The 57671-nt window shown below is 60.2% G+C and carries 50 protein-coding genes (1 of these 50 running past the window's edge); 25 read left to right on the forward strand and 25 right to left on the reverse strand.

The genetic code is table 11. The annotated features are described in order from the left end of the window. Nucleotides 1–216: 216 nt before the first annotated feature. From NCR93_RS27680 to NCR93_RS27700, 5 genes are all read right to left on the reverse strand, one after another. Nucleotides 217–474, reverse strand: coding sequence for a hypothetical protein (locus NCR93_RS27680; RefSeq protein WP_008346270.1), 258 nt, complete (start codon nt 472–474; stop codon nt 217–219). A 447-nt stretch (nt 475–921) separates the two neighbouring features. After that, nucleotides 922–1179: a hypothetical protein gene (locus NCR93_RS27685; RefSeq protein WP_008346266.1), complete on the reverse strand. Its 258-nt coding sequence runs from the start codon at nt 1177–1179 to the stop codon at nt 922–924. A gap of 448 nt (nt 1180–1627) precedes the next feature. Further along, entirely contained in the window at nt 1628–1885 is a 258-nt protein-coding gene (locus NCR93_RS27690) for a hypothetical protein (RefSeq protein ID WP_008346268.1), read from the reverse strand. A gap of 43 nt (nt 1886–1928) precedes the next feature. Further along, nucleotides 1929–2186, reverse strand: a complete 258-nt coding sequence (locus NCR93_RS27695) for a hypothetical protein (protein WP_008346270.1) — start codon at nt 2184–2186, stop codon at nt 1929–1931. A 313-nt stretch (nt 2187–2499) separates the two neighbouring features. Next, nucleotides 2500–4323 carry an alpha/beta fold hydrolase gene (locus NCR93_RS27700; protein ID WP_175980262.1) on the reverse strand — a complete coding sequence of 608 codons (1824 nt, stop codon included), beginning with the start codon at nt 4321–4323 and terminating at the stop codon, nt 2500–2502. Between the two features lie 469 nt (nt 4324–4792). Between NCR93_RS27700 and NCR93_RS27705 the strand changes: the two genes are divergently transcribed. The 4 genes from NCR93_RS27705 (at nt 4793) to NCR93_RS27720 (ending at nt 9024) form a co-directional block, all read left to right on the forward strand. Continuing rightward, on the forward strand, nt 4793–5866 hold the full coding sequence (locus NCR93_RS27705) for a M4 family metallopeptidase (protein WP_033536051.1): 1074 nt from the start codon (nt 4793–4795) through the stop codon (nt 5864–5866). Between the two features lie 97 nt (nt 5867–5963). Next, nucleotides 5964–6266, forward strand: a complete 303-nt coding sequence (locus NCR93_RS27710; protein WP_033536023.1) for a protealysin inhibitor emfourin — start codon at nt 5964–5966, stop codon at nt 6264–6266. Nucleotides 6267–6818: 552 nt separating this feature from the next. Next, nucleotides 6819–7259 carry a cupin domain-containing protein gene (locus tag NCR93_RS27715; protein WP_033536022.1) on the forward strand — a complete coding sequence of 147 codons (441 nt, stop codon included), beginning with the start codon at nt 6819–6821 and terminating at the stop codon, nt 7257–7259. A gap of 832 nt (nt 7260–8091) precedes the next feature. Beyond that, nucleotides 8092–9024 carry a GlxA family transcriptional regulator gene (locus NCR93_RS27720; protein WP_241814126.1) on the forward strand — a complete coding sequence of 311 codons (933 nt, stop codon included), beginning with the start codon at nt 8092–8094 and terminating at the stop codon, nt 9022–9024. Between the two features lie 11 nt (nt 9025–9035). On the opposite strand, the gene NCR93_RS27725 is transcribed toward NCR93_RS27720, so the two are convergent. Genes NCR93_RS27725 through NCR93_RS27735 form a run of 3 tightly spaced genes read right to left on the reverse strand, consistent with a single transcriptional unit; the run spans nt 9036 to nt 12453 of the window. Continuing rightward, nucleotides 9036–10292, reverse strand: coding sequence for a glycosyltransferase WbuB (locus NCR93_RS27725; protein WP_175980261.1), 1257 nt, complete (start codon nt 10290–10292; stop codon nt 9036–9038). 55 nt (nt 10293–10347) lie between these two features. After that, a complete protein-coding gene (locus NCR93_RS27730) occupies nt 10348–10974 on the reverse strand; it encodes a DapH/DapD/GlmU-related protein (RefSeq protein WP_175980260.1) in 627 nt (208 codons plus the stop codon). Nucleotides 10975–11034: 60 nt separating this feature from the next. Then, nucleotides 11035–12453: a glycosyltransferase family 4 protein gene (locus tag NCR93_RS27735; RefSeq protein WP_239295292.1), complete on the reverse strand. Its 1419-nt coding sequence runs from the start codon at nt 12451–12453 to the stop codon at nt 11035–11037. Nucleotides 12454–12768: 315 nt separating this feature from the next. Here NCR93_RS27735 and NCR93_RS27740 point away from each other — a divergent pair, with 315 nt between their 5' ends. From NCR93_RS27740 to gmd, 3 genes are all read left to right on the forward strand, one after another. Next, nucleotides 12769–13926 (forward strand): glycosyltransferase, encoded by a 1158-nt coding sequence (locus NCR93_RS27740; protein WP_175980259.1) that lies wholly within the window; start codon nt 12769–12771, stop codon nt 13924–13926. Between the two features lie 203 nt (nt 13927–14129). After that, a complete protein-coding gene (locus NCR93_RS27745) occupies nt 14130–14609 on the forward strand; it encodes a cupin domain-containing protein (RefSeq protein WP_175980258.1) in 480 nt (159 codons plus the stop codon). 79 nt (nt 14610–14688) lie between these two features. Further along, nucleotides 14689–15807, forward strand: a complete 1119-nt coding sequence (gene gmd / locus NCR93_RS27750; protein WP_175980257.1) for a GDP-mannose 4,6-dehydratase — start codon at nt 14689–14691, stop codon at nt 15805–15807. A 70-nt stretch (nt 15808–15877) separates the two neighbouring features. On the opposite strand, the gene NCR93_RS27755 is transcribed toward gmd, so the two are convergent. After that, on the reverse strand, nt 15878–16897 hold the full coding sequence (locus NCR93_RS27755; protein WP_175980256.1) for a phytanoyl-CoA dioxygenase family protein: 1020 nt from the start codon (nt 16895–16897) through the stop codon (nt 15878–15880). 379 nt (nt 16898–17276) lie between these two features. On the opposite strand from NCR93_RS27755, the gene NCR93_RS27760 reads away from it, so the two are divergent. The 4 genes from NCR93_RS27760 to NCR93_RS27775 all read left to right on the forward strand — a co-directional run bounded on the left by NCR93_RS27760 (nt 17277) and on the right by NCR93_RS27775 (nt 24237). Further along, entirely contained in the window at nt 17277–18716 is a 1440-nt protein-coding gene (locus NCR93_RS27760) for a lipopolysaccharide biosynthesis protein (protein ID WP_250497003.1), read from the forward strand. 187 nt (nt 18717–18903) lie between these two features. Continuing rightward, the gene (locus NCR93_RS27765) at nt 18904–21210 is read left to right on the forward strand and encodes a GNVR domain-containing protein (RefSeq protein WP_250532311.1); all 2307 of its coding nucleotides are present in this window, start codon (nt 18904–18906) and stop codon (nt 21208–21210) included. Continuing rightward, the gene (locus NCR93_RS27770) at nt 21207–22796 is read left to right on the forward strand and encodes an endo-1,3-alpha-glucanase family glycosylhydrolase (protein ID WP_051996383.1); all 1590 of its coding nucleotides are present in this window, start codon (nt 21207–21209) and stop codon (nt 22794–22796) included. The genes NCR93_RS27765 and NCR93_RS27770 overlap by 4 nt, the downstream gene beginning before the upstream one ends. Nucleotides 22797–22824: 28 nt before the next feature. Then, nucleotides 22825–24237 (forward strand): hypothetical protein, encoded by a 1413-nt coding sequence (locus tag NCR93_RS27775; protein WP_175980254.1) that lies wholly within the window; start codon nt 22825–22827, stop codon nt 24235–24237. 31 nt (nt 24238–24268) lie between these two features. Here NCR93_RS27775 and NCR93_RS27780 read toward each other — a convergent pair whose 3' ends face one another. Both NCR93_RS27780 and NCR93_RS27785 read right to left on the reverse strand, forming a co-directional pair. Then, nucleotides 24269–25234 (reverse strand): O-fucosyltransferase family protein, encoded by a 966-nt coding sequence (locus NCR93_RS27780; RefSeq protein WP_008346301.1) that lies wholly within the window; start codon nt 25232–25234, stop codon nt 24269–24271. A gap of 39 nt (nt 25235–25273) precedes the next feature. After that, complete coding sequence (locus tag NCR93_RS27785; RefSeq protein ID WP_033536020.1) at nt 25274–26224, reverse strand: GDP-L-fucose synthase family protein; 951 nt, start codon at nt 26222–26224, stop codon at nt 25274–25276. Between the two features lie 362 nt (nt 26225–26586). On the opposite strand from NCR93_RS27785, the gene NCR93_RS27790 reads away from it, so the two are divergent. The 3 genes from NCR93_RS27790 to NCR93_RS27800 all read left to right on the forward strand — a co-directional run bounded on the left by NCR93_RS27790 (nt 26587) and on the right by NCR93_RS27800 (nt 30725). Then, nucleotides 26587–27705 carry a DegT/DnrJ/EryC1/StrS family aminotransferase gene (locus tag NCR93_RS27790; RefSeq protein ID WP_175980253.1) on the forward strand — a complete coding sequence of 373 codons (1119 nt, stop codon included), beginning with the start codon at nt 26587–26589 and terminating at the stop codon, nt 27703–27705. A gap of 105 nt (nt 27706–27810) precedes the next feature. Then, on the forward strand, nt 27811–29313 hold the full coding sequence (locus tag NCR93_RS27795; protein WP_372492601.1) for a mannose-1-phosphate guanylyltransferase/mannose-6-phosphate isomerase: 1503 nt from the start codon (nt 27811–27813) through the stop codon (nt 29311–29313). A 35-nt stretch (nt 29314–29348) separates the two neighbouring features. Then, a complete protein-coding gene (locus NCR93_RS27800; protein WP_175980252.1) occupies nt 29349–30725 on the forward strand; it encodes an undecaprenyl-phosphate glucose phosphotransferase in 1377 nt (458 codons plus the stop codon). Nucleotides 30726–30762: 37 nt separating this feature from the next. On the opposite strand, the gene NCR93_RS27805 is transcribed toward NCR93_RS27800, so the two are convergent. Further along, nucleotides 30763–31530: a class I SAM-dependent DNA methyltransferase gene (locus NCR93_RS27805; RefSeq protein WP_175980251.1), complete on the reverse strand. Its 768-nt coding sequence runs from the start codon at nt 31528–31530 to the stop codon at nt 30763–30765. A 909-nt stretch (nt 31531–32439) separates the two neighbouring features. Between NCR93_RS27805 and NCR93_RS32065 the strand changes: the two genes are divergently transcribed. After that, on the forward strand, nt 32440–33108 hold the full coding sequence (locus tag NCR93_RS32065) for a helix-turn-helix domain-containing protein (protein ID WP_241814125.1): 669 nt from the start codon (nt 32440–32442) through the stop codon (nt 33106–33108). A 109-nt stretch (nt 33109–33217) separates the two neighbouring features. On the opposite strand, the gene NCR93_RS27815 is transcribed toward NCR93_RS32065, so the two are convergent. The 7 genes from NCR93_RS27815 to NCR93_RS27845 are packed head-to-tail and all read right to left on the reverse strand — an operon-like array spanning nt 33218 to nt 40928. Continuing rightward, nucleotides 33218–34597: an isoxanthopterin deaminase gene (locus tag NCR93_RS27815; protein ID WP_481968744.1), complete on the reverse strand. Its 1380-nt coding sequence runs from the start codon at nt 34595–34597 to the stop codon at nt 33218–33220. 30 nt (nt 34598–34627) lie between these two features. After that, nucleotides 34628–35965 carry a nucleobase:cation symporter-2 family protein gene (locus NCR93_RS27820; RefSeq protein WP_175980248.1) on the reverse strand — a complete coding sequence of 446 codons (1338 nt, stop codon included), beginning with the start codon at nt 35963–35965 and terminating at the stop codon, nt 34628–34630. Nucleotides 35966–36005: 40 nt separating this feature from the next. Further along, nucleotides 36006–37034, reverse strand: a complete 1029-nt coding sequence (locus NCR93_RS27825; protein ID WP_175980247.1) for a CobW family GTP-binding protein — start codon at nt 37032–37034, stop codon at nt 36006–36008. A 17-nt stretch (nt 37035–37051) separates the two neighbouring features. Beyond that, nucleotides 37052–37627, reverse strand: a complete 576-nt coding sequence (locus NCR93_RS27830; protein WP_175980246.1) for a UbiX family flavin prenyltransferase — start codon at nt 37625–37627, stop codon at nt 37052–37054. Next, a complete protein-coding gene (locus NCR93_RS27835) occupies nt 37624–39009 on the reverse strand; it encodes a UbiD family decarboxylase (protein WP_175980245.1) in 1386 nt (461 codons plus the stop codon). The genes NCR93_RS27830 and NCR93_RS27835 overlap by 4 nt, the downstream gene beginning before the upstream one ends. A 54-nt stretch (nt 39010–39063) precedes the next feature. Beyond that, nucleotides 39064–39996, reverse strand: coding sequence for an amidohydrolase family protein (locus tag NCR93_RS27840; RefSeq protein WP_175980244.1), 933 nt, complete (start codon nt 39994–39996; stop codon nt 39064–39066). After that, nucleotides 39996–40928 (reverse strand): amidohydrolase family protein, encoded by a 933-nt coding sequence (locus NCR93_RS27845; protein WP_175980243.1) that lies wholly within the window; start codon nt 40926–40928, stop codon nt 39996–39998. Before NCR93_RS27845 ends, NCR93_RS27840 begins: the two co-directional genes overlap by 1 nt. Nucleotides 40929–41169: 241 nt before the next feature. Between NCR93_RS27845 and NCR93_RS27850 the strand changes: the two genes are divergently transcribed. Beyond that, complete coding sequence (locus NCR93_RS27850) at nt 41170–42063, forward strand: LysR substrate-binding domain-containing protein (RefSeq protein ID WP_175980242.1); 894 nt, start codon at nt 41170–41172, stop codon at nt 42061–42063. Here the strand turns inward: NCR93_RS27850 and NCR93_RS27855 are convergent. Continuing rightward, a complete protein-coding gene (locus tag NCR93_RS27855) occupies nt 42041–42946 on the reverse strand; it encodes a LysR substrate-binding domain-containing protein (RefSeq protein WP_250532312.1) in 906 nt (301 codons plus the stop codon). The two genes, NCR93_RS27850 and NCR93_RS27855, sit on opposite strands and share 23 nt — an antisense overlap. Before the next feature lie 106 nt (nt 42947–43052). Between NCR93_RS27855 and NCR93_RS27860 the strand changes: the two genes are divergently transcribed. Both NCR93_RS27860 and NCR93_RS27865 read left to right on the forward strand, forming a co-directional pair. After that, nucleotides 43053–43508, forward strand: a complete 456-nt coding sequence (locus tag NCR93_RS27860) for a (2Fe-2S)-binding protein (RefSeq protein WP_175980241.1) — start codon at nt 43053–43055, stop codon at nt 43506–43508. Beyond that, nucleotides 43509–45716: a xanthine dehydrogenase family protein molybdopterin-binding subunit gene (locus NCR93_RS27865; RefSeq protein WP_239295570.1), complete on the forward strand. Its 2208-nt coding sequence runs from the start codon at nt 43509–43511 to the stop codon at nt 45714–45716. A 12-nt stretch (nt 45717–45728) separates the two neighbouring features. Here NCR93_RS27865 and NCR93_RS27870 read toward each other — a convergent pair whose 3' ends face one another. Further along, nucleotides 45729–47645: an AAA family ATPase gene (locus NCR93_RS27870; protein ID WP_033536019.1), complete on the reverse strand. Its 1917-nt coding sequence runs from the start codon at nt 47643–47645 to the stop codon at nt 45729–45731. Between the two features lie 514 nt (nt 47646–48159). Between NCR93_RS27870 and NCR93_RS27875 the strand changes: the two genes are divergently transcribed. Both NCR93_RS27875 and NCR93_RS27880 read left to right on the forward strand, forming a co-directional pair. Further along, nucleotides 48160–48321: a DUF1328 family protein gene (locus NCR93_RS27875; protein ID WP_008346326.1), complete on the forward strand. Its 162-nt coding sequence runs from the start codon at nt 48160–48162 to the stop codon at nt 48319–48321. A 131-nt stretch (nt 48322–48452) separates the two neighbouring features. Continuing rightward, complete coding sequence (locus tag NCR93_RS27880) at nt 48453–49418, forward strand: GlxA family transcriptional regulator (RefSeq protein WP_175980239.1); 966 nt, start codon at nt 48453–48455, stop codon at nt 49416–49418. Nucleotides 49419–49424: 6 nt separating this feature from the next. On the opposite strand, the gene NCR93_RS27885 is transcribed toward NCR93_RS27880, so the two are convergent. Further along, entirely contained in the window at nt 49425–50726 is a 1302-nt protein-coding gene (locus NCR93_RS27885; protein WP_008346328.1) for an aspartate aminotransferase family protein, read from the reverse strand. A 76-nt stretch (nt 50727–50802) separates the two neighbouring features. Here NCR93_RS27885 and NCR93_RS27890 point away from each other — a divergent pair, with 76 nt between their 5' ends. The 5 genes from NCR93_RS27890 (at nt 50803) to NCR93_RS27910 (ending at nt 54473) form a co-directional block, all read left to right on the forward strand. Next, on the forward strand, nt 50803–51687 hold the full coding sequence (locus NCR93_RS27890; protein WP_175980238.1) for a LysR family transcriptional regulator: 885 nt from the start codon (nt 50803–50805) through the stop codon (nt 51685–51687). A 210-nt stretch (nt 51688–51897) separates the two neighbouring features. Next, nucleotides 51898–52407 (forward strand): helix-turn-helix domain-containing protein, encoded by a 510-nt coding sequence (locus NCR93_RS27895; protein ID WP_175980237.1) that lies wholly within the window; start codon nt 51898–51900, stop codon nt 52405–52407. After that, nucleotides 52404–52817: a VOC family protein gene (locus tag NCR93_RS27900; protein WP_008346331.1), complete on the forward strand. Its 414-nt coding sequence runs from the start codon at nt 52404–52406 to the stop codon at nt 52815–52817. The genes NCR93_RS27895 and NCR93_RS27900 overlap by 4 nt, the downstream gene beginning before the upstream one ends. Before the next feature lie 50 nt (nt 52818–52867). Beyond that, the gene (locus NCR93_RS27905; RefSeq protein ID WP_033536018.1) at nt 52868–53326 is read left to right on the forward strand and encodes an SLATT domain-containing protein; all 459 of its coding nucleotides are present in this window, start codon (nt 52868–52870) and stop codon (nt 53324–53326) included. A gap of 553 nt (nt 53327–53879) precedes the next feature. Beyond that, nucleotides 53880–54473 (forward strand): hypothetical protein, encoded by a 594-nt coding sequence (locus NCR93_RS27910; protein WP_175980236.1) that lies wholly within the window; start codon nt 53880–53882, stop codon nt 54471–54473. Nucleotides 54474–54538: 65 nt separating this feature from the next. On the opposite strand, the gene NCR93_RS27915 is transcribed toward NCR93_RS27910, so the two are convergent. The 3 genes from NCR93_RS27915 to NCR93_RS27925 form a co-directional block, all read right to left on the reverse strand. Next, entirely contained in the window at nt 54539–54757 is a 219-nt protein-coding gene (locus NCR93_RS27915; protein ID WP_008346335.1) for a hypothetical protein, read from the reverse strand. Nucleotides 54758–55017: 260 nt separating this feature from the next. Then, a complete protein-coding gene (locus NCR93_RS27920) occupies nt 55018–56946 on the reverse strand; it encodes a bifunctional diguanylate cyclase/phosphodiesterase (protein ID WP_175980235.1) in 1929 nt (642 codons plus the stop codon). 147 nt (nt 56947–57093) lie between these two features. After that, nucleotides 57094–57671, reverse strand: the 3' portion of a protein-coding gene (locus NCR93_RS27925) for an EamA family transporter (protein WP_008346337.1). The gene runs 265 nt beyond the window's last position; 578 of the gene's 843 nt are visible here — the last part of the coding sequence; its start codon lies beyond the right edge, outside the window — the gene reads right to left on this strand; its stop codon occupies nt 57094–57096.

Below are 57671 nucleotides of genomic sequence, written 5' to 3' on the forward strand. Positions count from 1 at the left end.
GCATCGACTTGCGTGACGGGCGCGACGTTGGTCTGCGGGCTGGCGAACGAGAAGCCGCCGTTGACATTGGCGTTGACGCCGTTGTTCTGGAAGATGCTGGAGCCGCCGACGATAGCGCCCATTTCTTCACGGTCGAGTTCTTTGCTGACTGCGAGGGATTCGATCTTCAACATGATGGTTCTCCGGATGCGTGGATGATTGCGATGAGATGGGGAATCAGAGTGCGACGCCGCCAAGCAGGCTGCCGACCGAAGCGAGCGACTTGGTGATGTTCTTCACGTCGACGTCGGTGTGTTGCGAGGCATCGACTTGCGTGACGGGCGCGACGTTCGTTTGCGGGCTGGCGAAGGAGAAGCCGCCGTTGACGTTGGCGTTGATGCCGTTGTTCTGGAAGATGCTGGAACCGCCGACGATGGCGCCCATTTCAGCACGGCCGAGTTCTTTGCTGACAGCGAGGTTGTCGATCTTCAACATGATGTAGCTCCTGACTTGGTTGGTTGGATGAGCACCAATCGTTGCGCTCGCAGCTACATATGCGAGGGCTGTGCCAGCGGCTACTAGAGGATCTGTTCGGTTAATGCAAGTCGTTGATCGACATACAAAATCGAGGTACTCAAAGCAGATCGCTACGCGCAGTCCAGGTCGCTAATGGTCGCCGGCTGTCGGCCGTCCAAAGACAGATACTCGAAACATGTCTGGAGCCGGCGAACACGCAAGGTAATCAGACACGCGACACGTTTCACGCCGCAAGAAGAGAGACGAAACTATGGAATACGAAGTATCGATGAAAAAGACGAACGGCGCTCGCATCGAGCGTTGGGTCGCAACTTGGGGAAGGAAGAACCGGCAGGAAGGGAGTACAGCGAAGAGAAGCAAGGAGAAGGAAGCAGCGTTGTCCCTTCTCCCCTTGTAGACGATGCCTTACAGCTTTCCGCCCACGATCAGGCTGCCGACGGAATCAAGCGTCTTCGTCACGTTCGTCAGGTCGACGTTGGTGTGCGTCGAAGCATCGACTTGCGTGACGGGCGCGACGTTGGTCTGCGGGCTGGCGAACGAGAAGCCGCCGTTGTAGTTGGCGTTGATGCCGTTGTTCTGGAAGATGCTCGCGCCGCCGACGATGGCGCCCATTTCAGCACGACCGAGTTCTTTGCTAACGGCGAGGTTTTCGATCTTCAGCATGATGTGTCTCCTGGGACGGGTTGGGTTGGACGAGCACCAATCGTTGCGCTCGCATCTCCATATGCGAGAGCTGTGCCAGAAGCGTCCGGATGTTGTCCGGTTAGGCCGATCCATTGAATAGCAAGGCTCACCGGGCATCTACAGCATCATTCACGAACGAGCGGCGCATCGATTCGTCGGCTGCGCGATGACAGATCGCCGAACATGTCGGCGCACGACCGACGGTCCGCGTACACGAATGCGACGGGCTCAGTGAAACAGCCCATATCACATGCACGCGCCGTACAACGCTGGTGACAAAGCCACTTGCAGGCGATTGCCTTGGCGGAAAAAAGCCAAAAGAGGAGCGGCCTGGTCAATCCGCGCATTGCGCGCGTGCGGCCTTCGGAACAATGACGAGAGGGAGAAGGAAACGTCGTCGGTTCCTTCTCCCTTCGAGGGATGATGCTTACAGCTTCGCGCCGAGAATTTCGCTGCCGACCGTGGTGAGCGACTTCGTGATGTTCTTCACGTCGACGTCGATATGTTGCGACGCATCGACTTGCGTGACGGGCGCGACGTTGGTCTGCGGGCTGGCGAACGAGAAGCCGCCGTTGACATTGGCGTTGACGCCGTTGTTCTGGAAGATGCTGGAGCCGCCGACGATGGCGCCCATTTCTTCACGGTCGAGTTCTTTGCTGACTGCGAGGGATTCGATCTTCAACATGATGGTTCTCCGGATGCGTGGATGATTGCGATGAGATGGGGAATCAGAGTGCGACGCCGCCAAGCAGGCTGCCGACCGAAGCGAGCGACTTGGTGATGTTCTTCACGTCGACGTCGGTGTGTTGCGAGGCATCGACTTGCGTGACGGGCGCGACGTTCGTTTGCGGGCTGGCGAAGGAGAAGCCGCCGTTGACGTTGGCGTTGATGCCGTTGTTCTGGAAGATGCTGGAACCGCCGACGATGGCGCCCATTTCAGCACGGCCGAGTTCTTTGCTGACAGCGAGGTTGTCGATCTTCAACATGATGTAGCTCCTGACTTGGTTGGTTGGATGAGCACCAATCGTTGCGCTCGCAGCTACACATGCGAGGGCTGTGCCAGCGGCTACTAGAGGATCTGTTCGGTTAACTCGCCGGCCTGATAGGAAAGGGATTGCGGGGTGGAAGCGCGATTCGCGCGCCGAAACCATCCGCAATAGGCGAGGCCGAAGTGTGGGCCGCAGAGAAACAGAGGGCGGGGACTTGTCGGATTCCGACGAACAGCGTGGTCAACGATACGGGACGCGCGTGCGCGGACGAGCCGCGTCCCGTATCAGAGTCGATGAGATGAAGATCAGCTTAGAGCTGCGGAGAAACACCGAGCGGCGCAATGGGTTCCATGACCGGCGCGCTTTCCGGCTTCAGATCCTTGATGAAGGTGTCGGACATCGCGATCACCGTGGCGAGCGCGCGCGTGTCGTAGAGCGCGTGATCGACATCGCCGCACACTGCGGCCCGGACGCGCGTCGTTCGAGACAGCTTCTTGCCGTGCCTGCCGAAATGCGCGTTCAGTTGATCGAGACCTTCGTCGCCTGCGCCGTACACGAGCAGCGTGCGCACGCCTTTGCGTTCGAGCGCATGGACGATGCTGTGCGGATCCGTGAGCGAACCGTGATCGGCCTGAACGACCTTCTTGCGCGTCACGCCGGGCATCTGCGATTGCAGCCGCGCCGCCGCATTCGATGCGAAAGCTTTCAGGATCGGCTTGAGTCCGCGCTTGCCGCTCAGCACGAGCCACCATTTTTGCGGCTTCAGGATCGCGGGTCCGAGACGCGCCATCGTGTTGCGCCGCTGCGCTCTGAGCTCTTGCAGCGTCAGATGCTCAGGTACATGGAAGCGCTGCAGATTTACGGCGATGACAGCGCCGATAGCCGGCTCGATCAGCGACGCGCGCAACGCGCTATATGCACCCGAGCAGATGCCGAACACAACGACGTTATCGTAGCCCTTGCGTTTGAGCCATGCAGCTGCGGTCGCGACATCCTCGATCGTGGTTTGCGCATGAATCGACGCAACCGTGTCGTGCGTGCCATCCGGCGAACGTGCGGGACTGTCGCCGATGCCACGCGCATCGAAGCGCAACGATGCGATGCCGCGTTGTGCCATCTCCCGCGCCATGCGGACGGACAGCCGGCTGTCGCCTTGATGCACGCTGCCCGCCGTATTCGTGATGACGATCACAGGGCCGCCCGGCAGTCCGTCGCGCGGCTCGCACAAGATGCCGAAGAGTCCTGCAGCGCCGAAGATCACCGGGCGCTCGATCGCTTCCGGCGTTTCGATGATCGCATCGTCGCTCATGCTCGGCCGCGCTGCCTTTCTCGTGCGGGCCGGCTTGAGATCGCGGGCCATGCCTTCGGCCACGCCCTCCTCGATCCATTGCGCGGCGCGCTTGAGCGTCTTCTCGGGCAGGACCGACGATGCAGTCTCCTGCATGAATTCGAAGTAGTCGTCGAAGGCTTCCGTCTGCACGTCGACGCCTCGATCGAGCAATACGTTGCATAGCGACCGGCTCGCGCCCGGCCGCAAGTCGGCCACGAACACGCGCTTGGGCAGAGCGGACTGATGACTCATCGCCTTGCCGAGATCGAGCCCGCTCAGGCGGCTGCGAAACGCTTCGCTATAAACCTGACCGAGCACGTGATATGGCGAATCGACCTGCACCGCTCTCACGACGACGGGAAGATTTTCGACCCACGTCTGTCGCAGCGCGGTGAGTTCGCGCAGATAGTGGCGTCCGTTGACCACGGGCGCGAGGAGCGCGAGCGAATCCACCAGCGGATGATGCGATGCCAGCGCAGCCAGTGTGCCGCCCAGACGCAAGCCGCACAGCGTGACTTTCGTTACGCCCGTTTCCTGTCGCAAACGTTCGATAGCCGCGCCGATATCCGCGATGAAGTGATCGACCCGATCGCTCTCATGATCGATGCCGACTGAATCGCCGGTCGCCAGATAGTCGAAGCGCAAGACCGGAATACCGCGTCGGGAAAGCTCTTCGGCCAGATAGCGCATGGCCTTGTGGCCCCACGCTTCCTCATGCCCGAATGGGTTGCATAGCACGACGCCGTGGCTTCCATGGCCGACGTGAAGCCACCCGAAGCGGCCTCCGAAGACGATCGGCGTCATGCGTCGGCCCCACTTCCAAAATTACCGACGCATAGGCGCTCGCTTCGGTAAGAAGCGATATTGGCAACGCACTGAATCCCTGGGCCGCTCGATGTTTTATTTAGGTCGCGCATTTGTTGAGGTTCTCATTGCACGTTTTGCAAGATTTAACCTCCTTTCGTTTCTGGCCTTCGGTGCGCTGGACAACAAAGTGATGTTTTGCCGCATGCATGGGGTATACCGCCATGCATGCACGAGACCGGACGTCTAGACGTCGATGCAATGTTCGCTATCGCACATTCGCGTCTCTTGGCACGAAAAAAAGCTAAGGAGATCTACATGAACGGGAAGCCGGAATGAAGCGGTTCGCGAGGATCGACCTAACGCTTGGCAATGGTAGAAGGGCATCTATTGACTATTCGGAGGCATCGTCTAGATTTTCGTCGTGGCCGCGCTCAATCCATCGATTCGATTCGCCAAGGAGACGATCATGTGCACTCGCCTGAAACCCGGACGCCCTCACTCCATCTATTGCATTCTGCCGCCGCACATGCTGGAGCACATCGCGAAGCATGGCGACGCGAAGCAGCGCGAGATCGCCATCGACACGCTGTCGAAGGATCACACGATGCGGTCCTTCCGTGCCGTGGAGGCCACGCTCGCAGTCCGGCGCGCAGCGCCGATGCCCACTGCCGCCGCGCCTTCCGCGCATCGCACGATCTACACGGCCGACGAAACTGAAACGTTGCCCGGCACGGTCATTCGTACCGAAGGCGCAAAGCCCGTAAAAGACGATGCCGCCAACGAAGCCTATGACGGTCTCGGTGCGACCTTCGAGTTCTATCTGGAGGTGTTTCATCGCAATTCGATCGACGATGCGGGCATGCCGCTCATCGGCACCGTCCATTTCGGCAAGGACTATGACAACGCGTTCTGGAACTCGCAGCAGATGGTTTTCGGCGATGGCGACGGCGAGCTCTTCAACCGCTTCACCATTGCACTGGATGTCATCGGTCACGAATTGACGCATGGCGTGACCGAACATACCGCCGGCCTGAATTACATGACGCAGGCGGGCGCGCTGAACGAGTCGATATCCGATGTGTTCGGCTCGCTTATCAAGCAATACGCGCACAAGCAGACGGCGGACAAGGCGGACTGGCTTATCGGCGAGGGATTGCTCGCGAAGGGCGTCAATGGCGTCGCGCTTCGCTCGATGAAGAATCCCGGCACAGCCTACGACGATCCGAGGCTCGGAAAGGATCCGCAGCCCGCCGACATGAGCGAGTACGTTCGCACGACGCAGGACAACGGCGGCGTGCATATCAACTCAGGCATTCCAAACAAGGCGTTCTGCATGACCGCTCTTGAAATCGGCGGATATGCTTGGGAGAAGGCGGGGCGAATCTGGTATGAGACGCTGACCGACTCGCACCTCAAGCCGACCGCGACCTTCAAGACATTCGCGAAGCTGACGCTAACTACGGCGAGCAGGCTATATGGCGCGAGCAGCGCGGAGGCATCGGCGGTCAAGAAGGGATGGCACGAAGTCGGTGTATTGTGATCGTGCGCGCGCTCGCATCTTCGCCGCGCTCCTGTTGTCGGGCGCGGCGCTGGTGTGCGCGGGCTGCGCTTCACATCAATCGTCGTGGGAGCCTTCAATGCACGCGGAGCTGACGACCGATGGCGGGTTAGCTGCCTTTCCCGGACTTGCACGGCCGATCGTTCTCGACGAGAAGGATCTTTCGCCCGACGATGGCGTTGCATTCGCGCATCTCGTCGTGGCGGCGCGTGCCGAGGCGAGCGCATCGAGGCCACGCGCAACGAAACCTGTTCCGGACGGCCGCACCTATCGGATCCATGTCGATGGCGACGATACGCTTCACCTTCAGGCCGCCGATCCTTCCATACCCCCTGCCTTTGCCGCCTTGATGGAGTTCATCAAGCGGCATGGACATCGCTAACTTCCGGCTGTGCATGCGTCGACACTTCGGCTGAATTGGATAATTCCCAGCTAACTCTGCTTTCGTAAGATGTGCTTGCAGTTTGCTGATTCCATACATTCAAACGGAGTATCTATGAAGCCCGCCAAAGTTCTGCTTCGATCATCATTGAGATGCCCTCCGTCGATCGATCGGCGGCGATCAGAAGCATCTACACGTCAATCAAAGGCAGAACGGCAATCGCTCGATAACTTCGGCGATTGCCGTTCTCGCGGTCGATCACCTCACCCGCGAGCTATCAAACCAGCCTTAGACCGAGGCAAGGATTCAAGAATTATGTATGTGCGTTGGCTCATACAAAACACCGGTTTTTCGTTTGCGCAATTCCGGCGTGCTGTATAAGATTGCCAAACATTACAGAATGTAATGTTAATGATGAACGTTTTCCTTGCCTCTTTGTCTGTAAATGCGCAAGGCGCCGAAACCTTGACGGAGCCAGATTGCTGAATGAGCGAGCGCAGACTCTCTCCCGCTCTTTCGATGACCGATCAAGCCGCACCATAAGGAGACTTCATGCCAACTCCCGTTTTCGAGTCCGTACGTCTAGACGATGTGTTGCTCGAACCAGATCCGATCGACCCCGCATGGATACTCGAAGGCAATCCTGTCGCCCGCAGTGGCAGATGGTCGCAAAGTCTCGACACGACGACCTCCTCGTGGGTCTGGGATTGCACCGCCGGCCGCTTCAACTGGTACTTCGAGCAAGACGAGACCATCTATGTGATCGAAGGCGAAGTCATCATTACCGCCGAAGGTCAGGAACCGCGCACGCTGCGCGCGGGACACGCCGCATTGTTTTACGCGGGCACGCGATCTCAGTGGTACGTTCCTAAGTATGTGCGCAAGCATGCCATCCTTCGTCCGCACATCACGAAGCCTGTGTTGTTCGCGCTCAAGGTGAGCCGCAGATTGCAGGGCAAGCCGAGCGGCTATCTGCCTCGCACGTCGCTCTGACAATCTCCTTCGAAGAACATCACGGAACTATCGAAGTGATGAGTCACGCGATGGATAACCTCGTCCATTGGTCAAGGCATTGCGAACGGATCAGGCAGGAGAGCGCACGGTTCCCGAGTTCCTGCGAGGCGCGTGGCACGCCGGAGTAGTCCGTAATACGCCAGCGCTTTAGTTCATTGCCGATGCCATCTGCCGCCGATTCGCAGAAAAGAATCAAACGCGCCAATGCCGGCATGCATGACCGCGCGTGATGCGAATTGGCTCTTTGCTCATGGAAAACTTTTCGCGAAACGTCGCATTCGCCTTTGGCGAATCAATCGACGCACGCTCGTCATAACATATGATTTGAACGCAACGCGGGATAGCTTTTGATTCTGCTGCATCCGTAAAGATACTTCCAGCGAGAGGCGGGCGCGAATTCGCGCCCGTTTTTGTATTGCTCGGCACCGCGCGAATACGCTTCTTCACCTAACTTCGCGAAACGCTACGAAAGCAAACGATTGCGAGTGCGATCATGCCGGCGTTTGCAAATGTACCGTCCACGACTATGCCGTCTGTCCATACGAACGTGCGTATCCGTTCAACGCCGCGAGCGATTAAGAAGTTTTTTCATATGGATGTCTATTTTTATCGTTGCCTCGACGCAATTTTTTCTTACCTGTAACCTGCGTCTGTGAGAACGCCTGGTGACTCCCAAAAGTTAAACGACGCCCACAGTCGACACGCTCGTTCGGAAGGAATAACACTAACGCAACGAATTGGAGGCTCCGCGATGTCAACCTCAACTGACGTCCTCGAAGCTACGTCCGTCGCTGGCGACTGCGCGTATGCGATGCATGATTCGACGGTAATCAAGCACATCGGCATTGTTTTATACGATGGTTTCTCTTTGCTGGCCGCAGGCACCCTCGCCGAAGCGCTGCATGTGGCGAACGAGTTGCAATCCGAAGCAGCGAATCATTCTTTGAAATATCGCGTGAATCTGGTATCGGCTCGCGGGGGTACGGTCTCGTGTTCTTCTTCCATGTCTGTGTGGACGGACCAACTCGCCGGAGGAAAATTCGATAGTCTCGATAACCTTTTCGTCGCAGGAGGCAGCGGCGTGGCACGCGCGTCCTCGGACGACAATCTTATGGAGCTCCTGAGACGCGCGAGCGGGAAGAGCGTCACCATTACCGCGATGGGAAACGCGCACATGCTCTTGTCGGCCGCGGGCGTTACGCCGCGGGACTGGCCTTCGATGAAGCAGGATATTCCGCCCAGTTCGGCGACCAAAACCCTATCAGAGCATGAACGCGATCAGGCATTGATGACATCGCTTGCATTCGTCAAGAAGGACTTGGGCGCCGATCTGGCTATGCGTGTCGCGGACCGTCTCGAATCGGGCGGAGGCTTGTCGCTCGAGGCGGCGTTCGAAGAGATGTATGACACGACGCTGGCCGAGAAGGCGCGCGCGGCGGCACGTTGGCTCGTGCTGAACTGCGCAAAGGCGATATCCGTCGTCGATGCAGCGCGCATGTCTTCGATGAGCGAGCGCAACTTCCTGCGTCTGTTCAAGCGCGAGATCGGCGTCACGCCTTCGAAATATCTGCTTCGCGCGCGGCTCGATCTCACTTGCAAGCTGCTCGAAAATAGCGATCTTCCGGTCGACAAGATCGCCCGTCGAACGGGCCTCAGCAACGGAGAGAGACTGTCGAAGCTATTCCGCAAGGAATTCTCGATGTCCCCAACCGAATTTCGCGCACGAAGCCGGAATAAGCGCTGAGAGCGAAGCGCTCAGGTTGTCGGCGCCTGATCGCCGACACCTCGTTTGGCCTTGACCGAACTACGCAGACGCGCCTCGAATTGCAGAAGGATCGATTCCTTGGCGAGATTCGATGCCGCGTATTGTCGGCCGAGCGCACCAAGACGCTCACGAAGCGAGCGGTCATTGGCGAGACGAAGTATGGCTTTAGTCAATGCAGTCGGAGATTCGGGTTCGACCGCGAGGCCGACGGAATTCACGACGTCCCATAGCTCGGTGCCTTCATTCGCCGTGGCGATAACCGGCCGATTGCTCGACAGCATGGCGCCGAGCTTCGATGGCATGACGAGATCGGCGGCATCGGCGCGTTGCGGCAGAACATGCATGTCCGCGAGCGCGAGCAGTTCGTGGAAGCGCTCTTTAGGCTGCAAATCGAGGAATTTGACATTGGGTAAGTCGCGGGCCTTATCGAGCAGGAACGATCTTGCGGGCCCGGCACCGCAGATCACGAACATGATGTCCTCGCGCCACGCGAGAAGCTTTGCCGCATCCGCGATAACTTCCAGACCTTGCTTGAGCCCGAGATTGCCGGAATAGAGTACGACCTGCACGCCGCGACCGAGAGCCAGTTGCGCGCGATACGAGTTGTCCGCGCTGTCCGATTGTGCATGCTGCATGTCGACCCAATTCGGAAATGTAAAAGCGTTCTCGCATAGGACGCCTTTTTGCACCGCCAGTCGTGTCATCGCGGCTGAAGGTGTGGAGACCACGTCGGCGCGCGACATCAGCCATTTTTCAGCGGACGATGCGAGCTTCTTCGCCGCACGGCCCTTCAGGATTCCAAGCCGGAAAGCGGCATCGACCTCGTAGTCCTGTACGTGAAGCCAGAACGATGCACTCGCGATGCGCGCTGCCAACAGCGCCATGGGCGACGCGAACAAGGGCGGCTCGACGAGCCATACGGCTTGCGGACGCCACGCGATTTGCACTGCCGCGGCGGGAATGGAGAAGAGTGCGAAGCTCATCAGATGCAATATGCGCTTCAAGCCCGAAGGGCGTTTCGGGCACCAGAAGGGCACGCGTATCACCGAAACATTGTTGAGCTGTTCCGTCACGTATGTGTGCGAGTTATAGCCGGCGCGAACGCGCCATTCCGGATAATACGGAGAAGCGGTGATTACGCGTACCGTATGTCCGCGCAATGCGAGCCATTCCGCCAGCTCGGCAGAATACTTTCCAACCCCGGTTACTTCCGGGGCGTAGTTGAGCGAGATCATCAGCACTTTCATCGAGCCACCCAATGTGGTTGAAACTGAAAAATCGGCGCGCCGAACGCGCTGACTTTCAATCGAAGCGCTTGCGAATGAAGCGGCATGGGTTGCCGCCATAAACGCCTTCGGGCTCGAGCGAACGATGTACGACGGAAAGCGGTGTAACGACCGCCGAACGGCCGATGGTCACGCCCATTTGCACGACACAATTCGCCGTGATCCACACGCCGTCTTCAATGACGATCGGTGCAACGCTCAGATTCATCGTCGTGCTCATTGCGTGCGAGCCGGCTGTGAGGAACGTGCCTTGTGAAATGCACACATGCGATCCGACGCGGATGGGCGCCTGGTTATAGATCCACACATCGGCGCCGAACCATGAGTGATCGCCCACTTCGAGATTCCACGGTGCTTTCACGCGAAGCTGTTGCAGGAAGCGGCAACCGACGCCTATCTTCGCGCCGAAGAGACGGAGTAACGCAACTCGCACATTCGAAAACGGGTTGAGCTTGTTATTGATGACGCAGGCTTCGACAACAAACCATAGTGCTTCGATGAGCGTCGATCGCGCCTTCTCATAGTTGCCCTTTCCTGCTCGGCTCAGATCGATGACGCGATTGGCAGGGTGCTCGTCCTTGACGTCGTGGACAAGGGTTTCCGCGTTCGACACCGCATTGTCGGTGAGGAGTTCTGACGCCATTTGGAAGCTCTCCCAGCAGTCGTTGCACGTTTCAGGTATTGGCGGTGCGGACAGATCGACTTAACTGTCGCCAATCCGGGACATCTTCGGAGAGGGCTGCCAGCACATACGGCGCACTCGAAACGTCTCCAGTGCATGACGAAGCACCGACAGCCTGCGGTCGTCCGTCAAGGATTCGATGCGCTGCTTGCCTCGCTGGATCAGCCGCATTCTCAGGTCGGGGTCGATGATGAGCTCACGAAGTGCATCGGCCATGCTGTCCGGGTTCACAAGATCGATGAGAAGCCCCGCGTCGTCAATCTGGTCTCGCAGGTTCTTCAGGTCGGAATACAGCACGGGGACGCGAAGCTGAAACGCCTCGTAGGGCGGCAGGTTCGTGGGCCCGAAATACGTGGGCATCACCAATGCGACCGCCTGACGATAGAGGCAGGTCACTTCGATATCGGACACGAAGCCTGCAAAGCGGATTCGGTCCGCCAGCCTGAGCTCATCGGCCACTGAGCGTACATGAGCCAGGTTGCCGAAGTCGCGCCCAGAGAATATGGCGCCGACCCTGATCCCGAAGCGATCCTCCAGGCTGCGCAATCCCCGCAATAGATAGACATGGTTCTTATGCGGCCAGAACTGGGCGGGATAGTAGACGTAGTCGCAATCCAGGCCATACTTTGCCTTGATGTCGATAAAGCGATCCGGATGATCAAGCTCATGCTCGGACAACTGCGTTCCAATCGCGGGAGAAAAGGGAATCACATGAACTCTTTCCTCATCGACGGCGTATCGTCGGATCACGTTATCGCGTCCCGCTTCTGAATCGACTACGACACCGGTCGCTTTCTTCAGCGCAAGTTGATAGATCTGCTCGCGGCGCTCGAACTCGCCGCCACAGCGAACTTCAGGAAAGTCCACTTCATCGCGGTGCGCCAGATCCCAGACCGTAAAGAGATAGCTGAATTGTGCAGTCACGAGAGCCAGATAAGACGGACCGGTGAAGTAGACGAGGTCCGCGCCCATTTCCCGCAAAGACCGGTCGAGCCAATTGAAGTACACGTGCTTTCTGAATAGTTGAGGCGGATTGAGCAGGCGCCACATGACATGGAAACGCGCAAGCAGCTTTTGCCAGCGGTGAACGCGAAGATAGCGAGCATCGATTCCATTCCGATGCAGTTCTTCGATCGCGGACCTGCGCGTCGTGATGAAGGTCACGTTACAGAGTTCGGGCGGCAGGCGCTTGGCCAGAAGCGCAGCGTTCGTCGCTTGCTGAAATCCTCCGCCTACTGAATTGTCCAGTTCGATAAAGACCACCATCCGGATCGGCCGGACATGAAAGCCGATGCCGGTGACATCCGCGCTGCTCGCATGTTCACGAGTTTCAACGCGGCGATGGGCGAATCGGGGAACTGCCAGATCACTTTGATAGGTAGTGCTCGAAGCGGCTCTCTTGAACAACATATCTTGAGTTCCCCGCAGAAGAAAGGACATGTTGCGTTCACAGCGACACGATCAATATCGGATCGTCTATCGTGGGCTGGTCTAACGATAGCCTGCCGTATATCCGCGCGACCCGTTATGACGGATGACGGCAAGACGTTGGCTGACCGATGAGTGAGACCGCGCCCGCCATCGCAGCGGACTCAGCACGCGGATGCCCGGCCAAAAGCTTGATGATTTCCGCCAACGGACCTTGCCGGGCATCCGCGGCGCTACGATGCCTTTCCGGGGCGTTGCACGAGGCTGTCGAAAGGTGTCGACGACATTGCCGCTCCCGCATGCGTCCTGGCTCACTGGAGAACGTCTTTGAAAACGCTCCACATCATTCCGTCTATCGAGGCAAGGAGTGGCGGTCCGGCGGAGGCAATCAAGAAGCTCGCCGCAGAACTGCGGCTGTTTGGACACACGGTCGATATCGTCTGTCTCGATCCTTCGGCCCATGCCGACACGTCAGATGACGCTGTGTTCGATCAAGTGGTCCGCCTTGGACACCATGCAGGGAAATACTCGTTCAACTTCCGCCTCGTTCGCTGGCTGATCGAGCATGGCAGGCAATACGATGCGATTGTCGTGGATGGCATTTGGCAGTTTCATAGCGCGGCGGCCGTGTTTTCGCTGCGTCCGCGGAAGATTCCATACTTCGTCATGCCGCACGGAATGCTGGATCCATGGTTCAACATAGGCCATCCACTGAAGTTCGCGAAGAAGCTTGTCTATTGGTTATTCGTTGAACGACACGTCCTGAGCAACGCGAAAGGCGTTCTTTTCACTACGGATAGCGAGCGAACCCTCGCGCGCAAAGCATTCCCGCTATATCGCGCCAAGGAAAACACCATGACGATCGGCACCGTGCCGCCACCTTTGATCGAGAAGGCAGAGGTTACAAAGTGGCGCGCGTCGGGGCATTCGAATGACAAGAAGTTGATGTTGTTTCTAGGGCGGCTCCATGAAAAGAAAGGCTGCGACCTGTTGATTCGCGCCTTTCATGATCTGCGAGACGCCGCGAACGACTATCAACTAGTTATTGCGGGGCCTGACAACAACGGCGTCGCGGCGAAGCTGCGTCGTGAAGCCGAGCAACTCGGGCTTGCCAGGAAAATCACCTGGATCGATATGGTGACGGGCGCGGACAAGTGGTCCTTGTTGCGGGCCGCGGACGTCATGGTTTTACCTTCGCATCAGGAGAACTTCGGCGTCGTGGTGGCCGAGGCGCTCGCATGCGGCGTGCCGGTGCTACTGACCGACAAGGTCGGAATCTGGCAGGAAGTCGTGGCGGACCGAGCGGGCCTCGTCGATGTGGATACGCAGCCCGGCATCACCCGGTTGCTTATGCAATGGACGAGCTTGCCGGAGCATGAAAAGGATGCGATGAGATCAGCTGCGAGGCAGTGCTTCGACGACCGCTTTCATGTATCTCGCGCGGCCAGGAACTATATTTCGCTGATGAGTGACGGCCGCGCCTAATGATCGAGGCAAGATACGTGCGTTCGTGCGCGCGACCTTCGCATGCGCGACTTATATGACGAGAAAGGGTGGAGCCGCGACGCAAATCGGTCAACACCTTGCCAGATTCCGTCACTTGACGAGAGACGAATCACAACGGGCGCTAAGCTTCAGTTACGGACGATGCGCGTTCTGGCCTCTGCTACGCGTTTCAAAGCGCGTCCATGTCGGACATTCTCCAGTCGGGACACATCATGAGGGTATTTTCGGCCGAGCAGGACATTGGGGTTGAAGAAAGCGTCGATATCATCGCTCACGACGGCGTCACACTTGCTCTTATCATCCGTGCTTCCTTCTCGAGAGAAGGCGTGAATTTTTTCACGCCGCGCGAATACTCGCAGCAACTCGCGCATATGGAGCATGCCGCCGGAACGAAGATATGCGCGCATGTGCATAACATCATGGCGCGTGAAGTAAAGCTGACGCAAGAAGTTCTGCTGATCAAAAGAGGACGCGTTCGCGTCGATCTTTATGGTGCGAACCTGCACTATGTGACGAGCCGGACACTTGGGCCCGGAGACGTCATATTGCTGTCCGCGGGCGGTCACGGCTTCGAAATGCTCGAGGACGCGGCCTTCATCGAGGTGAAACAAGGGCCTTACATGGGCGATCACGACAAGGTTCGATTCGAACCGCGGTCGTGAGTTACGGCGTTGAAGAAAGCGGCATCAAGACCCTGAGATTGTTGTTCGCATGTGACTTGGCATAAGAGGAGAAGAAACGATGCCGAATAAGGTCGCGCTTGTTACCGGAATAACCGGTCAGGATGGTTCCTATCTCGCTCAATTCCTGCTCGATAAAGGATATGAGGTGCATGGCGTCAAACGCCGTTCATCGCTCTTCAACACCGACCGTATCGACCATCTTTACGAAGATGATCACGTAGCGCAGCGAAGGTTTCATTTGCATCACGGCGATCTCACCGATTCTTCGAGCATCCTGCGTATCATCCAGCGCGTTCAACCGGACGAGATCTACAATCTCGCCGCGCAAAGTCACGTAGCGGTCTCGTTCGAGGAACCCGAATACACGGCCAACGCGGACGGTCTGGGCGCTCTGCGAATACTGGAAGCGATGCGCATATTGGGTCTCGAGAAAAGCGCTCGCTTTTATCAGGCATCGACATCCGAGTTATATGGGCTGGTCCGGGAAATACCCCAGCGGGAAACCACGCCTTTTTATCCGCGAAGCCCGTATGCCGTTGCGAAGCTGTACGCGTACTGGATCACGGTGAACTATCGCGAGGCTTATGGCATCTATGCGTGCAACGGCATTTTGTTCAACCACGAATCGCCGGTTCGTGGAGAGACGTTCGTCACGCGTAAGATCACGCGCGCGATTGCTCGCATCGCAATCGGATCGCAGGACTGCCTGTATCTCGGCAATCTGGGCGCAATGCGCGACTGGGGACACGCACGCGATTATGTTCAGATGCAGTGGCTCATGCTGCAACAGCCCGAGCCGGAGGACTTCGTGATCGCGTCCGGCGTGCAATACAGTGTGAGGGAATTCGTGCAACTTGCTGCCGCGGAGCTCGGTATCGTTCTGCGCTTCGAGGGCAGCGGTGTCGACGAGGTCGCGATCGTGGAGCGGATCACCAGCAAGGAATGCCGTGTCGCGCCAGGGACCGTGATTGTGCGTGTCGATCCTCGCTACTTCAGGCCGACGGAAGTAGAGACCCTGCTGGGCGATCCGTCGAATGCTCACGCGAAACTCGGTTGGGCGCCAACGGTGACTTTTCCAGCGCTCGTCAAGGAAATGGTGCAGTCCGATTATCAGATAGCGAAGCGCGATGCTCTGATAACCCTAGCCGGATACCGTGCGCTGGAACATCACGAATAAGCGCGCACGTGCGAGTGTCGACCGGGCCCGCTGGCTTCGCAGCCAGCGGACCTTTGATCGAAGAGTCGGTTCATTTTCCGGCTAACCTGCGGATCAGCGGTTGCAGACCCCGAGGCAGCTTCGCGAATCCGGCGCGTGTCAAGCGGAAGAAAAGATATTCGCCCAGCACGGACATCATCGTTCGATCGAGCGGCGCAGTGTTCATCGAGGTCTTTGGAAAGACGTCATACTCCGAGGGCTGTCCGAATCCGAGGAACATCGACGTTCGTTCGTTGACTTCCGAAATAAATTCCGTGTTCACGATGATGGGCTCGGACTTCTGTATTTCACTGTCAACCTGGAAGAACACGCTTTTCCTGACGAAGTTCTTGTCGGTTACGGGTCTCGCTCGATGAATGCCGTAGGTGTTGTAAATGACGAGCGATCCGCGCGGCATCTTGAAGCTCTTGACGTCCGACGCGAGGTTATCAGCGATGAACTCATCCGTGTAGTCGCTATACGCCTTCTCTCCGGACCAGAGATGCGAGCCCTCGATGTACTGGAACTCGCCGTCGTCGACATCGGAGACATAGAAGATAAAGATGATTCCGGGAATATGAGCGAAGGCTTTGTCGGTCTTGTTGTCGGTATGCCACTGCATGTGGTGCCCGCCGTACGTTTCGTAGTATCTCAGCGCCTTGAGTCTGAACTTGTCGCCCAGATATCCTTCGCAGACCCTGAAAACAAATGATGAGGTCGCGAAGTCGTAGAAGGTCTTCGACACGGCGAGCAGGTTCGTCAGATAGTATTGCTTCTCCGAGAATACACCGGCGACCTTGTTGACGTTCAGGCCCAGCTTCGTTGCAGTCGAATCGTGTTCTATGCGTTCGACGGCCGCTGGTGCAAGGGCGGAAGGAAACGCAAAGTATCCTTTTTGACTCAGCTCTGCGACTACCTGTTCGGGATTGACAGAAAGGAATTCGCGAGTGAAGAGCGCCTTCTCCGTCTGGCTCCACGATAAGCCAGCTCGAACGGAAATGTCAGGCGACGAGTGCTCGATCGCCTCTTCATTGAGGCCTGATTCTGCGGCGTCGAAAGGCAAGCTTGCCATTTGATTCTCCGGTCGTAAGTCGCGTGTCAAGCCGACACGGCACGCGGTGGATCGTCAACAGGCCATACTAGTCGCGCACAGCTCATTGACCGATGCAAGGCGGATGTCGGCAAGGAATTGGCCGAGACAGGGCGAGGTGTGAGCGCTCTCCCGACACATCGACCCGATTCGGCCAACCTCATGGCATATTCCGTCAACTCCGTCATCGGCCAGACGTGCGCTCCTATGCTTGGTGCATGTGCGAAGGTGGTTCACGGGTCAACATGTGCCGCGAGCAGCCAATTTCCGCAGGATCGCGTCGGGCGTGAAACCACCGGGGAGAGGCATGGACGTGACGAAGATCGAATGCGTGCTTGCGATGTTCGACAGAGCCTGAGCGATGCCACCACCTTTGGCCGCCTCGCGCCGTGTCCTCTTCGCGATGTCCTCGCGTCTGTTCGAAATGTTGCCATTCGGCGTCGGCCGATCGGAAGGACGCGACAGGGATCGATATCGGCGAGCTGCGCTTACGATCGCGTGCAACGTGTGCAGTTCCGGCCTGGCGTTCATTGTCCTGATTGCATCCGTCTCGTGGACGCTGCCGTATCTGGGCCAACAACGTTTCGGCGTATGGATGACGTTCTCGAGTCTCGCCGCAACGCTCGCCATGCTCGACTTCGGCATAGGCAATGCGCTGCTCAATCTCGTTGCAGGGGCGCGAGCGAATGAAGATGCTCGGCGCATTCGTGAGCTGATCACGCATGGGGTATGGCTGCTCGGCACTGTCGGCGCGATTTGCGGAATCTGTTTGTACGCTGCGCTCCACATATTCGACTTGCGCCTCGTCTTCGGCCATAGCGCTGACGCCGCTGATGAAACGCTGGTGGCCGCGACGCTCTTTCTCGTTCTAACCTGCCTGAACATTCCTCTCGGTGGAGTGAAGCGTGTATGTCATGGCCTTCAAAGAGGCTGGGAACAGCATATCGTCAGCTCGATCGGTTATCTGATATCGCTGCCGCTCTTGTATTGGTGTTGTCTGCGTCAAGCATCCATTCCGTGGCTCTTGTTCGTCACCTATGGCATTCAGATCTGCATGTCGTCGTGTCTCGTTGTGCGATTGAATCGACAAGGATTGCTCGGCTTGATTTCGGGTGGGGCGCACTCGACGATGTGGACTGATTCGAAGAAGATCCTCAGCATGGGATCGTTGTTTTTCGGACTGCAGGTCGGCGTCATGTGCGCAAGCGGCTTCGACGCGCTCATCGTCGCAAAGTTATTGGGCGTGACGGAAGTCGCGAAGCTCGCCGTCGCACAGCGTCTGTTCCAGTTCCTTACTGTCGGGATCTCGATGCTGACGGTGCCGCTGTGGGGCCTCTATGCCGATGCGAAGGCGAGGGGCGACACGAATTTCCTGTCGATGACGTTAAAGCTGTCGATGCTCGGCACCGGTGCGATCGCCACCGTGACCAGCGGATCGATATTCGCCGCCTCCTCGTGGCTTCTGAGCAAGTGGGTCGGCAACCACCTTAGTATTCCCGTCGCGCTGCTCTGCGCGGTTGCGGTCATGTCGGTAGTCGATGCGTTCGGCAATGCGTTCGGCATCTTTCTAAACGGCGTCGGCGAGCTGAAATCACAACTGGTCGCGGTGTGTGTGAGTTGTGCGCTCGCCTTGTCGCTCAAATTCTGGCTCGTGTCCACATTCCATGAAGTCGCCTGGGTGGTGTGGTCGACGGTGATCGCAAGCCTGGTGTCTGACTACTGCGTGTACCTGTTCCTGTTCAGAAAGCGCATATTCGCGCATCTGAGCGTGTTCGACGACAAAGGTGCGACTTCCGCATAAGCGAACGACCGGCAGGAAAGCGCAGTAACGTCTTCAACCACGATGCCGTTCGCGCCAATGTCTTGCCACATTCGGTCAAGCGAGCCGGCGCAGCGGCGGGCTGGCTACATTCAAGGCTGTCGGAGCGGGTGGAGTATTGGATCGGCTATACGAGCATTCCTTTCTGACGATTGCCGGAGCGCTACAGATGACTAAGGACTTCGCAGACGACGTTGCCTTGCCACGTGGCGATAGCGCGGAAACGGTCACGGAATCGTATATACGGTTTCTAAAGCGCAACTATAAGGTTATCGTCGGGACGACCGTAATCGTTGGCAGCGTCGCGTGCGAGTACGCGATCCTCGCAACGCCGATCTATCAAACAAGCATATTGCTGCAGGTTCAGGAGCCTCCCGAATCGTCGGGCAGAAGCTCGCTCGAAGATGTGTCGTCACTGTTCGCGGTGAAGCCTCGCGCTGCAGCCGAAGTCCAGAAGATAACGTCGCGCAGCGTGCTGGAATCAGCTATCGCACCGATGCATTTGGACATCTCGCTCACTCCGCGTCGCGATATCTGGACTCGCGCGCAATCGAAGTTAGGCGCGGCGTGGCGCAGAATCACCGGCGAGGCCGAGGTAGGCGGCGTTCAACCGGGTTCGGCTTCGATTGCAGAAGTGCCCGAAAGCCTGCGCAAGAAGGCACTGGAAGTAGTGTCGGAAGGCAACGGACACTATCGTCTTTTAACCCCCGACGGGGAGACTTTTAAGGGCAACGTATCGACATTGGAAAACTTCGAGACGAAGCGCGGTGCGATCGCGTTGAAGATCGATGCGCTTGCTGGAGGTGCCGGTCAGGTTTTCGATCTTCGGCGGCTATCGCGATCGGCAGTGGTCGAAAAGCTTCAGGAAAGACTGAGCGTCACGGAGCGAGGGAAAGAATCGAATATCGTCAGCGCATCCTTGGAAGGCACCGATCCGGTTTTCATTCGAAACTTACTTCATGCAATCGGCACGACCTATGTCGCGAGTGAAGAGGCGAGAAGAAGCGCCGACGCACAGAAATCGATGGAGGCGTTGAGCACAGAACTGCCGATACTGAAGGGTCAGATAGAGAAATCGGAGGACCGGTTCAGCCGGTTCAAGAACGAGACGGGCTCAGTCAATCTTAGCGAGCAAGCGAACGTCGTCATCAGACAGCTGGCCGACGTGCAGGCCAAGATGACGGATCTCCAAGTGCAACGGCAGGAACTTCTGCGAAGGTTCACGAAAGACGACAGCACGGTGCTTGCGGTGGATCGGCAAATCACTACACTGAGCGCGCGTGCCACGCAATTGGAAGCCGAAGCGCGAATGTTGCCGGAACTCGAGCAACAGGCGCTTCGGCTTTCACGCGATATCAGCGTCAACAATCAACTCTACGCAGGCTTGCTGGCGAACATGCAGCAGTTACGCTTCATCAAGGCCGGCCGGGTGAATGAAGTACGACTGATCGACGACGCCACGCTTCCTGAAGATCCGATAAAGCCACGGCGATTGCTCATTGTTGTGCTCGGAATCGTTGGCGGCGCTTTTCTGGGAATTCTGCTCGCGCTCGCGAGAAAAGCATGGTCGGGCAAAATCGACGGTCCCGATGATATCGAGCGGCGCACGGGTTTGCCTGTGTTTGTGAGTGGCGCGTTCGGAAACATAGCAGGGGCCGCATCGTATCGCCAAGGCATCGACGTTGCTCGTGCAGGCGCGAATACCACATCCAGAGCGCCGTCGATCGAGAGCCTGCGTCGATTTTCTGCCATCTTCGAGCATAAGATGCTCGAGTCCGGTTCTCGCATTGCGGTTTTTAGCGGGGTCAATGCGTGGACGGGAACATCATTCGTAGCGGAGCAAGTCGCGGCTCAACTTGCTCAGAGCGGCGCGCGCGTGCTCTTGATCGATGCCGACGCGCGCGCGGGACGCTTATCCAAGAGGCGAAACGCCGGATCTGCGCCCGGGCTATCGGATGTTATCTCCGGACGCAGCACGTTCGACGAGGTCGTTCGAATCGGCTCCGCAGGTGACTTCGACTTATTGCCGAGCGGAGTGCGAACGGACGGAGTACCTTCCAGCCTTTCGAGGGATACACTACGAAAATCGCTGACATCGGTTGGCGAGCGTTACCAGTTCGTCATCCTTGACGCTGCGCCGGTGCTCAGCGCGGCCGAGACGCTCGTCATGGCGCGGCAGGCGGGTTGTGTGTTCATTGTCGCGCGAGCGAATTTATCGAGAATCGCCGATCTGACAGCTTGCGTCGACGCGTTCGAATCGATCGGCGTTCGGGTAACCGGGGCCGTGCTTAATACCCTGGGCCGCAGAAAACATAACGCGCTGACAGCCGCCCCCGTCGTCGGCGCCGAGTCGTCTTCGACGGCCGGCAACTCGCGCGCTTCGCCGAGCGCCTTCGGCGGCGCTTCACTGACCACGCAACGCGAGGCGATTCGCGACGGCATCGCGCCTCGTCCATCGGGACTTCACGAGACATGAACGATCTGCAAATGTGTAGCGTCGGCCGGGCCGCCGCAGCCCGCGGGTGTCATGACGGATCCCGTCGCGCTGTAGCGGTCTTTGCGCTGGCCTCGGTGGTCTCCGTGGCGTCGACTTCGACGCGCGCCGCCGATCTTACCAGCGCCCAATGGACCGCCTTGCAGAAAAACGCACAGTCGATCGTCGATACGGAATCACCGGCATCGGCATTGCCTTTCACGATAAGCACTGCGCTCATAGGAACCGGGCGTCGACCTATTGTATTTGCTCATTACTTCACTCCATTTCCTCTCTCTATCGATAACCTTCCGGCACGTTCCGATTACTATTGCACGGAGTATCTGAATCGCTCCGGTGAAGGAAGCAAATACGCGAGCGTTGGCGGCTATCTGCGCGACCGGCCCTTACCCTTGGCCCGTTACACCACTAACGTCTACAAGCAGCGCGCCCTGGCCGTGGAGATACTGCGCGCGAGAAAGATTGACATAGACGGCTTCGGCGTAGACCTTCTGCAAATAAACAGCGGCTCGCTATGGGACGACGTGATGCGGGTCTATTCCGTTGCACAGCATGTCGCGCCCGACTTCAAGATTCTGGCCGAACCGGATATGGCGGCGCTCGATGGTGTCAGTGTGTCGGATATGGTCGCGGCCATACGTGTCATTGCAGGACAGAAGAACGCGTATCGAATGGCCGACGGAAGCCTTGCAATTGCGCCGTTCTACGCGGAGAACGTCAGCCAGAATTTCTGGTCGGATGTGATTCGCGGAGCTGCGGCTGCAGGCGTGAACGTCACGTTGATTCCCATTCTCCTCGATCCCGCCAAATCCGCCGACTTTCGCACAATCACGAATTCCTTTTCGTTCTGGGGCGTTCGAACGGTGCCGGAATCGACCGATAAAGGCGGTTGGGAAGATCAGGCGCTTACAAATCTCGAATCGTTCGGTGCAGATATCATGACGCCCGTCGCGCCTCAGGATTCACGGCCAAAAGACTCGGTGTTCTGGGAAGCGCAGAATTCCGCACTCTTTCGGGCGCAGTGGTCTCAGGTGACGTCGCGAGATCCAGCCTACGTGCAGCTCGTCACCTGGAACGACTACTCGGAATCGACTCACGTCTCGCCCTCTGTCGGTACGCAGTATGCCTTCTATGATCTCGCGGCTTACTACATCGAATGGGCCAAGACCGGAAATCCGCCGCCGATCGTTCGGGATAGCATTCTCTACTTTCATCGCAGGCAGATCTTTACGCCGGGCCGGTCTTCGACGCCGGAGACCGCGATGGTCGAAGAAGGCGTGGGCTCAGTCGTCAACGACATCGAAATGGTCGCCTTCCTGACCGCGCCCGCTGTCTTGCGGATAACCTCCGGCGGAACGGACCACACGTCGAATGGCGTGGCGGGCTTGAACGTATTCCGTGTTCCGGCGGTCTCCGGCGTACCGAGCTTCGCCATTATCCGCAATGGAGCCACAGTCGCACAGGTAACGTCGACCACATCGATCGTCTCGGTAGGCGCGGCGCAGGACCCGTTATACATCGGCGGAGGATCGGCGCGCTCGCCCGTAAGTCTGGTATGCAGCCAGTAGCGCGCTCAACAAACGACATGGCGGCCACATGAAAAGCCCGGCAAACGTGGTTTCATATCTTGCATTGGGTATCTTCCTGTTCGCGGCCGAGTTCTATACCCTGGGGATGAGTACCGGGCATAGCCCGCTGATGCTCGTGTCTCACGTTCTCTTGCTTGGCGTGGTCCTCTTTCACCTCGGCATGCACTTGTTCGACAGCAAGCCGTCGTTTGCGGACGCATCTGTCGTGGTGTTCGAGATAACTTTCCTGATACTCGCACCGGCTCTTCAGTTGGCGCATGACGCGCAAGTGCTCGTGAATACGATGCCCTTCGACGACACTTCGGCGCTGCATGCGAATCTCATATTTATCGTTTTTATTGTCACTTACCTTGGCGCGCGACATCTTCTTCCGCGCACGATTCAAGCGTCGACGGCCCGCGCTTCGGAACCATTGACGATCCGTTATGCGGCGCTTATTCCGGCCCTGGCGATCTGCGTCGTGGCTGCGATGAGCGCATTCAATTTTGCCAGCCAACTGCAGGCCGGCGATCTGGATGGAATCGACGTCACCCCTTTGGACATGATTCGCGCGAAGGTGCTTTTCTTTCTAATCGTGCCCGTGTTCATTCTTATCGTGTTGCATCGTCCTCGTCGAATCGGGCTGGTGTGGATTGCGCTCGCGCTTTTCGCGTTCGTCTTGCTACTCATTTGCCAGAATCCGCTGACGGAAAAGCGAAACGCACTCGGTCCCATCTATCTGACGCTGCTCGCATTGGCGTTTCAGCGGCACCTCAAGAGTCCATCCCGAGTGTTCTGGGCAATCTTCGTTTTGAGCGGACTGTTTTTTCCTTTTTCCGAGTTGTTCACGAACAGCAGAATCGATAAGTGGCCGCTTTCTTGGGCCACGATAGAGAGCTTCTTCGAGGAGCACTTCGCATCCACGACCTATGACGCGTGGGCCAATACGGAAGCCATTGTGGAAATGGTGAGTCGGGAAGGAATCAATGCGGGCAGGCAGCTCGCGGGCTCGCTGTTGTTTTTCGTTCCACACGCTGTCTGGCCCGACAAGCCTCTGGCGACCGCGATTCTGGTGGGCGAATATCTGCAGCGAAATTACAGCATGTGGTTTCTAAACCTTTCCGCGCCGTTGCCTGCCGAAGGCTATTTCGATTTTTCGTGGGCGGGCGTCGTAGCTTATGGTTTCTTGCTGGGTTATTTCTCGCGCCGCGCCGACGCGTTGGTCGAATCGCCGATACCGCTTCGGCGAGCGCTGGGATGCTATCTGTCGTTCTACGTTGTGTTCGTCCTGCGCGGGTCATTGATGGTCGCGGTCGCTTACGTGGTGCCCGTTCTCGTCACGTTTCAACTCGTGTCCGTGCTCCTCACATCGCGAGAGAACAGACGCGCCGAGCCGCGCACGGCGAGGCCGCTCTATAGCGGTATGGCACGTCGAAAGTAACCTCTCGCCGGTTTAGAGAACGGTGAGTGCTTCAGGCGGGGACGCCGCTCATGTTCTGCTCTTGCCCAATCCAGATCTGACTGTCGGGAAACCAGAACTCTCTGGATTTTGGCGGCGCAGCCAATGTCACTGGCAAGTCAGGATTGAATATTTTTGACCAGGCCGACAGATAGGACGGCATCTTCACAAGATGGCCGCAGTTCGAAAGCAGCAGACTCGATACCAGCGCTTCTCGTCCGATCTCCAGCCCGGGATGACCGCTGAAGTGCACTGGCTTATCGCCGTTGGATAACAGTTTCGCGGGCGCGACATTGATCGGACGCTCGAACGGCCACGCGCTGAAGAATTCGATGAAGGCCGGCTCGTCGCTGGAAACAAATATGTTGGTCAATTGCGGGTTGAGCATGAGCGTCTTATCGACAAGCCGGCAGAAATCGACCCACGGAAGCGTCACCGCTTCAAACTTCTTGTCAGTGCCTCTGAAGTGCACGCCCAACGTGGAGGCGCTGATCCCGAGTCTTGCGCAGGTCGATTCGACTTCTTCGCGGATGTGCGCCGCGGGCCGGTAATACGAGCGGAATAGATCGCTCGCGCTTCGCAGACGAAGCGCTGCGTCATACCGTTGCCGGAAACCCAGTTGAACCGGATCGCGCACGGTGGATGTCCGAACGTTATGCGACGTGGCGTGCCCGTTCTCCGGCCGGACGCTTTCGAAGAGCGCCGAAAACCAGTCGATCGTTCCTTTCACATCGCCGTACAGGCCGCCTCGCGCCGAAATTCGCGGAGTCAGGCGGTTCTCTTCACAGTGCATAAGGATGAAGAGAACCATTTGCATGATCGCGAAGAAGCCGCAGTTTTCCCTGATCTCGATCGAAAACACACCGTGATTCTGCCGCTGCCGTGCAAACAACATCGCGCGGCTGGGCGCGGCAAGCGAGTACTTGAATGTTTCACTACGACGGAGTTTCCTCAATTGATCCACCACCATGCGAAACATGTTCGATTCCTGTTGATTATGTTCGCGTGAATACCAGCGTCACGCGTCGACGTACCCGGTGCGCTGTGCGTTCTTCGTGAAGTCGGCATAAGTGGCCGCGATGCCTTCTCTGAGCGAGATCGTGGGCGTCCAGCCCAAAGCGGATAGCCTGGATACATCCAGCAATTTCCTCGGCGTGCCATCCGGTTTCGAGCTATCGAATTCCAGTGAGCCCTGAAAGCCTACGACGTCGCAGACGAGGCGGGCGAGGTCCGCGATTGCTATGTCGCGTCCACATCCGATATTGAACATGCCCTCGGCGTTATGGCTGTCGAGCAACGCGAATACCGCCGACGCCAGATCGTCGACGTGCAGGAATTCCCGTTTCGGCGAGCCCGATCCCCAGACCGAGATCGATTGGAGTCCGTTCAGCTTCGCTTCGTGTGCCTTTCGGATCAGCGCGGCCAGAACGTGCCCGTTCTGCAGATCATAGTTATCGTTCGGACCGTACAAGTTCGTAGGCATCACCGAGATATACCGCATCCCATGCTGGCGGTTATATGCCTCACACAGCTTGAGCCCCGCAATCTTGGCGATTGCATATGCCTCGTTGGTCTGCTCGAAGGCGCTCGTCAGCAGATATTCTTCCTTGATGGGTTGAGGGCAATACTTCGGGTAGATGCACGACGAACCGAAGAAGACCAGCTCGGGCGTGCGCTTCTTGAAGGCCGCGTGGATCACATTCGTTTCGATGACGAGATTCTCATAGAGAAACGAGGCCGGTTGAGTGGAGTTGGCGTGTATGCCGCCGACCTTCGCAGCGGCGAGCAGCACGACATCGATGCGCTCGTGCGCAAAGAAATCGGCCACAGCGCGCTGATCGAGCAAGTCGAGTTCCTGTCTGGAACGGGTAACCAAATGGTGATCGCCGCGACTGGCGAGATGCCGGAGAAGGGCCGAGCCGACCATGCCCTTATGCCCGGCAATAAATATCCGAGAGCCTTTATTCATGTTGGTGCTCAATCGTCCATTGATGTGCGTTGATCGGAACGTGAGGCCCGATGTGCGATTGCCAGATTAGCGAGGCATTCGGTCAATCATCAGCTTGTGGCGGACGTTGGCAAGGTATTGTCGCGACCGGGCTTTCTCGTCATCGATGACGCGGCCGCCATCTATGCGCCACGGACGGCTCATTACCCGCGAGACCCGCCTCAGCCAACGTCATGGCAGATTCGGCCACCCCGCCTGGCGCGGCTTTCCCCAATCCTATGCTGCGTGAACGCATGCAGGCCGTTACGGGATCGATTCGTCCTTGAACGGACCGGCTCAGACGAGCCATCGAGCATCGATCTTGACACCAGGAGAGGGACCTGATGATTCCAGTAAACGAACCCCTGCTCGAGGGAAACGAGAGGACATACCTGAACGAATGCATCGAAAGCGGCTGGATCTCGTCGGACGGCGTATTCGTCGAGCGCTTCGAACGCGCAATGGCTGCATATGTAGGCCGCAAGCATGCGATCGCCGTCGCAAACGGAAGCGCGGCGCTCGACGTCGCCGCCGCTGCACTGAGTTTCGAGCCGGACGATGAAGTCATCATCCCCACGCACACGATCATCTCCTGTGCGTCGGCGATCGTTCGAACCGGCGCGCGACTGCGGCTCGTCGATTCGAATGCGGATACATGGAACATGGACGTAGCGAAAATCGAAGCGGCCATCACGCGCCGCACGCGCGCGATCATGGCCGTACATACCTTCGGCTTGCCGGTCGACATGAAGCCGGTGCTGGACCTCGCGAAGAAGTACGGCCTGGCTGTGATCGAAGACGCGGCGCAGGCTATCGGGCTCACCTATGAAGGAAAGCAATGCGGCAGCTTCGGCGATATCTCCTGCTTCAGCTTCTACGCGAACAAGCACATCACGACGGGCGAAGGCGGCATGATTCTCTGCGACGACGATGCACTGGCGGCGCGCGCAAGGAGTTTGCGAAATCTTTGCTTCAAGCCCGAGAGGCGGTTCGTGCATGAGGAGCTAGGCTGGAATTATCGTATGAGCAGTCTTCAGGCTGCGGTCGGGCTTGCGCAGTTCGAGAAGCTCGATGAACGCATAGCGAGAAAGCGCACACTGGGGCGGCGTTACGAAGCGCTTTTGCATGATGTAAGGGGCCTGGAACTTGCTCCTGTTGCGTGTTCCTATGCCGAGAACATCTATTGGGTGTTCGGCGTGGTGCTGGATGATCGCCTGCCCATCGGCGCGGACGAAGCACGCGCAATACTCGCCGATGCGGGCGTTAGCGCGCGGCCATTCTTCTGGCCCATGCACGAGCAGCCTGTATTTCGCAAGCAAGGGCTATTCGAGGGCGAAAGTTATCCGGTCGCCGAGCGCATGAGCCGGCGCGGTTTCTATTTGCCGAGCGGACTTGCACTAACCGAAGCGCAGCAGGATCAAGCGGTGGCCGCGGTCCGGAACATGATGGCCGAGTATGTCTAGAAGCTCCGCAAGCCATGCTCGCGGACATTGCCTGCTTCATATGACCGTCATCAGTCGCATCGATGATGGGTCGTAACACCACGGAGTGCAGCCATGGAGAATGCAATGCGTTCGACCGACTCGATGTCGATGGCCAACGCGCTAGCGCCGCTTATGCAGTCTTGCCGTCGCATTGTGCCGGTCATACTCGCGGGAGGATCGGGCACGCGCCTCTGGCCGATGTCGCGCGAGCAGTTTCCGAAGCAACTGATTGGCGTGGTCGGACGTGACTCGCTGCTTCAGGCTACGGTGTTACGAATGGACGGATTCTCCGGCGACTTCGACGTCGATATGCATCCGATCATCGTGTGTGGCGAAGAGCATCGTTTCACGACCGAGGAACAAGTGCGGTTATGCGGCGTCGATGCGCGGATCATTGTCGAGCCCGCGCGTCGTGATACTGCGCCCGCACTGACGCTCGCGGCGCTTGCGGCCGTCGAAAGAAACGAAGACGCGATTCTCGTCGCGATGCCTTCCGATCATTCGATCGCCGATCTTGGCGCGCTGCATGAAGCGATATCGATCGCCGCGGACTACGCCGATAGCGGAATGATCGTGACGTTAGGGGTTCCGCCGACGCGTCCCGATACCGGCTTCGGCTATATTCGTCTCGGCGAAGCGCTGGAGAAGGGTGCTCATCTTATCGACCGCTTCGTAGAAAAGCCTGCCGCCGAACTCGCCGCGCAATACCTCGCTGCACAAACATACTGGTGGAACAGCGGCATCTTCGTCGTTCGCGCGAGCGTGTGGCTCGATGCCCTGGCGCGTCTCAATGCCGATATGCATGCGACATGCACGGCGGCACTGAAAGACGGCAAAGCCGATGGCCATTTCTTTCGTCCGTGTCCGAATCAGTTCGGCCGTGTGCCTTCCGATTCGATCGATTACGCGGTGATGGAGCATATCGGCGACGCTGGCTCGCCTTGCAACGGCGTAGTCGTGCCGCTGTCGGCGGGATGGTCAGACCTGGGATCGTGGGACGCAGTATGGGAGGCCATGGAAAAGGACGGCTTGGGCAATGTCGGAAGCGGCCGCGTGGTCTTCGAAGGCGCGAGGTCGAGCTACGCGCGCTCCGATGGCGGACGGCTCGTCGCGTGCGTCGGCACGTCGAACGTCGTTGTCGTCGATACCGACGATGCCGTCCTGGTCGCCGATCGCTCGCACGCGCAGGACATCAAGCGCCTTGTCGCGCGCATCCGCGAACAGCATGCGCCCGAGGCCGAAACGCATCGCAAGGTTCGTCGTCCATGGGGCTTTTACGATTCGATCGAACATGGCGAGCGTTTCCAGGTCAAGCGCATCGTCGTGGCGCCTGGCGCACGACTTTCGCTCCAAATGCACCATCATCGTGCGGAACATTGGGTCGTCGTGCGCGGCACCGCGCTCGTCACGCGCGGGGACGATCAGTTTCTGTTGTCGGAAAATGAATCGACCTACATTCCGCTCGGCGTCCGGCATAGGCTGGAAAATCCGGGCAAGGTGCAACTCGAGATCATCGAAGTTCAATCGGGTTCGTATCTCGGCGAAGACGATATCGTGCGGCTGGATGACTGCTATGGCCGTATCTGATGTTATCGACAAAGCTCACGAAGGCGGGGCATGACATGCGCGATATTCAAGGATTGCTGGCAAGGCTCTTCGATGTCGCGATGGTCGTCGGAGGGGCCACCGTTGCATCGCGGATCAGGTTCGACAACATCGCCGAACCGGGCTATTACGTGCCGTTTGTGGCCTTTGCTGCGGCGTTTTCGCTCGTATTGTTCCCGGGCTTCGGCGTATACGAGTCGTGGCGCGGGCGCAGCAAGCTCGTGCTGACGAGCCGCGTGTCGCTCTCATGGCTCGTGGTGCAGGCGTGCGTCCTCGTGCTGATGTTCTCGCTGCATCGGCTCGATGATGTCTCGCGCCTCTGGTTCGCGTACTGGACTGCGATGTCGGGCGCGCTGATGATCGTGGGCCGTCTCGTCACGCATGCGGTGCTCGCGCGCATGCGTCACGCCGGGATGAACTTTCATGACGTGGCGGTCGTCGGTTGCGGGCGGCATTGCGAGTCGATCATGAAAAGAATCGAGCGCGCGAGCCATTCGGGTTTTCGTACGGTCGCGGTATTCAACGCATCGCCCGAATTGCCGATAACTTCAACAGTGCCGGTCTTCGAAGATTTTGACACCTTCGTGCGCCACGCTCGCGAGCAGCATGTGCATGAAGTCTGGCTTGCATTGCCGCTATCGCAGGAGAAAGCCATTCTGCGGTTCGTGAATGAGTTTCGCGACGATCTCGTCAACGTGCGATTCATTCCCGACGTGCGCAGCCTGGCCCTCTTCGAAAGCGGCGTGAGCGATTTGCTCGGGGTGGCGGCGATCAATCTCGTCGCTTCGCCGCTTTCGCAAAGAGCGCTATTGCAGAAGGATGTTTTCGACCGGCTGTTCGCGCTCGCGGCGCTCATCGCGGTCGCGCCGCTTCTGATCGTTATCGCAATCGCGGTCAAGCTTAGTTCGCCCGGGCCCGTATTCTTCAGACAGCGGCGCAAGGGCGCGGACGGACGCGAATTCACCATCTACAAGTTCAGGTCGATGCGCCTGCATATCGAACAGTCCGGCATGCTGAAACAGGCTACGCGCAATGATCCGCGCGTGACGCGTGTCGGTGCGTTTCTCCGGCGCACGAGTCTCGACGAGCTGCCGCAATTCTTCAACGTCCTGCTCGGCGACATGTCGGTCGTGGGACCGCGTCCACATGCGCTCGAACATGACGATCTCTACCAGAAAGTCGTGCAAGGTTATATCCATCGTTACCGCATCAAACCGGGCATCACCGGATGGGCGCAGGTCAATGGCTTTCGTGGGGAAACGGACCGGATCGAAAAGATGGAGGCGCGCGTGGCCCATGATTTGTACTATTTGGGAAATTGGACTTTCGCACTCGATATGCGGATCATTGCCGCGACGGTATTCAAGGGTCTGCGCGGGGCCAACGCTTACTGAAGCGTAAGCATCGCGCCCGGCGTGCGCGATGCAGGCATCATCTCTTTCTCGCGACGAAGGTCGCCGACAGATCGGCGGCGCTAAGTTCGCCGCCCATCCATCTCACGCTGTCGAGCACTTCGAAGCCGCTGAGATCCAGCATCAACTCGACTTCAGGCTTGAACATATAACGCATGACGTGCGTCTCGAGAACGGTTTCGACGCATTGCGTCTTTCCGTCCGTCATCATGATGGTGTAGTTGACGGTGACGGTATTCTCATGAGGACGCATCAGCGGTTCGGCGATGCGGATTACCGCGGTTTCATCGCTCGTGGCGCGCTTGATGCGAACCTTGGGCGGGTCGGCCAGCACGGCGGGACCGTACCAGCAATCGAACAGAAAGAGTCCTGAGCGCGGCAGATGAGTCGCTGCGGTGTGGCACATCGCCATGAAATCGGCGTTCGTCGTCTGATAGCTTGCGACATGAAACAGCGAGACGACCGCGTCATATAGCTCTTCGGTGCGGACGCTTCGCGCATCGCCCTGCTGAAACTTCAGTCTCTTCGCCACCGTGCCCGGCAGTGAAGTCCGTCTCGCATCGGCGCGTGCGAGCATGTCGAAACTCATGTCGATGCCCGAAACCGAAAAGCCGGTGGCCGCAAGCTCCGCCGCGTGGCGTCCTGTCCCGCAACCGAGATCCATAAGATGGCCGCTGACTATTCCATATCGACCGAGCAGGTCGGTGACGAACGCGGCCTCCGCCTTGTAGTTCTTCTCGTGATAGAAAAGATCATAGTATTGCGAGTATCGCGTGCTGAAACTCATGTGAGCCACTCCGAATTAGAGTTGGTGCCCAACGCATGTCCGCGCAATGGCGCATTCGTCCAGGTGACCGAAGCGCCGCTCGATAACAAGTCTCACTTGACGTTCCGGTTCAAGACAGAGCGTAGCCTTCGCACGAATCGCGACTTCATGCGTGACGGAATTCGGCAAGATGTTGGCCGGGCCGCCTGTGCAGGCCGCGAGGCCGGTTTTGACAAGGCGATGACGGAAATAGAAGTTATGTTTCGGAGATCATCGAGTCTTCGATCCCGGAGGATGAAGGTGATCCGAATAGGTCATTCCGCAACACGGTCTTTTGTTTAGGCGCCGCGAAACGACATAGTTCGAACTCCGTATTAAGCGCCTTTCCATAACTTTCATGCACTTATTCTCAAACAGCCGAAGAGATCGAACAGTCGTGTTGTTATCGCGGCCGAACGCGCCGATCTCGGCCAAAACCATGCTTTTCGCCGCCATGGCGGAAAGAACGGATGCAATAGGAAACTACGCTCCCGAAATAGTACGGAATCGACGGCATTGGTACGGCTTGCGATCCGCAGACCTGCAACCGAAACATAGGAAGATAACGCCATGTCGAACGTTACAGCCTTCGGCGATGCAGAGTCGAGCGGTCTCTATCATGCAGCGGAAGAGAGAAGCACAAAGCTCATAGGAATCATGTTGTATGACGGATTTTCTCTTCTGGGCGCTGGAACGCTTGCCGAGGCGCTTCATATCGCCAACGAGTTGCAATCCGCTATCCTGAGCAATGGCGTGACCTATAGCGTTCGTCTCGTCTCCGCCCGCGGTGGCGCGATAGCTTGTTCATCGTCGGTCTGTGTGTGGACCGAGCGCTTAGGTGGCCAGCGCTTTCAGGGCTTCGACGCGCTATACATTGCAGGCGGCGCTGGCGTGACGCGCGCAGCTGCGGATGAAAGTCTCCTCGAGTCATTGAGAATCGCGTGTTCGCAAAGCGGCGCGGTCGGTTCGCTCGGCAATGGCGACGCGCTGCTCGCCGCCGCGGGCGTCGCCCGGCGCGACTGGGCTTCGATGGGACGCGGCGTATGGGGCGGCGGAACATTGAAAAGCACGACGTCGACCGAACGCGGCGATGCGCTCGTCAACTCGCTGGCGCTGGTGAAGCGCGATCTCGGCTATGACATCGCAACGGCTTTGGCAGACCGGCTGGCCTCGTCCAACGATCAGCATCTGCCAATCATGCTGAGTACCATCGGCACGACGACGCTCGCCGAGAAAGCGCAGGAATCCGCGCGCTGGCTGGAGCGCAATTGCGGCCGTCCCATCTCCGTCGGCGACGCGGCTCGCACCGTTGCGATGAGCGAGCGCAACTTTCTGCGGCTGTTCAAGCGTGAGATCGGTCTGACGCCTTCGCAATATCTTTTGCGTGCGCGTCTCGATTTGAGTTGCGAATTGCTTATTAAAAGCGACTTGCCGATCGACAAGATTGCGCGCAGGACCGGTTTGACCAATGGCGAAAGATTTTCGAAGGTATTCAGAAAGCAATTTCTGATGTCGCCAACGGAATACCGGTCTCGAAAGAAGAGCGGTGACGCAGTGTGATCGCACGTTTCGCGCTTCACAGGCGCAGCCGGAATAACTTCCTCCAACTCGATAGCGCAGGCATATCCACGTCGGGCGGAAAGCGCATCCTAACCATGGCAATGTCCCCCTAATCTGCCAACAGCACTTTCACGCCCTCGGCGGCTTCGTGTCGCAGGGCGTCGAGATCGAGGCCCGGGATCACGCCGTCATCCACGACCACGCGGCCGTTCACGATGTTGTAGCGAACGCGCGCCGGCTCGCCCGATGCCACGGGCGCCACGGCGAGATCGTGATAGCCATAGAAGCGCGGATCGTCGATGTCATAGAGAACGAGGTCCGCCGCCTTGCCGACTTCGAGCGTGCCTACTGCATCGAGACCGAGCACGCTTGCGCCGCCCGCGCTGCCCCAGTGAATCGTCTCCTCGATCGTCGTCGCCGATGCGCCCTGCGCCGCGCGATGCACGAGCCACGCGAAATGCGCCTCGTTGATCATGCTGCCCGATTCGTTCGACGCGACGCCATCGACCCCGAGCGACATCGGCACGCCCGCCGCGGACATTTGCGGTGCGGGGGCGATGCCGCTGCCAAGCCGCGCGTTGCTCACCGGGCAATGCGAGCAGCCGCTGCCGGTCTCCGCGAGCATCGCGATCTCGCTCGCTTCGAGATGCACGAGATGCGCGAACCACACATCGGGTCCGAGCCATTCGTGATCGGCGACGAATTCGACCGGCAACTTGTCGAAGCGCTCGCGGCAGAAATCGACATAACGTTGCGTCTCCGAAAGATGCGTGTGCATGCGCAAGCCCATGCCGCGCGCCGCGCGTGCGATCTCAGGCAGAAGATCGGGCGGCAGAGAGAAGGTCGGCGTCGTCGGCGCAACGACGACGCGGCGCATCGATGTCGCGCGGGCATCGTGATAGCGCGCCTTCAGGCGTTCGATATCGGCAAGCATCTGATCGAGCGTCTCGGGCTTTAACGCGACCTTCGAGAAGCCCGGATGATCGCCTGCCGCCTGCAACGCGCCGCCACGGCACAACACGAAGCGCAGGCCGAACGACGCCGCTTCGTCGAAGAGCAGATCGCCTGTTTCCGTGGTGCCTTCCGCGTGATAGAGATAGTGATGATCCGCGCACGTCGTCGCGCCCGACAAAAGTAGTTCGGCCATGCCGAGGCGTGCAGCGACACGCGCGAGGTCCGGCGTGAAGCGCGCGAGCCGCGGATACGGCACCGCGGCGAGCCATTCCTGCAGATCGGCGTTGACGCCTGAAGGCACCGCTTTCAGCAGGTTCTGGAACAGGTGATGATGCGTGTTCACCCAGCCTGGATAGGCGACGCACGAGCGCGCATCGATGACGCGTTCGTCGTCGCGCGCGTCGAGATTCGGCGCGATGGCGCGGATGACGCCATCGCGGATGCGAATATCGACGTTGCCGAGCCGTGCGGCGTCGCCACACAATCCGCTCATCACCGCGACGGGATGCTTGATTAGTAATGCTTCGTTTGAGATGTTCATGAACGCTTGTCCTTTCAACACGTTTTACTCGCGCACCATGCTGGGCGCAGGTACGACGTCTTCCTCATGTGCGCCGTTGAGCACGGCGTTCAGCACGACCGACACGAGACACGCGAGCACGACGCCGCTGTGCACGAAGGGCTGCGTCCAGTCGGGCATCTGCTTGAACACTTGCGGCGCCATCACCGGGATGAGCGCGGTCGCGATCGTGAAGCCGACGATCAGCACGTTGTAGCGGTTGCGCTCGAAGTCCACTTTGGAGAGCGTCTGCACCCCCGCCGCGACCACGACGCCGAACATCGCGATGCCCGCGCCGCCGAGCGCAGCGGCAGGCGTCGATGCGACGACCGCGCCGATCTTGGGCACCAGCGCGACGACGCACATCAGCACGCCGCTCACCGCCACGACCCATCGGCTGCGCACGCCTGTCAGGATCACGAGTCCCACGTTCTCCATGAATGCGATGAACGGGAACGCGGCGAACATTCCGGCTATCGCGCTCGCGAGACCATTCGCGCGCATGCCGCGCACCGCGTCTTCCTCGCTGATGTTCTTGTCGACGATATCGCCGATCGCGACGAAGAGACCCATCGATTCGATCATCTGCACGACCATCACGACGATCATCGTCAGAACGGGCACCACGGAGAACACGGGCATGCCGAAGTGAAACGGCAACGGCATCGTGAACCACGGCGCGTTGGCGACGTTGGCGAAGTCGCCCATGCCGAGCGAGCAGGCAAGCACGCTGCCCGCGACAAGTCCGATCAGCACCGACAGATTGCGCAGGAACGCATTGGCAAAGCGGTTGACGGCGAGAATCACGAGCGCGACGAACAACGCGACGCAAAGGAACGGCAACGCGCCGAAGTGCCGCGCGTTCTCACCGCCGCCCGCCCATTGATACGCGACCGGAAAGAGTTGCAGTCCGATCACGGTGACGATGCAGCCGGTCACGACAGGCGGAAAGAAACGCCGCAAACGTCCGACGAGCGGCGCGGCGAACATCGTGAACACGCCCGCGCCGATCACCGCGCCGCACACGCCCGCGAAGCCGACGCCGGGGCTCAGGCCGATCGCGATGACCGGTCCCACGCTGCTGAACGCGACGCCTTGCAGAATAGGCAGACGCACGCCGAACTTCCATACGCCGACGGTTTGCAGCACCGTCGAGATGCCCGAGCAGAAAAGCGCCGTGCTGATGAGCACGGTGGTGTCAGCGGGCGACATCTTCAATGCGGATGCGACGATCAACGGCACGGCAATCGCGCCGATGTAAGCGACGAGCATATGTTGCAGGCCGAGCGTGATCATCTGCCGCTTGGGCAGGATGCGATCGACGGGATGTTGGTCGGTGTTCATCAACGTGTCTCCTGATTATCGTTATCGGCGGCTGCGTTCGTCAGGCCGCGACAGGCACCGCAAGGCAGGCATGAAAGCGCTCGGTCAGCGCGGCGCGGTCGAGTTCGCGTCCGATGAACACGATTCGGCTCGAACGCGGCTCATAGCCCCACGCCTGCGCCGCGCGCAATTCGATGATGTCGTGCACGCCTTGCAGCACGTAGCGATACGGCTGTCCTTTCACGGCGAAGATGCCCTTCATGCGAAAGAGGTTCGTCGCATCCGATGCGCGCAGTTCGGCGAGCCACGCTTGCAGCGCGTCGAGTTCAATATCGGCATCGACTTCGATGCCTACCGAGCTCACGCTTTCGTCGTGGTGATGATCGTCGTGGTGGTCATCGTGATCGTCGTCCGCTTCGACGAGTTGCTGGGCAAACTCATTCGCGCCCACGCCGAGAATCGCGCGCAGATCGATCTGCGCAAAACTCGATTCGACGATTTCAGCCGTTGCGTTGAGCCCGCGCAGCCGCTCTTTCAATGAAGCGATGTCCTGCGCCGTCACGAGGTCCACCTTGTTGACGACGATACGATCCGCGCACACGATCTGATCGACCGCCTGGTTGTCGCGGCCGTCGAGCACGAGATCGTCCAGATGCGCGGCGATATGCTTTGCATCGACCATCGTCACGACGGCATCGAGGGTCACGCGTTGCGCAATCGGATCGTCGATGAAGAAGGTCTGCGCGACAGGATACGGATCGGCGAGCCCGCTCGTCTCGACGATGATGTGATCGAGCCGCTCGGGCCGCTCCACCAGCATCCTCACGATGCGCACGAGGTCTTCGCGCACTGCGCCGACGCAGCATACGCATCCGTTCGTCATCTCGTAGATCTCTTCGGTCGATTCGAGCACGAGCCCGCCGTCTATGCCGACTTCGCCGAACTCGTTCTCGATCACCGCGATCTTGTGTCCATGCTTTTCGCGGAGGATGTAGTTGAGCAGCGTGGTTTTGCCCGCGCCGAGAAAGCCGGTCAGCACCGTGACCGGAATCTTCTGGAACGCGTTATGAGTCGTATGGATGTGAGTCATTGCTTGTCTCCTTTGAGTCAGTCAGCTTTATGTTCTTTCCAGCGTCGAACCACGTTGCAATCGAGGCCGAAGAGATCCAGCACGCGGCCGAGCGTGTGATCGATCATCTCGTCGAGCGAAGCAGGGCGCGCGTAGAACGCGGGCACCGGCGGCGCGACGATGCCGCCCATTTCGGTGACGGCGATCATGTTGCGCAGATGGGCCAGCGTGTACGGCGTTTCGCGTGCCAGCAGCACGAGCGGGCGTCGCTCCTTGAGCGTGACGTCGGCGGCGCGCGAGATGAGGCTCGATGAAAGTCCGCCGGCGATTTCGGCGAGCGTCTTCATCGAGCACGGCGCGACGATCATGCCGAGCGTGCTGAACGAACCGCTCGAAATGGCGGCGGCCATGTCATCGCATCGATAGGTGAAGCTCGCGAGCGCGTTGACATCGGCGAGCTTGTGTTCGGTCTCTTGCTGCATCGTCAGAAGCGCGCTGCGCGAGATCGTCACATGCGTTTCGATGTCGAGTTCGCGCAGCAATTCCAGAAGGCGCACGCCGTACGTGAAGCCCGATGCGCCGCTGATACCGACCGCGATGCGCCGCGTGCTCATCGTGCGACTCCTTTCAAAATGGCGGCTGCACGTTGCATCGCATCTTCGCCGATGCGCGCACGTATGCCGTCGAATTGCGAGCCGCGCGTCGCGTCGATGCCCATGCGCGATGTGGTGCCTTCGACGGACGACGAAGGATCGAGCGGGCTGCCCGGCAATCCGCCGACGATGAACACATCTTCATGCGGTTGCGCATGTGCCGCGATCGCCCAGAGCACTTGCGAGTCGTCGGTTATGTCGATATCGCCATCGACGGCGACGACATGCTTGAGATACGGATCCCAGCCCAGCAACGCGAGCATGATCTGACGCGCTTCGCCATCGCGCGTCTGGTTCAGCGCCACATAGCAATGAAAATGCGTGCCGGAGTTCGGGTAATGCAGCGCAGTGACCGCTGGAAAACGCGCCTTCAGCTTCTCGCTCATTTCCGCTTCGCGCGGCAGACGAGCGAGCGTGAGATGCTCGGCATACGGACCACCGACGACATCGACGAGCCATGCATCGCGGCGGCGCATCATCGTATCGACGCGCATAACGTTGTTGGTCGAACGGTCCGACGAATAGCCGGTGAACTCGCCGAACGGACCTTCATCGGCGCGCGCATCGGGATCGATCGTGCCTTCGAGCACGAACTCCGCGGCCGCCGGCACGCCAATGCCATAACGCGGCGTGCGTACCAGTTCGAGCGGTGCGCCGAACAGTCCGCCGGCGATGGCGCGCTCGTCTGTGCCGAACGGCACGCGCGATGCCGCCGCGAGCATGAACAACGGATGCGCGCCGATGACCATCGCAACCTTGAGCGTGTCGCCGCGCGCCTTCGCCGTCTGCAACATGCGCCACAGATGACCGCGCGAATGCAGGCTCGTTGCGAGCGCGTTCCTCGCATGAAGCATCGAACGGTGATAGCTCATGTTCGCGATGCCGGTCACCGGATCTTCGGCGACGATTACCGCGTTCGTGATGTACGCGCCGCGATCGGTGGCGAAGTGGCGAATCATCGGCACATGCGCGAGATCGACCGCGTCGGCTTCGACGACTTCATCGAGCACGGGACCGCGCGCGACATACAGCGGCGCGATCGGTGCATTCGCGCGTTGCTGATAGGCGTCGAAGAGGCCGCGCGCATCGACATCGAACAGACGGGCGATACGCTCGCGCGATGCGAAGAAGTTGGTCGCCAAAGGCGTTGCGATACCTTCGACGTGCTCGCATACGAGCATCGGATGCTGCCCGCGCGCGGCAAGCGCGGCGACGATCGCGGTGACGTCCTGATCGGCGGACAACTGTTGCGTGAGCGTCAGCACATCGTGGGGATATTGCTCGCGATAGGCGTGCGCAAAGCAATGAAAGTCCTGCGTGGCGCGAAAGAGGTTATCGGCCATCGTGAGCTCCGTCGAGAGAAAGAAGGGCGCGTGAGCGACCGCGCCCGCATGACATCAGGCCGTCTGCGCGACTTCGTCGTTCTTTACATACGTGGCCTTCAACCGTTTCTCCGCTTCGGCCAGGTCCTTCGGCGGTTTGGTCGGCTCGATGCCCACCAGTCGCGCGATGTTATTGCCCATGTAGTCTTCGAGACCGTCCTCATCGAGGTCCATGCCTTGCGGCGCGGGACCGCACAGCATCTCCAGTTCGCGCAGCCACATGCCCGGCTCGTTCGGCGGCGAATCGGTGCCGAACACGATCTTGTTGCGCGGCAACTCGCGTGCGAACTCGACGATGCGCGACTGATAGCACCAGCCCGATTCGCAATACACGTTGGGCGTATCCATCGCCATCCAGAAGGCTTCGAACGAGTAATTGCCGCCCGTCTGGATCCCGAAGTGACCGATGATGAAATTCACCATCGGGAATTCGCGGATGATCGGATAGAACTGCGTGGGAATCGTGTACGGTCCATCGCCTGTGTGAATCAGCACGACGACGCCCAACTCGGCGCATTTCTTCATCGCAGGGCGCAGCCAGTCGAGCGCGCGATCCGGCCGATAGCCATGCATGTTCGCGTGCAGCTTGAGCATCTTGAAGCCGTATTCCTTGACGTGAAATTCGAGTTCCGCCGCGCCGTTTTCCGGACCCCAGCGCGGGTTATACGTGAAGTTTCCGATGAAACGATCGGGATACTTCTGCGTCAGCTCCGCGATATACGACATGTAATCGCGAATGCCTTCGCGCCCGCGCCGGTTGCCGTCGCGATAGCCGGTGTTTCCCGGCGGCGGCTGGATGAAACCCATGTCGATGCGGCGCGGCTTGCCGTTGATGATGTACGGACCGTCCATCATCTTGAGAAGGCGTTCGCCGGTGAACGGCTCGCCCGTGTGCCGCCAGGCTTCGTCGACGAGATTGGTCGGATGCAGATGGGTATCGATGATCATCAGCGCGCTCCTGCGTAGTCAGCTTCTTTGTATTGGTCGAGATTGGCTTGCGCTTCTTCGACGCTTTTCGGCGGCGCGCTCGGTTCGATGCCGAGCATGCGCGCGAGGTTGTTGCCGAGATAATCCTCGAGCGTGTCTTCGTCGAGATTGAGGCCTTGCGGCGGTTCGTGACACAGCACTTCGAGCAGGCGCAGCCACATGCCCGGTTCGTTGGGCGGCGTGTCGGAGCCATAGAGAATCTTGTGCGTCGGCAATACCTTCGCGAATTCGACGATGCGCGATTGCAGGCACCAGCTCGATTCGCAATAGACGTTCGGCGTATCGAGCGCCATCTGATAAGGCTCGAAGCAATACACGCCGCCGGTCTGCACGCCGAAGTGCGCCATGATGAACGGCACCGACGGAAACTCGCGGATCAGCGGATACCATTCGCTCGGAATGCTGTACGGTCCGTCGCCGGTATGCAGCTTCACGATGAGCCCGAGGTCCGCGCATTTGCGCAACGCGGGACGCAGCCAGTCGAGCGCGCGGTCCGGCCGATACGCGTGCATGTTGGCCTGCAACTGCACCATCCTGAAGCCGTGTTCCTTCGCGTAGAACTCGATTGCGTCGGCGCCGTTCTCGGGGCCGCAGCGCGGGTTATAGACGAAGCAGCCGAGCAGGCGGTCGGGATACTTCTGCGTCATCTCGACGGTGTACGCCATGTAGTCGTCGATCGACTCGCGGCCGCTTCTCACGCCATCGGTCCACGTATAGATGGTGTTGCCTTGCGGCGGTTGGATGAATGCCTTGTCGATGCGACGCGGCTTGCCGTTGATGATGTACGGGCCGTCCATCACCTCGATCAGACGCTCGCCCGAAAAGGGTTCGCCGTCATGGCGCCAGGCGAGGTCGACGAGATTGGTCGGATAACAGCTTGTGTCGATGATCATGGGTCTCGATCTCCTTGAGGGGAACTGGCGTGTCCAGTCGCCGGATCGCGGGCAGGCGCGTCGATGGAACAAGAGCTCTTGCGAGCTTGCCCATGCGGCCTTTTGCAAGACGCGTTGATGCGCCTTCCCCTCGCCGGCATCGAGTGTCACACTGACGTGCACTGCTGCTTGCGATGCAGTCTCACAAGTTATGCGCGCTCTGTACAATATTTTCTGACCACGATCTTGATACGTTAGCGATATGGACATGCGGCTTTTGCGGTACTTCGCGGTGCTCGCCGATGAACTCCATTTCGGCCGCGCAGCCGCGCGCCTGCACATTTCGCAGCCGCCCCTGAGTCAGCAGATCCGCATCCTTGAAGAGGAAATGGGCACTGCGCTTTTCTTGCGCTCGCAACATCGCGTCGAACTCACCGAGGCAGGGAAAACACTGAAAGAACAGGCGCCGCTGATCTTCGCGCAGTTCGAGCGCGCGATCGATCTCACGCGTTGCGCGGGACGTGGCGAAGTGGGAAGTCTCGAGATCGGCGTCATCAGCTCGGCGATGGTCGAGCCGATTCCACGCGCGCTCGGCGAGTTCGCGCGCAAGCATCCGCAAGTCAGATGGACGCTTCACGAGATGACGCCCGCCGCGCAGATTCAGGCGCTGAAAGAGCGGCGGCTCGACGTGTGCTTCTTTCGCGTGTCGCACGAAGATCCGGAGATCGTCAGCGAAGTCGTGTTGCGCGAGTCTGCCGTGGTCGCATTGCCGCTCGCGCATCCGCTCGCTTCACGCGCGGATATCGCGCTGCGTGATCTCGAAGCCGAGCGCTTTCTGTCGTTTGGTCTGCTGCAATCGCAACTCGCGCGGTTTCTGCGCGACTGTTGCGTCGAAGCGGGATTCACGCCGCGCATCGAGCAGGAAGTCGTCGAACTGCATACGCTGCTATGTCTGTTGCGCGAAGGGCTCGGCATTGCGCTGCTGCCGGCATCGGCGCAACAGCTGTCGGGCGGCGGCGTGGCATTCGTGCCGCTCGCAGCGCCCGCGCCCGAAGTCTCGCTTCATGCGCGTTATCGCGCGGACACGCCGTCGCCGGTGCTGGCGCGGTTTCTCGATACCGTGCGCGAAGTCGTCAGTCCGGATCGCGCGCGTTGACCGTTTGCGCGACGAGCTCGCGTATCGCATCGACGAGCGGCGCAACGCGTGCCGACTTCTCGCGCGGCCACACGGCGTAGAGGTTGTAGTGCGTCGGAATCTCGACGCGTGTGAGTTCGACGAGCTTGCCGTCGCGTTGCGCGTCGGCGGCGAGCAGGCCGCGCGCAAGTCCCACGCCGACGCCCGCGCTCGCGGCGGCGATCAGCCCCGCAGCGTTGTCAAAGACGGCGACTGCGTGCGGCTCCGCTTCCGGCAGGCCCGCTGCGGCGAGCCTCGGAATCCACGAGCGCTTGGTGTAGCCGAGCAAGGGCAGCGCGAGCACTTGTTCCGGCGCGAGCGGCACGCTGAGTCCGCGCGCGCTCAACAATGCGGGCGAGCCCATGACCGTGAGACGGTCGCCGCAGATGAGCGCGTTCTCGAAGCCGTCCCATTCGCCATAGCCGTAACGCAGCGCGAGATCGACGCGTTCGAACGCGCTGCGGTCATGACGTGGCGCGGAAAGCATCGTCAGCGACGTGCCCGTCAATGCGCCGAGCAACGCGGGCAGGCGCGCGACGAGCCAGCTTTGCGCAAGCTCCGGATCGACGTCGAGCGTAATCGACTGCTTCACCGCGCGCTCCTTCACCGACGACAACGCGCGATCGATCTGCTCGAAGCCATCGCCTAGCTGATTCGCGAAGAGCGCGCCGGCATCGGTGAGCACGACGCGCGCGCCTTCGCGCACGAACAGCGGCTGGCCGACGAACTCTTCGAGCGTGCGGATCTGCTGGCTGATCGCGCTATGCGTGAGCGACAACTGACGCGCCGCGCTCGAAAAGCTGCCGGCGCGCGCCGCCTGCAAGAAGGCCTGCATCGACTGGATCGAAGGGTAGCGCTTCAACATGGGTGTTAGCCAGGCTTACGGGTGATCAAAGAAATCGTCGCTGGCGTTCTTGCATGACGGCTTCCGATAATGGCCGCAAGCTCGAACGACATTCAGGAGACAGCGCATGATCGAAATCGTCGTCAATGACGCGCGGCACTCGCTCGACAATGTACCGGAAGACATGCCGCTGTTGTGGGTGCTGCGCGATCGCATCGGTTTGACGGGCACGAAATTCGGCTGCGGCGGGGGCTTTTGCGGCGCATGCACGGTGCATCTCGATGGCGAGGCCGTGCGTTCGTGCCTGCTGCCGATAGCGGCCGTGGCGGGCAGGCGCATCACGACCATCGAAGGTCTTTCCAGGGACGGCACGCATCCGTTGCAGCGCGCGTGGGTTGCGGAAGACGTGCCGCAATGCGGCTATTGTCAGTCGGGACAGTTGATGCAGGCAGCGGCGTTTCTGAAGGGCAAACCGTCCGTGAGCGATGACGCCATCGCCGCTGCGATGTCCGGCAACATCTGCCGCTGCGGAACGTATGCGCGCATCCGCAAGGCCATCAAGCGCGCGGCGGCGGAGGTCTGAATGCGTATCGAACATCACGCAGCGCGCCGTCGTTTCATCAAGCAGAGTTCGGCGCTGCTGGCAGCGGGCCTATCCGTTGGATTTCGATTGCCCGATGCGTTGGCGAAGAACGGCGATGCTCTTCCGCGTGACGGCGAATTCGAGCCGAACGCATGGGTGCGCGTGCTGCCCGACGACACGATCAAGCTCGTCGTCCACAAGCACGATTCGGGCACGGGCACGCGCACCGCGCTCGCCGCGCTCGTCGCCGAAGAGCTGGATGTCGATCCGTTTCGCATCGACGTCATCACGCCCGAGAATCCTTTCTATGCCGATTACATTCATCCCTTGTGGAAGGTGTTTTCCACGGGCGGAAGCACGAGCGTCTCGCTGGAATACGATCGCTTGCGGCGCGCGGGCGCGACTGCGCGTGCCATGCTGATCGAAGCCGCCGCGAAACAATGGAAGGTATCGCCGTCAACGTGCTCGACCGATAACGGCTTCGTGATCGACAACGCGAGCGGCGCGCGTGCCAGCTATGGATCGCTTGCCGTCATCGCCGCGAGCGTGCCCGCGCCAAAAGACGTGCCGTTGAAAGACGCATCGCAATTCAGGTACATCGGCAAGCTGAGCAAGAAACGCGACGCGGCGCAGAAGGTATGCGGCGCGTTCGCGTATGGCATCGACGTGCGTTTGCCCGGCATGCTCGTCGCGGTCGTGACGCGTGCGCCCGTCATCGACGCGCGCGTGCGCAGCGTCGATGCGAAAGAGGCGCTCGCCGTGCCCGGCGTGCGGCAAGTGCTGCCGATACCCGGACGTCCCGATGTGCTCGGCGGCAATCAGGCGGGCGTCGCCATTCTCGCCGACGACTACTGGTCCGCGCACAAGGGACAAGCCGCATTGCGCGTCGAATGGGAAGATAGTCCGTTCGAAAACTTCGATAGCCGCGATATGCCCGCGCGCCAGGCTGCATGGCTCGACGATCCCGCTGCGCGCGTCGTGCCGACCATCACGAACGGCGACGCCGATGCCATCATCAAGCATGGCGCGCGCGTGATTCAGGCGTCTTATTCGATGCCGTACAAGGCCGCGAATCCGCTCGAACCCATCAACGTGACGGCGTGGTCGAAGGACGGCGGCATTGCGTATTGGGGCGGCTTGCAAGTGCCGTCGACGGCGCAGGAGGCGGCGCAAGTCATCGGCGGCATTCCGGCCGATCGTGTCGTGCTGCATGAACTGGTTTCGGGCGGCAGCTTCGGTGCGCGCGAATCGAAGTACTGGCTCTTCGAAGTCACATGGCTCGCGTTGCAAACCGGCAAGCCCGTCAAGCTGATGAACAGCCGCGAGGACGAAATGCGCGCGCTCTTCTATCACTCGGCGAGTCATCATCGCGCAAAGGCCACGCTCGATGCACGCGGCAATCTTTCGGCGCTGCAACTGCGCGCGGTGATGCCGGCATCGCCGGAACAATGGGAGCCGGGCTATTTCGATCGTCCCGATCGCATGGACTACAGCACCACGGAAGCAATCAGCAAGTTCGAGTTCGCGTATGGCGCGCCGAATGTGGATATCGGCTGGGTGCGTCATGAAACGGGCGTGCCAACGGGCTGGTATCGCGCGGTGAGTTATATCCCGAACGTGTTCGCGGTCGAATCGTTCATGGATGAAGCCGCGCATAAGGGACATCGCGATGCGGTGGACTTTCGCATCGCGCATATGAAGGACGCGCGCCATGTCGCGGTATTGCGCGAGGCCGCGATGCGGGCCGGCTGGGGCAAGCCGTTGCCGCGCGGCACCGCGCTCGGCGTTGCGACGAATCGCGCGTACGGCAGTTATGTCGCGGTGATCGCGCGCGTCTCGCGCAAGGATGACGGTATCGTGATCGAGAAGCTCACGTGCGTGGCCGACTGCGGGCTCGCGGTGTCGCCCGGCGGTGCGGAAGAGCAGCTATACGGCGGCTTGATGTGGGGACTCGGACACGCACTCGCCGACCGCATCGACATTCGGCACGGCCAGGTTCAGCAGACCAATTTCGATGCGTATCCCGTGATGCGTATGAGCGACATGCCCGACATCGACATACGCATCGTGCAGGGCGATCCGGCGAAGCCTGGCGGCGTAGGCGAGTTGTCGAGCCCGTCGGTTGCGCCGGCCGTTGCCAATGCCGTGTTCACGCTGACCGGCAAGCGCCTGCGCGAGACGCCGTTCGATTTGCGACGGCTCGCGTGAAGAAGTAACCGCTCAGGCGGCCAGCACTTCGTTGGCCGCCTCGACATTCGCGACAGCCGCCGCATGCTCGCGGATCAGGCGATAAACCGTCTCGCCCGGCACGGTTTCCGATTCGAGCAATTCATCGGCGATCGCGCGCAACACCGGCTCGTTGGCTTGCAGCAGCGCGAAGCATTCGTCGCTCAGATCGTGCAGCAACGCGTTCGCATGACCGATCGAATTCTTGAGCTGCAAGCCCGCATACTGCTGCGGCAACGCCGCGAGGCTGAACAGATTGCCTTCCTCGTTGAAGCCGAACTTCGACACCATATCGAGGCTGATGCGTGACGCCTCCTGAAGATCCGATGCCGCGCCGCTCGATGCTTCCTTGAACATGAGCAGTTCCGCGTTGCGCCCGCCGAGCAGCACCTGAATCTCGTTGCGCAATTCGGTTTCGCGATACAGATGCTTGTCCTGCATCTTCGTGATGAGCGCGACGCCCAGAGCGCCGCCGCGCGGCAGGATCGTCACTTCTTCGAGCACGCCGGTGCCGAGCAGCGCCGCAACGAGGCCGTGACCCGCTTCATGCACCGCGATGCGCGTGCGTTCGTCATCCGATAGCGCGCGTTCCGCGCCGTTCACATCGCCGATGCGTGCGATCTTGATCGCTTCGAGGAAATGCGCCGCCGATACTTCACGTTCGCCCGCCTTGCGCGCGACGAGTCCTGCCTGATTGACGATCATCGACAGCGTGGCGGGCGAGAGGCCCGTCGTCAGACGTGCGAGCTGATCGAAGTCGATGTCGTCGCGCTTCGTCTTCAAGCTGTCCGCGTAGAAACGCAGGATGTCCGCGCGATCTTCGACGCCCGGCAAACGCACTTGCACCGTGCGATCGAAACGGCCGGGACGACGCAGCGCTTCATCGAGATTGTCGGGATGATTCGTCGCCGCGACGATGATGACGCCTTCGTTCGATGCGAAGCCGTCCATCTCCGCGAGCAGTTGATTGATGATGCGATTGCTTTCCGCTTCGACCGGGCCGCCGCCGGTATCGGTGCGCTTGCCGAGGCCATCGGCTTCGTCGATGAAGATGACGGTCGGCGCATTCTTGCGCGCGAGCTCGAACAGATGCTTCACCTTCTGAATGCCGACGCCGTAGTACTTCGCGCTGAAATAACTGCCCGTGATCGCGATGAAGTTCGCGCCGCATTCGCCCGCGAGCGCCTGCGCGAGCCGCGTCTTGCCGACGCCCGGTCCGCCCGTCATCAGGATGCCGCACGGCGCGCGCACGCCCATGCCGGTGAATTGCGCGGGCTCGGTGAGCCACGCGCGCACGTCGTTGAGCGCGGCTTTCGCTTCGCCCGCGCCGATGACGTCATCGAAACGCAGCGTCGGCGATTCGCCGAGCAATTGCGCGCCGCCGCGCATTTCGCGGCGCATGAACCAGAGAAGGCCGCCGATCATCAGGAGCGGCAGCAAGAGACTCAGCGCGTCGCGCGAACGGTCGAACATCTCGCTCCAGCGCGCAATGCCCGTGCGCACGTTGGCGTCGGGCAGCCATACGAGTTGATACGGCGAGGCCGCGTCGGGCTTCATATCGCCGAGCAGCAATGCGTTGGAGAACGCGCCGTTATGATCGGCCACGTAATACTTCTCGCCCTTCGTCGTGGAGACGAGAATCGCGTCGGGACTCACACCGATCGTCGCGACATTCTTCGCGCGAATATCGGTCAGCATTTCCGATGCGTCTTTCTCGCGATGCGTCCACGGCGATGCGTCATGGCGCATCTGATTGGCGACGCCCGTCAGCGCCGCCGTCTGCGATTGCGCGGCCCGCACTTCATGGCGCCAATGCAGAAAGCCCGCGCCCGTCACGAGCGCGGCCGCGATCACACCATAAGCGATATATCGGCCAACGCGTGACCGCAGCGAATTCCTTGCCGGTTTCATCAATTCTGTCCAATGGGCCCGAACGCGCGGCGCCCTAAAGCAATCGTCGGAGGAATGGCATCCGAACGTGTGTCTCTTATCGTGCTTCGGTGGTGGGATGCCCGCGCGCATGTCTTGATGCTCAAGATGGCGAAGCGATCGACCTTGAACCGCAGATCGTCAACCATGCGAGCATGGCCCTGTTTACAGGGATTGCTTCGCTGGAATGGTGCCCGTAATGCATGACCATTCGATAACGCGAAGCAGCGCGCGAACGAGCGTTCGACACGCCGTTTGAATTACACGTCCCCTTTTTTTGATTAACGGCAGGTAACGGGTCTTCTTGACGGCAATGTAAAAAACGCGTGATCCGCGCTCCCAGCGCGATGCGGGTTTGATGGCGTATGCAGGACGAGGCCAAGGATAGCACGGCAGAAAACGATGCTCCATCCGGTAAGGAATACTGCTTGCTTACGCTAGAGAACTCCGCGCACATGGGGCGCGCGGCGTACTCGGACGAGAGGGAGATAACATCATGTTGTATTACGCGTTGGTCTTTTTCATCATCGCGATCATCGCTGCCGCGCTCGGATTCGGCGGTATCGCGGCGGGCGCGGCGGGCATCGCGAAGATCCTGTTCTTCATATTCCTCGTGATTTTCCTCGTGACGCTGGTAATGGGCCTCATGCGACGTTGACGGCTCTCAAGCAAAAGGCGTCGTGCCGAGGCTGGTCGGCACGACGCATTTTTTTTGTTCCTCGTTTAACGTAGCCGCCTGGACGAAAGATCGGTATCGTCGCAAATGACAACTTCTGGGTCATTTGCGCCATGCACATCGCGATACTCGCTCTCGATGGTCTCTTCGATACCGGCCTCGCCGTGACGCTCGACACGCTCAGAGCCGCGAACGGGTTGGCCGCGCGCACGATGGGCGGATCCCCGCGCTTCGATGTATCCACTGTTGGCGTGCGCAAGCGCGTGCGTTCGGGTCACGGCTTCGCGATTCCGGTGGAACCCGTCACGCCCGATTTGAAGCCGGACTGGGTCATCGTTCCGGCGCTCGCCGCGACGACGCCGGAACTGCTGCTGCCCGCACTGGAACGCGCCGACGTCAAGGACGCCGTGCGGCAATTGCAGAAGTGGCGCGCGCAAGGCGTATCGATCGGGGCGTCCTGCATCGGGACGTTTCTGCTCGCGGAAGCAGGATTGCTCGATCATCGGCAGGCGACATCGACGTGGTCGCTCGCGCCGCTTTTCAGGCAACGCTATCCGCATGTTCTGCTCGACGAATCGCGGATGCTCGTGCCGACCGATATCGGCGTGACGGCCGGCGCCGCGATGGGGCATCTCGATCTCGCGCTGTGGCTCGTGCGCAAGTCGAGCCCCGAGCTGGCCGCGCTCGTGTCGCGCTTTCTGCTCGCCGATATCCGCACGTCGCAGGCGCCGTACATCATCCCGAATCATCTCGCGCAGGCAGATCCGCTGATCCAGCGTTTCGAGCGCTGGGCGCGCGACCATCTGAAGGAAGGATTTTCGCTGCAGCACGCGGCGAACGCGCTGGCGACGAGCACGCGCTCGCTTCAGCGCCGATGCCAGGAAGTGCTCGGCAAATCGCCGCTGGCGTACTTTCAGGACTTGCGCGTCGAACGCGCGCAATCGCTTCTGCACGGCAGCGGACTCGATCTCGAAGCGATCGCCGCCGAAGTCGGCTACGAAGACGGCGCGACTTTGCGAACGCTTTTACGTCAGCGCTTGGGACGCGGCGTGCGCGATCTGCGCGCCGGCCTGCGCTGACGATGCCTACAACGAACGCTCGATAGCCTTGCCGAGCAGATCGAGCCCGAGGTCGATCTCTTCCTCGCTCACGGTCAGCGGCGGCGCGATGCGGAACACGCCCCCCATGCCCGGCAATTGCACGATGTTCATGCTCAGGCCGAGATTCATGCATTCGCGCGTGATCTTCGCGCCGAGACCATCGGCGGGTTCCTTCGTGCGGCGATCCTTGACGATCTCCACGCCGAGCAGCAAGCCGCGGCCGCGCACGTCGCCGATGCAGTCGAAGCGCTCCATCAGATCGAGCAGGCCGCGTTGCAGGCGCGCGCTCATCACGTTCGCGCGCGCGACGAGGCCATCGCGTTCGACCACATCCAGCACGCGCAGGCCGACGGCGGCGGGCAGCGGATCGGATACGTGCGTCGTGTAGAACAGATAGCCGAGCGCATGCGCCTTCTCTTCGATTTCCGCCGATGTGACGACGGCCGCGAGCGGCAAGCCGGCGCCGAGCGTCTTCGATAGCGTGAGGATGTCGGGCGTGACGCCGTCGCGCTGGCACGCGAACATGGTGCCCGTCCGGCCGATGCCGGTTTGCGCTTCGTCGAGAATCAGCAGCATGCCGCGCTCTTCGCACTTGCGCTTTAGCGCCGCCATGTAGCCTTCCGGCAATTCGATGATGCCGCCAGAGCTCAGAATCGGTTCCGCGATGAACGCGGCGAGATTGCCGCTCGACTGCCGGTCGATGAGATCGAATGCGTAGTCGAGTTCCGCGAGCCAGTCGTATCGGCCGTTGTGCTCGAAGCGCGCGCGATATGGGAACGGCGCGGGAATCGCGAATGACCCGACCGCCGCGGGACCGACGCCCTTGCGCCCCGCGCTGTACGTTGCGGACGCCGCGTGACCCGTCATGCCGTGCCACGACTGCGCAAAGCCGACGACTTCGTATTTTCCGGTGACGAGCTTCGCCATGCGGATCGCGGCCTCGTTCGATTCGGCGCCGGTGCTCAGCAAGAGCGCGCGATCGAGACCGGCGGGCGTGATATCGGCGAGACGCGTCGCGAGATCGACGACGGGACGCGACAGCATCCCGCTGAAGAGATGATCCAGCTTGCCCGCATATTCGCCGATCACCGACACGATCTCGGGATGGCTGTGGCCAAGCACGGCGCTCATTTGTCCGGAGGTGAAATCGAGAATCGCGCGGCCATCGGCATCGTAGACGAAGCTGCCTTGCGCGCGCTCGATGATCATCGGCTCGAACGTGCCGCCGTAGCGGATGAGGTGCTGTCTGGCGTTGCGCCAGAAAGTTGCGTCGTTGTTCAGGGACACCGTGCTTCTCCTGGCGGGATAGGAAGGAATCTGCAGTGTAGACAACGCTCAGGTTTTATAGAATCGAATAGTTCTAATGCGAGATAGAAGAGGCGCTAATACCTTGAGCCTGTCACTGGAAATCGAGTTGTTGCGCTCGTTTGCCGTCATCGCGGAAGTGCGAGCGCTGAGTCGCGCGGCCGAGCGCATCGGACGGACGCAATCGGCGCTGAGCCAGCAGATGAAGCGGCTCGAGGATATCGTCGATCAGCCGCTTTTTCAGCGCACCGGACGCGGCGTCGTGCTGACGAATCCCGGCGAACGCCTGCTGGTTCACGCACAGCGCATCCTGCGTCTGCACGACGAGGCGATGGCCGATCTGTGCGGAAAAGGCTTGTCGGGCAGCATCCGCTTCGGCTGTCCGGACGATTACGCCGCCGTGTTCCTGCCGAGCCTGCTGCGGCAATTTTCGAGTCAGCATCCGCACGCGCTGGTGGAAGTCGTGTGCGGGCCGACGCCCCGGCTCGCCGAGCAACTGAAAAAGCGCGCGCTCGATCTCGCGATGCTCTCGCTTCCCGAAGACAAACCCGGCGGCGAGGTCATCCGGCGCCAGCAACTGGTCTGGATCGGCTGTCCGGGGATGGATTCCGCGCATTACGATCCGTTGCCGCTCGCGCTCTCCGATCCGGACACGCTCGATCACATCGCCGCATGCGAAGCCTTGCAGCGCGCGGGCAGGGCGTATCGCATCGCGTACGCGAGCAGCAGTCTCGCGGGGCTCACGGCGCTGGTGCGCTCGGGGCAGGCGTTCGCGGTCATCACGCAGACCGCCGTGCCCGCCGATCTGTGCGTGCTGAATGCGGATGCCGGGCTGCCGGCCTTGCCGGGCGTCGGCATATCGCTGAAGTTCGCGCGCGACCGTCCTTCGATGTTGACATCGGCGTTCGCGGAACACATCCGTCTCACGCTGCCGTTGTTGTGATGCAAGACCGATTGCGCGAATTGGGCCGCAAAACGGCCGCTTTCCGGCACATCGCGCATCGGGGACGCGGGCTAAGATACTTTCCATCTCCTCTAGCTCTTTCTTCTCAGGAATGAGCGACTTTTGCGTCGTGCGGATAGCCTCTGCACGACGTTTTTCTTTGTGCGCGCCGGGCTACACTAGCCGCTCGTTTTCCGCACCCCGAACGCCATGCCGACTCGCAAACCCGCCACCGCCGATGCGTTGCAAGATCCGGCATTGTTGCGGCGTCTGTTGCGCGCCAAAGATCGCATGGACGCGTGTTCGCACGAGGACTGGCCGGTCAGCCGTCTGGCCGAAGTCAGCGGGGTCTCCGAAGCGCATTTCGCGCGATCGTTCAAGCGCGCGTTCGGCGTTCCGCCGCATCGCTATCTGCTGACGCGGCGCATCGAGCAGGCCGTCACGCTGTTGCGCGACACCGAGCTCGCCATCACGGATATTGCCTTCGTCACCGGCTGGGAAAGTCTCGGAACGTTCGGCCGCATCTTTCGCGATATCACCGGCCACAGTCCGAGCGCGATGCGCGTGCAAGCGCGCGCCGGCGTCGAGGCGCTCGATCGCGTGCCCGCGTGCGTGCTGAAGGCAGCGCAACGACCCGATCTCACGATCGCAGTTTTGGAGAAGCGGCGGCGCGGTGCGAAAGGTACAGTGCGGCCATCTTCAACGAAGGAGGTCACATGAATCAGGGCATCGGCGTGGTGGGCATCTATGTCGACGATCAGGACGAAGCGCTTGCGTTTTACGTCGACAAGCTCGGTTTTCGCGTTCATACCGACGTGCGCAACGGCACGTATCGATGGCTCACGGTGCAGCATCCGGATCAGCCGTCGTTTCAGCTCGGCCTGTTCGCGCCGGGCGCGCCGATCCACGACGATGCGACCGCGCAAACGCTGCGCGCGATGGTCGCAAAGGGCGCGATGCCGCCGCTCGTGCTGTCCGTCGCGGACTGCCGCGCGACTTACGAGCGGCTGAAGGCGAGCGGCGTGGAGTTCACGCAGGAACCGGTCGATCGCTACGGCAGCGTCGATGCCGGTTTTCGCGATCCCGCGGGCAATGGCTGGAAGATGATTCAAGCGCCATCGGGACGGTAAATGTCCTGATTAGCCGGGAGGATGAAGTCTGTTCGTAGAGTGCTTAGAACATGACCGAAACCTCATATCAACCGCCCCGAGACATGTCGACGCTCGTGCTGGCGTGGATCCGGCGCGCGCGCGAATCGCAGATTCGTCATTACACGATGGCCGACCGGCTGACGCGCTGCGGCAGACGGCTCGGGCTTGCGGTCATCGGCATCACGGCGGCGACGGGCACGTCCGCGTTTTTATCGCTCGTAGCGACGGCGGTGTCGCCGGATGTGCACATCCTGATCGGGATGACGAGTCTGAGCGCCGCCGTGCTCGCCTCGTTGCAGACGTTTTTGCGCTATAGCGAGCGTGCGGAATTGCATCGCCGTGCGGGTGCGCAGTACGGCGCCGTGCGGCGGCGTCTCGAAGCGATTCATGCGGCAGATGTTTCTCTGCGTGATGCGTGTGTCGTCGATGCGGTGCGCGATGAACTCGACCAGATCGCACAGACGGCGCCGCATTTGCCACGCGCATGATTAATCATTATTAAAGTTCCGAGTGCTGATTAGTAATTTGTTAGACGTAGCGAAGCGAAACCCGCCATTCGACTGACAAATGACCCTGTTCAAAAGGGGTTGTTTGTGCTTCCGAAACAATGCCCGGTGTGCTACGGTAATTCGTATGTATTACTTGCGACCGGACGATCGCTGATTGTCGATCGGCCTTCCGAAATGATTCGGATGGAGTGTGACAATGGAACAGCGAGGCGATGGCTCGCTTTATTTCGTCATCTGCCCCCGATGTGAAACCCTTTCATCAGTAGAAGAAAGCGTGTGCCCGTTTTGCGGCGCCGACCGCCACGGGGCCGTGCTGACGAGGGGCGCGGAGACAGCTCTGCGGGCAGTCGAGGCGGCGCGAGGCGTGACGCGCCAGTTTGCGCCACAGGGCGAAGTGGCCCGCGTGCGATGGCCGGCGCGTTCGAGAACATACGAAGCGCGTTTACCCGCGCCTGCGCGTGCCTCCATCGCCAATGGCGCTGCCGTGCTTGCGACGGGGCGTCCATCGCATTCGATACTCGCAACGGTCGTCATGGCCGCCGTCGTGCTCGGTGCGTGTTTTCTCGCGCGTGCTTACTTCGAGCAGCACGGATCGACACCGCGCGCGGGAACGCTGCCTGTGGCCGTCGCAGGCACGGTCCGTCCGATCGAGACGAAGGCCGCACCGATCGCCGCCATCAATATCGATTCGGCGGACAGAATCGTGGACGGCCCGCTGCGCTCCGCCGCGCGTCCGTCAGCGGAAGCTGCGTCGCCACTGATTCCTGTCACGGCATCGAGCAAGGACAGCACGCGGCAGAGCGTGATTCCCGAACGCTCGATCGCAAAAAAACCGTCGACGCACGGCGCGAAGCAATCGGTCAAGACATCGAAAGCGAAACCCGTATCGAAGTCGGCTTCTGCATGTTCGCGCAAGTCCGAGCGCGCGTGCGCTGAAGCAGCGAAAGGCCGCGTATCCAGGACCGAGCCGAAGCAGCGTCAGACGCGCGCGGCGCCGCCTGCTGCGCCCGTCGCTCGAGCGAAAACCGACACGAAGGAATTTCAGAAGGTCGCGGCCATCGCTCCGGCGGTGAAGCCCGCGATGACCGCCGATGATAGCTGGCGTCCGAGCAAGAAAAAGAACTGAAAACCCGCGCGGATCGGAAAGGAAAGGGAAGCGCTTCGCGCGGGACGCGAAGCGCGCTGACGGTCTTATTCGACGGCTTCCCAGTGTTCGTCGACGGTCTTGTCGGTCACGCGTACCTTCGCAACCATGGGCGCATAGCCGCGCAGCTTGATTTCATCGACGGCGAGCCGCTCCGAACGATAACTCTGCTGCGTCATTCTCGTACCGTCAGGGAATTCGAGCGCGTAACCGTCGATCGGTCCCCACTGGCCCTTCGGCATCGGTTCGACATAGACATTCTGCATCGCGTTTCTCCAGCTTGATTGGAAAGCACCGGGCGGTTCGCATTGGCGAACGTGCGCCTCTTGTATAAGAGGTTAGCGAAGAAAGGGACGCGGCCGGCGACGATGCGCGACGTCGCGAAGCAAATAATTATCGAAGTAAATCAATGCTCTAGTTGCGGGTTCCCATGATGAGAAAGCCCATTCTCCGATATGCAACTCGCGGCATGCTGCCATGCAGCGCGCGTTTTCGTGAAACGGACCTTCATTGCATATCGTGGAAGTCAGTGATGCACGGCGCTGCGGCGATCGGCATCGAGATAGTTGTTGATCGTCGGCGCGACGTCCGCCGCGACGGATGCGAAGCGAAAGCCGTTGCGTCCCTTGCGCTTCGCTTCGTACATCGCGCGATCCGCGTCGCCGAGCATCGCTTCGGCGGACGTGTCGAAGCCGCCCGCGCACATCGCGATGCCGACGCTCGTGCCGAGATGCGCTTCGACGCGGCCGAGTTCGAACGGCCGTCCGATCGCGCGGCAAATGTCCTGCGCGATGCGGCTGCATGCACTCGATGACGAAATCCCGCGCGCCAGCAGCACGAATTCATCGCCGGCGAGGCGGCAGACGAGATCGCCCGCGCGCGTCGTCTTTTTCAGGCGCGCGGCCACCTGTATCAACAGCGCGTCGCCGACGTCGTGACCGTGCTGATCGTTGATGCTCTTGAAGCCGTCGAGGTCCATGAAGAAGATCGCGAAAGGCACGGCGTCATCGCGGGCGGCATCGACGGAAAGCGCGAGTTGCTCGGCGAGCGCGCGCCGGTTCGGCAGGCCCGTGAGCGCGTCGAGCATGACTTCGGAGCGCATCTGATTTTCGCGCCGCTTGGTCTCGGTGATGTCCTGCGACATGATGTAGAAACCGGCAATTTCCTCGCGCTGAAACTCGGGAATATACGTCGCGTTCCAGACGCGGCTCGGCGCGCCTTCATAGACGATGTCCTCGTGCGTCACGCGTTCGCCGGCGAGCACGCGGCGAAAGTAAGGCAGACAGCGCTCGAAGGTCGACGCGCCGATCGTGTCGCGCACAGTCTTGCCACGCAACGCCGAAGGCTCGACGCCGAACACCTCGCGATACACCTGATTGTTGAAGCGATAGCGCAGGTCAGCATCGACGTGTGCGATGAGAACGGGCAGATTGTCCGTGATCGTCTGCAGCGCGGCGCGATTGCTGGTGAGCTCGCGCGTGCGTTCGAGCACGCGGCGCTCCAGTTCCTGCCGATAATCGCGCAACACCTGTTCGCTGTATTTGCGGCTCGAGATGTCGTGCGCGACGCTCACGAAATGCAGCGGCTCGCCGCGTTCGTCGCGAATCAGCGCGACGGAAAGCTCGACCCAAACCGGCTCGCCGTTACGGCGGCGATATCGTTTTTCCAGCGTATACGTCTTGCTCGTGCCGTCGAGCAGTTCCGCGACGAGTTGCAGATCGGCCGACAGATCCGCTTCGTCGGTGATCTGCTGAAAGGTCATCGTGACGAGTTCATCGGCGCTATAACCGGTGATTTCGCACAGCTTCGGATTCACTTCGACGAAGCGGCCCTCCAGATCGACGATAGCCTTGCCCGTCGGCGTCTGTTCGAAGATCGTATGAAAGCGCGTCTCGGACAGGCGCAGCTTGCGGCGGTCGGCTTCCTGAATCTCACGCGTTTCGCGCGCGGCTTCGCGCTGCACGATCTCGCGCTCGACGGTCGCCGCGAGATCGCACAGCGCGGCCTGCGTGCTTGCCGTGAGTTTGCGCGGCTTCGTGTCGATCGCGCAAAGCGTGCCGAGCACGAGACCTCTGGACGAGCGCAACGGCACGCCCGCATAGAAGCGGATGTGTGGCGCGCCCCTGACGAGCGGATTGCCGGCGAAGCGCGCATCCGCGTGAGCGTCCTCGACGAGCAGCAGACGTTCGGAGTGAAGCGCGTGCGCGCAGAACGACACGTCGCGCGCGGTTTCGCATACATCGAGTCCGACACGCGACTTGAACCATTGCCGATGTTCATCGACGAGCGATACCAGCGCGATCGGCACCTGCAACAGCTCGGCGACGACGCGCGTTACGCGGTCGAACACTTCTTCCTGTGGCGTGTCGAGCAGGTCGAGACTGCGCAGCAACTGGAGCCGCTTCGCTTCGTCGGCGGGCAGAGGCGCCGTGTGCCATTCGTGTACGGGTTGCAAGGTTCTTCTCGATTCGGTATTCGCCATCGGGCCCAATGCCACGATGAGCAATTTATCGAACCTTCCGCAATCCCGATTCGCCGATCAAAGGCCGGCTTTTCCCTCAGTTCGCGAGATGTGCCTTACGGACGAAATGACGCAGAGCGGTCAGAGCCCCAGGCAAACCGCCCCGACCGCGACCACCACGCAGGCGAGCCAGCGCCTCGCGCTGACGGCTTCCTGAAGGAACACGCGCCCGATGAGCGCCGCGAACACGACGCTCGTTTCGCGCAACGCGGAGACCGTGCCCATCGCGCCGGATTGCATCGCCCAGATCACGATGCCGTAAGCCGCGATCGACACGAGGCCGCCCGCGAGCGACGAACCCACGGCCATCGGCGCTCGCTTCACGGGCGTCCATAGCGCCGCGGGCCCGCGTTTCGCGACGAAAATCATCGGCATGAACCAATAGAACATGAACATCCACGCGGTGTAGGTGAGCGCTTCGCCATCGGACAGACGCACGCCGATGCCGTCGATCACCGTGTAGATCGCGATGGTCACGCCCGTCGTCAACGCGGCGAGCACCCCCGCGCGCGATACGCGGCCGCCCTGCAATGCAAGCGCGATGATGCCGCCCGAGATCAGCACGATCCCGAGCGCATGCAGCGGGCCGATCGCCTCGTGCGCGAAGATGGCCGCGCCGAGCGTGACGAGCATCGGCGACGATCCGCGCGCGATCGGAT

It is taken from the genome of Caballeronia sp. ATUFL_F1_KS39 (genome assembly GCF_023630985.1).
Classification (GTDB): Bacteria; Pseudomonadota; Gammaproteobacteria; order Burkholderiales; family Burkholderiaceae; genus Caballeronia; species Caballeronia zhejiangensis.

What these genes read in the sequence shown, in the direction of transcription:
- NCR93_RS27680 (WP_008346270.1), bottom strand. Translation starts at nt 474, where the DNA reads ATGTTGAAGATCGACAACCTCGCTGTCAGCAAAGAACTCGGCCGTGCT.
- NCR93_RS27685 (WP_008346266.1), bottom strand. Translation starts at nt 1,179, where the DNA reads ATGCTGAAGATCGAAAACCTCGCCGTTAGCAAAGAACTCGGTCGTGCT.
- NCR93_RS27690 (WP_008346268.1), bottom strand. Translation starts at nt 1,885, where the DNA reads ATGTTGAAGATCGAATCCCTCGCAGTCAGCAAAGAACTCGACCGTGAA.
- NCR93_RS27695 (WP_008346270.1), bottom strand. Translation starts at nt 2,186, where the DNA reads ATGTTGAAGATCGACAACCTCGCTGTCAGCAAAGAACTCGGCCGTGCT.
- NCR93_RS27700 (WP_175980262.1), bottom strand. Translation starts at nt 4,323, where the DNA reads ATGACGCCGATCGTCTTCGGAGGCCGCTTCGGGTGGCTTCACGTCGGC.
- NCR93_RS27705 (WP_033536051.1), top strand. Translation starts at nt 4,793, where the DNA reads ATGTGCACTCGCCTGAAACCCGGACGCCCTCACTCCATCTATTGCATT.
- NCR93_RS27710 (WP_033536023.1), top strand. Translation starts at nt 5,964, where the DNA reads ATGCACGCGGAGCTGACGACCGATGGCGGGTTAGCTGCCTTTCCCGGA.
- NCR93_RS27715 (WP_033536022.1), top strand. Translation starts at nt 6,819, where the DNA reads ATGCCAACTCCCGTTTTCGAGTCCGTACGTCTAGACGATGTGTTGCTC.
- NCR93_RS27720 (WP_241814126.1), top strand. Translation starts at nt 8,092, where the DNA reads ATGCATGATTCGACGGTAATCAAGCACATCGGCATTGTTTTATACGAT.
- NCR93_RS27725 (WP_175980261.1), bottom strand. Translation starts at nt 10,292, where the DNA reads ATGAAAGTGCTGATGATCTCGCTCAACTACGCCCCGGAAGTAACCGGG.
- NCR93_RS27730 (WP_175980260.1), bottom strand. Translation starts at nt 10,974, where the DNA reads ATGGCGTCAGAACTCCTCACCGACAATGCGGTGTCGAACGCGGAAACC.
- NCR93_RS27735 (WP_239295292.1), bottom strand. Translation starts at nt 12,453, where the DNA reads ATGTCCTTTCTTCTGCGGGGAACTCAAGATATGTTGTTCAAGAGAGCC.
- NCR93_RS27745 (WP_175980258.1), top strand. Translation starts at nt 14,130, where the DNA reads ATGTCGGACATTCTCCAGTCGGGACACATCATGAGGGTATTTTCGGCC.
- gmd (WP_175980257.1), top strand. Translation starts at nt 14,689, where the DNA reads ATGCCGAATAAGGTCGCGCTTGTTACCGGAATAACCGGTCAGGATGGT.
- NCR93_RS27755 (WP_175980256.1), bottom strand. Translation starts at nt 16,897, where the DNA reads ATGGCAAGCTTGCCTTTCGACGCCGCAGAATCAGGCCTCAATGAAGAG.
- NCR93_RS27760 (WP_250497003.1), top strand. Translation starts at nt 17,277, where the DNA reads ATGCCACCACCTTTGGCCGCCTCGCGCCGTGTCCTCTTCGCGATGTCC.
- NCR93_RS27765 (WP_250532311.1), top strand. Translation starts at nt 18,904, where the DNA reads ATGACTAAGGACTTCGCAGACGACGTTGCCTTGCCACGTGGCGATAGC.
- NCR93_RS27770 (WP_051996383.1), top strand. Translation starts at nt 21,207, where the DNA reads ATGAACGATCTGCAAATGTGTAGCGTCGGCCGGGCCGCCGCAGCCCGC.
- NCR93_RS27775 (WP_175980254.1), top strand. Translation starts at nt 22,825, where the DNA reads ATGAAAAGCCCGGCAAACGTGGTTTCATATCTTGCATTGGGTATCTTC.
- NCR93_RS27780 (WP_008346301.1), bottom strand. Translation starts at nt 25,234, where the DNA reads ATGTTTCGCATGGTGGTGGATCAATTGAGGAAACTCCGTCGTAGTGAA.
- NCR93_RS27785 (WP_033536020.1), bottom strand. Translation starts at nt 26,224, where the DNA reads ATGAATAAAGGCTCTCGGATATTTATTGCCGGGCATAAGGGCATGGTC.
- NCR93_RS27790 (WP_175980253.1), top strand. Translation starts at nt 26,587, where the DNA reads ATGATTCCAGTAAACGAACCCCTGCTCGAGGGAAACGAGAGGACATAC.
- NCR93_RS27795 (WP_372492601.1), top strand. Translation starts at nt 27,811, where the DNA reads ATGCGTTCGACCGACTCGATGTCGATGGCCAACGCGCTAGCGCCGCTT.
- NCR93_RS27800 (WP_175980252.1), top strand. Translation starts at nt 29,349, where the DNA reads ATGCGCGATATTCAAGGATTGCTGGCAAGGCTCTTCGATGTCGCGATG.
- NCR93_RS27805 (WP_175980251.1), bottom strand. Translation starts at nt 31,530, where the DNA reads ATGAGTTTCAGCACGCGATACTCGCAATACTATGATCTTTTCTATCAC.
- NCR93_RS27820 (WP_175980248.1), bottom strand. Translation starts at nt 35,965, where the DNA reads ATGAACACCGACCAACATCCCGTCGATCGCATCCTGCCCAAGCGGCAG.
- NCR93_RS27825 (WP_175980247.1), bottom strand. Translation starts at nt 37,034, where the DNA reads ATGACTCACATCCATACGACTCATAACGCGTTCCAGAAGATTCCGGTC.
- NCR93_RS27830 (WP_175980246.1), bottom strand. Translation starts at nt 37,627, where the DNA reads ATGAGCACGCGGCGCATCGCGGTCGGTATCAGCGGCGCATCGGGCTTC.
- NCR93_RS27835 (WP_175980245.1), bottom strand. Translation starts at nt 39,009, where the DNA reads ATGGCCGATAACCTCTTTCGCGCCACGCAGGACTTTCATTGCTTTGCG.
- NCR93_RS27840 (WP_175980244.1), bottom strand. Translation starts at nt 39,996, where the DNA reads ATGATCATCGATACCCATCTGCATCCGACCAATCTCGTCGACGAAGCC.
- NCR93_RS27845 (WP_175980243.1), bottom strand. Translation starts at nt 40,928, where the DNA reads ATGATCATCGACACAAGCTGTTATCCGACCAATCTCGTCGACCTCGCC.
- NCR93_RS27850 (WP_175980242.1), top strand. Translation starts at nt 41,170, where the DNA reads ATGGACATGCGGCTTTTGCGGTACTTCGCGGTGCTCGCCGATGAACTC.
- NCR93_RS27855 (WP_250532312.1), bottom strand. Translation starts at nt 42,946, where the DNA reads ATGTTGAAGCGCTACCCTTCGATCCAGTCGATGCAGGCCTTCTTGCAG.
- NCR93_RS27860 (WP_175980241.1), top strand. Translation starts at nt 43,053, where the DNA reads ATGATCGAAATCGTCGTCAATGACGCGCGGCACTCGCTCGACAATGTA.
- NCR93_RS27865 (WP_239295570.1), top strand. Translation starts at nt 43,509, where the DNA reads ATGCGTATCGAACATCACGCAGCGCGCCGTCGTTTCATCAAGCAGAGT.
- NCR93_RS27870 (WP_033536019.1), bottom strand. Translation starts at nt 47,645, where the DNA reads ATGAAACCGGCAAGGAATTCGCTGCGGTCACGCGTTGGCCGATATATC.
- NCR93_RS27875 (WP_008346326.1), top strand. Translation starts at nt 48,160, where the DNA reads ATGTTGTATTACGCGTTGGTCTTTTTCATCATCGCGATCATCGCTGCC.
- NCR93_RS27880 (WP_175980239.1), top strand. Translation starts at nt 48,453, where the DNA reads ATGCACATCGCGATACTCGCTCTCGATGGTCTCTTCGATACCGGCCTC.
- NCR93_RS27890 (WP_175980238.1), top strand. Translation starts at nt 50,803, where the DNA reads ATGCGAGATAGAAGAGGCGCTAATACCTTGAGCCTGTCACTGGAAATC.
- NCR93_RS27895 (WP_175980237.1), top strand. Translation starts at nt 51,898, where the DNA reads ATGCCGACTCGCAAACCCGCCACCGCCGATGCGTTGCAAGATCCGGCA.
- NCR93_RS27900 (WP_008346331.1), top strand. Translation starts at nt 52,404, where the DNA reads ATGAATCAGGGCATCGGCGTGGTGGGCATCTATGTCGACGATCAGGAC.
- NCR93_RS27905 (WP_033536018.1), top strand. Translation starts at nt 52,868, where the DNA reads ATGACCGAAACCTCATATCAACCGCCCCGAGACATGTCGACGCTCGTG.
- NCR93_RS27910 (WP_175980236.1), top strand. Translation starts at nt 53,880, where the DNA reads ATGGCCGCCGTCGTGCTCGGTGCGTGTTTTCTCGCGCGTGCTTACTTC.
- NCR93_RS27915 (WP_008346335.1), bottom strand. Translation starts at nt 54,757, where the DNA reads ATGCAGAATGTCTATGTCGAACCGATGCCGAAGGGCCAGTGGGGACCG.